Source organism: Streptosporangium sp. CA-135522 (assembly GCF_050949235.1).
In the GTDB taxonomy this organism is placed as follows: Bacteria; Actinomycetota; Actinomycetes; order Streptosporangiales; family Streptosporangiaceae; genus Streptosporangium.
The window spans coordinates 1011386-1066661 of the sequence record NZ_CP192026.1 but is presented as its reverse complement, the minus strand read 5'-3'; the positions used below and the strand labels follow the sequence as shown (position 1 = coordinate 1066661).

Annotated in this window: 54 protein-coding genes and 1 pseudogene (2 of these 55 cut by a window edge); 26 read left to right on the top strand and 29 right to left on the bottom strand. The window is 70.8% G+C overall.

The features are described 5' to 3' along the window. Window positions 1-297, top strand: the final stretch of a protein-coding gene (locus tag ACQPYK_RS05280) for an alpha/beta hydrolase (protein WP_433251076.1). It extends 1077 nt beyond the left edge of the window; the window shows 297 of its 1374 coding nt (coding positions 1078-1374); the start codon falls outside the window, past its left edge; the stop codon is at window positions 295-297. 91 nt (window positions 298-388) lie between these two features. Here the strand turns inward: ACQPYK_RS05280 and ACQPYK_RS05275 are convergent, their stop codons facing one another. Further along, window positions 389-1240 carry a sugar ABC transporter permease gene (locus ACQPYK_RS05275; RefSeq protein ID WP_433251073.1) on the bottom strand — a complete coding sequence of 284 codons (852 nt, stop codon included), beginning with the start codon at window positions 1238-1240 and terminating at the stop codon, window positions 389-391. 1 nt (window position 1241) lies between these two features. Continuing rightward, window positions 1242-2672, bottom strand: a complete 1431-nt coding sequence (locus ACQPYK_RS05270; RefSeq protein ID WP_433251070.1) for an ABC transporter permease subunit — start codon at window positions 2670-2672, stop codon at window positions 1242-1244. Window positions 2673-2697: 25 nt separating this feature from the next. On the opposite strand from ACQPYK_RS05270, the gene ACQPYK_RS05265 reads away from it, so the two are divergent. Further along, a complete protein-coding gene (locus tag ACQPYK_RS05265) occupies window positions 2698-3255 on the top strand; it encodes a substrate-binding domain-containing protein (RefSeq protein WP_433251067.1) in 558 nt (185 codons plus the stop codon). Between the two features lie 219 nt (window positions 3256-3474). Beyond that, complete coding sequence (locus ACQPYK_RS05260) at window positions 3475-6414, top strand: glycoside hydrolase family 48 protein (protein WP_433251064.1); 2940 nt, start codon at window positions 3475-3477, stop codon at window positions 6412-6414. Between the two features lie 351 nt (window positions 6415-6765). On the opposite strand, the gene ACQPYK_RS05255 is transcribed toward ACQPYK_RS05260, so the two are convergent. Then, entirely contained in the window at window positions 6766-7167 is a 402-nt protein-coding gene (locus tag ACQPYK_RS05255; RefSeq protein ID WP_433251061.1) for a winged helix-turn-helix transcriptional regulator, read from the bottom strand. A gap of 252 nt (window positions 7168-7419) precedes the next feature. Here ACQPYK_RS05255 and ACQPYK_RS05250 point away from each other — a divergent pair, with 252 nt between their 5' ends. Continuing rightward, entirely contained in the window at window positions 7420-8346 is a 927-nt protein-coding gene (locus ACQPYK_RS05250) for an NADP-dependent oxidoreductase (protein ID WP_433251058.1), read from the top strand. 105 nt (window positions 8347-8451) lie between these two features. Here ACQPYK_RS05250 and ACQPYK_RS05245 read toward each other — a convergent pair whose 3' ends face one another. Beyond that, complete coding sequence (locus tag ACQPYK_RS05245) at window positions 8452-9795, bottom strand: FAD-binding oxidoreductase (protein WP_433251055.1); 1344 nt, start codon at window positions 9793-9795, stop codon at window positions 8452-8454. 112 nt (window positions 9796-9907) lie between these two features. Continuing rightward, complete coding sequence (locus tag ACQPYK_RS05240; protein ID WP_433251052.1) at window positions 9908-10462, bottom strand: SGNH/GDSL hydrolase family protein; 555 nt, start codon at window positions 10460-10462, stop codon at window positions 9908-9910. A gap of 895 nt (window positions 10463-11357) precedes the next feature. Here ACQPYK_RS05240 and ACQPYK_RS05235 point away from each other — a divergent pair. Genes ACQPYK_RS05235 through ACQPYK_RS05225 form a run of 3 tightly spaced genes read left to right on the top strand, consistent with a single transcriptional unit; the run spans window position 11358 to window position 15714 of the window. Next, window positions 11358-12494, top strand: a complete 1137-nt coding sequence (locus ACQPYK_RS05235) for a glycosyltransferase (RefSeq protein WP_433251049.1) — start codon at window positions 11358-11360, stop codon at window positions 12492-12494. Next, window positions 12482-14389 (top strand): asparagine synthase (glutamine-hydrolyzing), encoded by a 1908-nt coding sequence (gene asnB / locus ACQPYK_RS05230; RefSeq protein ID WP_433251046.1) that lies wholly within the window; start codon window positions 12482-12484, stop codon window positions 14387-14389. The genes ACQPYK_RS05235 and asnB overlap by 13 nt, the downstream gene beginning before the upstream one ends. Continuing rightward, on the top strand, window positions 14386-15714 hold the full coding sequence (locus ACQPYK_RS05225) for a polysaccharide biosynthesis C-terminal domain-containing protein (protein ID WP_433251043.1): 1329 nt from the start codon (window positions 14386-14388) through the stop codon (window positions 15712-15714). The genes asnB and ACQPYK_RS05225 overlap by 4 nt, the downstream gene beginning before the upstream one ends. On the opposite strand, the gene ACQPYK_RS05220 is transcribed toward ACQPYK_RS05225, so the two are convergent. The 3 genes from ACQPYK_RS05220 to ACQPYK_RS05210 form a co-directional block, all read right to left on the bottom strand. After that, window positions 15622-16539 (bottom strand): class I SAM-dependent methyltransferase, encoded by a 918-nt coding sequence (locus ACQPYK_RS05220; protein WP_433251040.1) that lies wholly within the window; start codon window positions 16537-16539, stop codon window positions 15622-15624. The genes ACQPYK_RS05225 and ACQPYK_RS05220 overlap by 93 nt on opposite strands. An 11-nt stretch (window positions 16540-16550) precedes the next feature. Next, entirely contained in the window at window positions 16551-16865 is a 315-nt protein-coding gene (locus ACQPYK_RS05215; RefSeq protein ID WP_433251037.1) for a hypothetical protein, read from the bottom strand. Between the two features lie 554 nt (window positions 16866-17419). Beyond that, window positions 17420-18445: a neutral zinc metallopeptidase gene (locus tag ACQPYK_RS05210; protein ID WP_433251034.1), complete on the bottom strand. Its 1026-nt coding sequence runs from the start codon at window positions 18443-18445 to the stop codon at window positions 17420-17422. A 134-nt stretch (window positions 18446-18579) separates the two neighbouring features. Between ACQPYK_RS05210 and ACQPYK_RS05205 the strand changes: the two genes are divergently transcribed. Both ACQPYK_RS05205 and ACQPYK_RS05200 read left to right on the top strand, forming a co-directional pair. Beyond that, window positions 18580-20250 (top strand): DUF2207 domain-containing protein, encoded by a 1671-nt coding sequence (locus ACQPYK_RS05205; RefSeq protein ID WP_433251031.1) that lies wholly within the window; start codon window positions 18580-18582, stop codon window positions 20248-20250. Window positions 20251-20812: 562 nt separating this feature from the next. Next, window positions 20813-20935, top strand: coding sequence for a hypothetical protein (locus ACQPYK_RS05200; protein WP_433251028.1), 123 nt, complete (start codon window positions 20813-20815; stop codon window positions 20933-20935). On the opposite strand, the gene ACQPYK_RS05195 is transcribed toward ACQPYK_RS05200, so the two are convergent. Beyond that, on the bottom strand, window positions 20925-21746 hold the full coding sequence (locus ACQPYK_RS05195; protein WP_433251025.1) for an SDR family oxidoreductase: 822 nt from the start codon (window positions 21744-21746) through the stop codon (window positions 20925-20927). The genes ACQPYK_RS05200 and ACQPYK_RS05195 overlap by 11 nt on opposite strands. A gap of 88 nt (window positions 21747-21834) precedes the next feature. On the opposite strand from ACQPYK_RS05195, the gene ACQPYK_RS05190 reads away from it, so the two are divergent. Beyond that, complete coding sequence (locus tag ACQPYK_RS05190) at window positions 21835-22293, top strand: MarR family winged helix-turn-helix transcriptional regulator (RefSeq protein ID WP_433251022.1); 459 nt, start codon at window positions 21835-21837, stop codon at window positions 22291-22293. Window positions 22294-22297: 4 nt separating this feature from the next. Here the strand turns inward: ACQPYK_RS05190 and ACQPYK_RS05185 are convergent. Further along, window positions 22298-22390 (bottom strand): annotated as a pseudogene (locus tag ACQPYK_RS05185) (type II toxin-antitoxin system VapB family antitoxin); the annotation flags it as partial. Between the two features lie 549 nt (window positions 22391-22939). Beyond that, on the bottom strand, window positions 22940-23209 hold the full coding sequence (locus tag ACQPYK_RS05180) for a hypothetical protein (RefSeq protein WP_433251019.1): 270 nt from the start codon (window positions 23207-23209) through the stop codon (window positions 22940-22942). A 111-nt stretch (window positions 23210-23320) separates the two neighbouring features. On the opposite strand from ACQPYK_RS05180, the gene ACQPYK_RS05175 reads away from it, so the two are divergent. The 3 genes from ACQPYK_RS05175 to ACQPYK_RS05165 all read left to right on the top strand — a co-directional run bounded on the left by ACQPYK_RS05175 (window position 23321) and on the right by ACQPYK_RS05165 (window position 26718). Further along, window positions 23321-24550 carry a sensor histidine kinase gene (locus ACQPYK_RS05175; RefSeq protein ID WP_433251016.1) on the top strand — a complete coding sequence of 410 codons (1230 nt, stop codon included), beginning with the start codon at window positions 23321-23323 and terminating at the stop codon, window positions 24548-24550. Next, window positions 24538-25176, top strand: a complete 639-nt coding sequence (locus ACQPYK_RS05170; protein WP_433251013.1) for a response regulator transcription factor — start codon at window positions 24538-24540, stop codon at window positions 25174-25176. The genes ACQPYK_RS05175 and ACQPYK_RS05170 overlap by 13 nt, the downstream gene beginning before the upstream one ends. A gap of 183 nt (window positions 25177-25359) precedes the next feature. Continuing rightward, window positions 25360-26718: an erythromycin esterase family protein gene (locus ACQPYK_RS05165; protein WP_433251010.1), complete on the top strand. Its 1359-nt coding sequence runs from the start codon at window positions 25360-25362 to the stop codon at window positions 26716-26718. Window positions 26719-27527: 809 nt separating this feature from the next. On the opposite strand, the gene ACQPYK_RS05160 is transcribed toward ACQPYK_RS05165, so the two are convergent. The 3 genes from ACQPYK_RS05160 to ACQPYK_RS05150 form a co-directional block, all read right to left on the bottom strand. Beyond that, window positions 27528-28190, bottom strand: a complete 663-nt coding sequence (locus tag ACQPYK_RS05160) for a TMEM175 family protein (RefSeq protein WP_433251007.1) — start codon at window positions 28188-28190, stop codon at window positions 27528-27530. An 86-nt stretch (window positions 28191-28276) separates the two neighbouring features. Continuing rightward, window positions 28277-28900 (bottom strand): response regulator, encoded by a 624-nt coding sequence (locus tag ACQPYK_RS05155; protein WP_433251004.1) that lies wholly within the window; start codon window positions 28898-28900, stop codon window positions 28277-28279. Continuing rightward, window positions 28897-30120 (bottom strand): sensor histidine kinase, encoded by a 1224-nt coding sequence (locus ACQPYK_RS05150; RefSeq protein ID WP_433251001.1) that lies wholly within the window; start codon window positions 30118-30120, stop codon window positions 28897-28899. Before ACQPYK_RS05150 ends, ACQPYK_RS05155 begins: the two co-directional genes overlap by 4 nt. A gap of 199 nt (window positions 30121-30319) precedes the next feature. Between ACQPYK_RS05150 and ACQPYK_RS05145 the strand changes: the two genes are divergently transcribed. Both ACQPYK_RS05145 and ACQPYK_RS05140 read left to right on the top strand, forming a co-directional pair. After that, window positions 30320-30871 (top strand): GlcG/HbpS family heme-binding protein, encoded by a 552-nt coding sequence (locus ACQPYK_RS05145; protein ID WP_433250998.1) that lies wholly within the window; start codon window positions 30320-30322, stop codon window positions 30869-30871. A 51-nt stretch (window positions 30872-30922) separates the two neighbouring features. Then, window positions 30923-31516, top strand: coding sequence for an ankyrin repeat domain-containing protein (locus ACQPYK_RS05140; protein ID WP_433250995.1), 594 nt, complete (start codon window positions 30923-30925; stop codon window positions 31514-31516). A gap of 145 nt (window positions 31517-31661) precedes the next feature. Here the strand turns inward: ACQPYK_RS05140 and ACQPYK_RS05135 are convergent, their stop codons facing one another. Then, complete coding sequence (locus ACQPYK_RS05135) at window positions 31662-32615, bottom strand: asparaginase (protein ID WP_433250992.1); 954 nt, start codon at window positions 32613-32615, stop codon at window positions 31662-31664. A 58-nt stretch (window positions 32616-32673) separates the two neighbouring features. Between ACQPYK_RS05135 and dtd the strand changes: the two genes are divergently transcribed. Next, the gene (dtd, locus tag ACQPYK_RS05130) at window positions 32674-33099 is read left to right on the top strand and encodes a D-aminoacyl-tRNA deacylase (RefSeq protein WP_433250989.1); all 426 of its coding nucleotides are present in this window, start codon (window positions 32674-32676) and stop codon (window positions 33097-33099) included. A 190-nt stretch (window positions 33100-33289) separates the two neighbouring features. On the opposite strand, the gene ACQPYK_RS05125 is transcribed toward dtd, so the two are convergent. The 4 genes from ACQPYK_RS05125 to ACQPYK_RS05110 form a co-directional block, all read right to left on the bottom strand. Further along, window positions 33290-34276, bottom strand: coding sequence for a YgfZ/GcvT domain-containing protein (locus ACQPYK_RS05125; RefSeq protein WP_433250986.1), 987 nt, complete (start codon window positions 34274-34276; stop codon window positions 33290-33292). A 20-nt stretch (window positions 34277-34296) separates the two neighbouring features. After that, complete coding sequence (locus tag ACQPYK_RS05120; protein WP_433250983.1) at window positions 34297-34710, bottom strand: Fur family transcriptional regulator; 414 nt, start codon at window positions 34708-34710, stop codon at window positions 34297-34299. Between the two features lie 606 nt (window positions 34711-35316). Then, a complete protein-coding gene (locus ACQPYK_RS05115; protein ID WP_433250980.1) occupies window positions 35317-35622 on the bottom strand; it encodes a DUF2470 domain-containing protein in 306 nt (101 codons plus the stop codon). A 14-nt stretch (window positions 35623-35636) separates the two neighbouring features. Next, window positions 35637-36146 (bottom strand): FABP family protein, encoded by a 510-nt coding sequence (locus ACQPYK_RS05110; RefSeq protein WP_433250977.1) that lies wholly within the window; start codon window positions 36144-36146, stop codon window positions 35637-35639. A gap of 67 nt (window positions 36147-36213) precedes the next feature. Between ACQPYK_RS05110 and ACQPYK_RS05105 the strand changes: the two genes are divergently transcribed. Further along, window positions 36214-36576, top strand: coding sequence for a DsrE family protein (locus tag ACQPYK_RS05105; protein ID WP_433250974.1), 363 nt, complete (start codon window positions 36214-36216; stop codon window positions 36574-36576). A gap of 272 nt (window positions 36577-36848) precedes the next feature. On the opposite strand, the gene ACQPYK_RS05100 is transcribed toward ACQPYK_RS05105, so the two are convergent. The 5 genes from ACQPYK_RS05100 to ACQPYK_RS05080 all read right to left on the bottom strand — a co-directional run bounded on the left by ACQPYK_RS05100 (window position 36849) and on the right by ACQPYK_RS05080 (window position 44710). Continuing rightward, the gene (locus ACQPYK_RS05100; protein WP_433250971.1) at window positions 36849-37565 is read right to left on the bottom strand and encodes a type 1 glutamine amidotransferase; all 717 of its coding nucleotides are present in this window, start codon (window positions 37563-37565) and stop codon (window positions 36849-36851) included. Further along, window positions 37555-38844, bottom strand: a complete 1290-nt coding sequence (locus ACQPYK_RS05095; protein ID WP_433250968.1) for a MurT ligase domain-containing protein — start codon at window positions 38842-38844, stop codon at window positions 37555-37557. The genes ACQPYK_RS05100 and ACQPYK_RS05095 overlap by 11 nt, the downstream gene beginning before the upstream one ends. A gap of 153 nt (window positions 38845-38997) precedes the next feature. Continuing rightward, the gene (locus tag ACQPYK_RS05090) at window positions 38998-39609 is read right to left on the bottom strand and encodes a thermonuclease family protein (RefSeq protein ID WP_433250965.1); all 612 of its coding nucleotides are present in this window, start codon (window positions 39607-39609) and stop codon (window positions 38998-39000) included. 15 nt (window positions 39610-39624) lie between these two features. Further along, complete coding sequence (locus ACQPYK_RS05085) at window positions 39625-42582, bottom strand: ATP-binding protein (RefSeq protein WP_433250962.1); 2958 nt, start codon at window positions 42580-42582, stop codon at window positions 39625-39627. 184 nt (window positions 42583-42766) lie between these two features. Continuing rightward, entirely contained in the window at window positions 42767-44710 is a 1944-nt protein-coding gene (locus tag ACQPYK_RS05080) for a hypothetical protein (RefSeq protein WP_433250959.1), read from the bottom strand. A 165-nt stretch (window positions 44711-44875) separates the two neighbouring features. Here ACQPYK_RS05080 and ACQPYK_RS05075 point away from each other — a divergent pair, with 165 nt between their 5' ends. From ACQPYK_RS05075 to ACQPYK_RS05065, 3 genes are all read left to right on the top strand, one after another. Next, window positions 44876-45523: a hypothetical protein gene (locus ACQPYK_RS05075; RefSeq protein WP_433250956.1), complete on the top strand. Its 648-nt coding sequence runs from the start codon at window positions 44876-44878 to the stop codon at window positions 45521-45523. Then, window positions 45520-46188, top strand: coding sequence for a hypothetical protein (locus ACQPYK_RS05070; RefSeq protein ID WP_433250953.1), 669 nt, complete (start codon window positions 45520-45522; stop codon window positions 46186-46188). Before ACQPYK_RS05075 ends, ACQPYK_RS05070 begins: the two co-directional genes overlap by 4 nt. Window positions 46189-46787: 599 nt before the next feature. Continuing rightward, window positions 46788-47678 carry a hypothetical protein gene (locus ACQPYK_RS05065; protein ID WP_433250950.1) on the top strand — a complete coding sequence of 297 codons (891 nt, stop codon included), beginning with the start codon at window positions 46788-46790 and terminating at the stop codon, window positions 47676-47678. Here ACQPYK_RS05065 and ACQPYK_RS05060 read toward each other — a convergent pair. Next, complete coding sequence (locus ACQPYK_RS05060; RefSeq protein ID WP_433250947.1) at window positions 47668-48972, bottom strand: hypothetical protein; 1305 nt, start codon at window positions 48970-48972, stop codon at window positions 47668-47670. The genes ACQPYK_RS05065 and ACQPYK_RS05060 overlap by 11 nt on opposite strands. Before the next feature lie 239 nt (window positions 48973-49211). Then, window positions 49212-49763, bottom strand: coding sequence for a TetR/AcrR family transcriptional regulator (locus ACQPYK_RS05055; protein ID WP_433250944.1), 552 nt, complete (start codon window positions 49761-49763; stop codon window positions 49212-49214). Window positions 49764-49823: 60 nt separating this feature from the next. On the opposite strand from ACQPYK_RS05055, the gene ACQPYK_RS05050 reads away from it, so the two are divergent. After that, on the top strand, window positions 49824-50888 hold the full coding sequence (locus ACQPYK_RS05050) for a DsbA family protein (protein WP_433250941.1): 1065 nt from the start codon (window positions 49824-49826) through the stop codon (window positions 50886-50888). A 108-nt stretch (window positions 50889-50996) separates the two neighbouring features. Beyond that, window positions 50997-51200 carry a helix-turn-helix domain-containing protein gene (locus ACQPYK_RS05045; protein WP_433250938.1) on the top strand — a complete coding sequence of 68 codons (204 nt, stop codon included), beginning with the start codon at window positions 50997-50999 and terminating at the stop codon, window positions 51198-51200. A 143-nt stretch (window positions 51201-51343) separates the two neighbouring features. Here ACQPYK_RS05045 and ACQPYK_RS05040 read toward each other — a convergent pair whose 3' ends face one another. From ACQPYK_RS05040 to ACQPYK_RS05030, 3 genes are read right to left on the bottom strand one after another with little or no spacing between them, the layout of a single operon-like run. After that, entirely contained in the window at window positions 51344-51838 is a 495-nt protein-coding gene (locus ACQPYK_RS05040) for an N-acetyltransferase family protein (protein WP_433250935.1), read from the bottom strand. Next, on the bottom strand, window positions 51835-52206 hold the full coding sequence (locus tag ACQPYK_RS05035; protein WP_433258696.1) for an arsenate reductase ArsC: 372 nt from the start codon (window positions 52204-52206) through the stop codon (window positions 51835-51837). The genes ACQPYK_RS05040 and ACQPYK_RS05035 overlap by 4 nt, the downstream gene beginning before the upstream one ends. A gap of 56 nt (window positions 52207-52262) precedes the next feature. Then, on the bottom strand, window positions 52263-52625 hold the full coding sequence (locus tag ACQPYK_RS05030) for a hypothetical protein (RefSeq protein ID WP_433250932.1): 363 nt from the start codon (window positions 52623-52625) through the stop codon (window positions 52263-52265). Window positions 52626-52661: 36 nt separating this feature from the next. Here ACQPYK_RS05030 and ACQPYK_RS05025 point away from each other — a divergent pair, with 36 nt between their 5' ends. From ACQPYK_RS05025 to ACQPYK_RS05010, 4 genes are all read left to right on the top strand, one after another. Beyond that, window positions 52662-53036 (top strand): hypothetical protein, encoded by a 375-nt coding sequence (locus tag ACQPYK_RS05025; protein ID WP_433250929.1) that lies wholly within the window; start codon window positions 52662-52664, stop codon window positions 53034-53036. 279 nt (window positions 53037-53315) lie between these two features. After that, a complete protein-coding gene (locus ACQPYK_RS05020; protein ID WP_433250926.1) occupies window positions 53316-53696 on the top strand; it encodes a GntR family transcriptional regulator in 381 nt (126 codons plus the stop codon). Then, window positions 53693-54517: an ABC transporter ATP-binding protein gene (locus ACQPYK_RS05015; protein WP_433250923.1), complete on the top strand. Its 825-nt coding sequence runs from the start codon at window positions 53693-53695 to the stop codon at window positions 54515-54517. The genes ACQPYK_RS05020 and ACQPYK_RS05015 overlap by 4 nt, the downstream gene beginning before the upstream one ends. After that, window positions 54514-55276: the 5' portion of a hypothetical protein gene (locus tag ACQPYK_RS05010; RefSeq protein WP_433250921.1), read on the top strand. 212 nt of this gene lie beyond the right edge of the window; only the first 763 of its 975 coding nucleotides appear in the window; the start codon lies at window positions 54514-54516; the stop codon falls past the right edge of the window. Before ACQPYK_RS05015 ends, ACQPYK_RS05010 begins: the two co-directional genes overlap by 4 nt.

The following is a 55276-nucleotide window of genomic DNA, read 5'->3' as shown; positions in this document are numbered from 1 at the left end:
CCCGGCGCGGGCAGTGCCAATACGCCGGCCACCGGGACGCTCGGCTGCGTCGGCTGGCCGGTCAAGGTCACCAACCCACCGGCCCCGCTTCCGAAGGGGCTGCCGCCGATGCTCGGCGCCGGCGCCTGGGGAGAGTCCGACGCCGTCCGGCGGGTGCTCAAGCAGGTGCCGGGAAGCGCCGTCGTCCGCCACGAGGGGCCCGGCCACACGCTCTACGGCTTCAACACGTGCGCCCGCGACCACATCGACCGCTATTTCACCGATCGCGTCCTGCCCGCGGCGGAGACGAAGTGCTGACGGCGGGCGAGGCCCCCGGGCGACGGTGATCGCGGCGCGACCGGGATGAGGGCTCCCGCCCGGGCTCCGGTTTCCCGGCGGCTCTCGGCGGTCAGCTCTTGACCGCCCCGCTGGTCAGCCCGCCGACGATGAAACGTTGCAGGAACTGGAAGAGCACGAGCACAGGCAGCGCGCCGATCAGCGCGCCGGCGGCGAACACCCCCCAGTTCTGGCCGAGCTTGTAGGAGACGAGCTGGTACAGGCCGACCGCGAGCGTCTGCTGGTCGGGATCGGTCAGTACCAGTCCGGCGATGACGAAGTCGTTGAGCGTCGCCACGAACGAGAACAGCGCGACGACGACGAGGATCGGCGCGACCAGCGGCAGCAGCACGCGGAAGAAGACCTGGGCGTGCGAGGCCCCGTCGATCTGCGCGGACTCGTCCAGTTCCTTCGGAACCGTGTCGAAGAAGCCCTTCATCAGGTAGGTGTTCACACCGAGTGCGCCACCCAGGTAGACCATGACCAGGCCGAGCCTGCTGCCGAGGCCGATCGCGGGGAAGACCTCCTTGAGCTCCGACAGCAGCAGGAAGATCGCCACATAGGCGAGGAGCTGCGGGAAGAGCTGGACGAACACGAGTCCGAGCAGTCCGGCCCTGCGGCCCCTGAACCGGAAACGGGAGAAGGCGTAGGCCGCGCAGGCGCCGAGGAAGACCGACCCTGCCGCCGTGGTCACGCCGACGGCCATCGAATTGGCGAACCAGCTTCCGAACGGATGCAGCGGGTCGGTGAAGAGGGTCCGGTAGTGATCCGCCGTCGGGTCGGCGAACAGGTCGTCGGACCCGGTCAGCGTGCCGCTCGGGTTGACCGAGGCGGCGGCCACGAACACCAGCGGGAACAGCGCCACGACGACGGCGGCGGCTCCGACGAGGTGACGCCAGCCGTATTTGAGGAACCAGCGGCCCATCTCAGCTCGCCTCCAGCCCGCGCGCCCTGCGGAACCCGGCGAGCGAGATCGCCGCGATGACGGCGAAGATGAGGATGGAGACCGCGCACGCCAGCCCGTAGTTCCGGGCGCTGCCGCCGAAGGCCAGCTTGTAGACCAGCGAGATGAGCAGGTCGGTCGAGCCGACGTCGACGGGCGACCGGGCGTCCCTGGGCCCGCCGCCGGTGAGCATGTAGATCACGTTGAAGTTGTTGAAGTTGAACGCGAAGGTCGCGACCAGCACCGGCGCGGTCGAGGCCAGCAGCATCGGCAGCTTGATCTCGCGCAGCACCCGCCACGGGCTCGCGCCGTCGATCTGCGCGGCCTCGGTGAGCGCGGGCGGGATGGCCTGCAGCGCGCCGGTGCAGATGAGGAACATGTACGGGAAGCCGATCCAGATGTTGACGGCCAGCACGCTGAGCTTGGCCAGCCAGGGGTCGGTGAGCCAGGGCATGTGGCCGCCGCCGAGCAGTACCGCGTTGACGAAGCCGTGGTCGGGATTGAGCAGGCCCTGCCAGAGGATGGCGGCCATGAAGGCGGGGAAGGCGTAAGGCAGGACCAGCAACGATCGATAGGCCCGCAGCCCCCGCAGCTCCGGGCGGCCCAGCACCAGGGCCAGGCCGAGCCCGATGGCGAAGGTCAGGCCGACGGAGAGCGCGGCGAAGGCGAAGGTCCAGACGAGGACGCCGAGGAACGGCGCCCTGATGCCCGGATCCGTCAGGACGGTAAGGAAGTTCTCGAACCCGACGAACACCTTCCATCCCGGGCTGAGCACCGCGCCGCCCGGCGCCGCGAACCGGCCGTGACCGTCGTCGCGGTAGGTCACGCCGGTGCGCGGGTCGGTGACGGTGTCGGCGCGTTCGTCGTAGCGGAGCGTCGAGCGGTACAGCGCGGCGGTCACCGCGTCGGACGTGCGCAGGCTTCCCTCACCGGGAACGGGCACGCGCACCGCGGTGACCTCGGCCTGCCTCGCGACGATCTCGCCGTAGGGCAGCGTCCGCCACCCGCCGGACCCCGCGACATCGCCACCCGCGGCCGCGACGGGTTCCAGCGGCCGTACGGCGGAGCCGACTCGGGCGCCGCCCGGCCCGTCCACCAGGAAGCCGAGCTCCCCGCCGCGCTCGACCACCCTGATCGGCCGGGCGGCGGACCCGGGGACCCGGGTCTCGCTCGCGGCCAGGATCGCCGCCACGGCGTCCTGCTTGGTGCCGTTGTGCCCGTCGCCGTAGTTCGTGAACGCGGCGTAGCCGGTGTAGAGGACGAGGTACACCTGGTAGACGAGCAGCAGGATCACCCCCGGCGCGAGATACTTCGCCGGAACCCGCCGGCCGCCCAGGTAGATCACGTTGACCGCGACCGTGCCCGCGAGCATCGCGGCGAACAGCCACCACGACCGCCGGCCGCCCAGCGCCACCAGCCCGTAGACCGCGGGGGCGGCGATGGCGGTGGCGCACCTGAGAGAGCTGGGGCACGTGCGGATCGGGCTGGCCGGCGGGCAGGGTTACCTCCGGCCCTCGCAGAATCGGCTGATGGGCTACCGCCGCGAGATGCGCAGGTCGTTCGGCTCGGTGGTCGACGCCCTCCACATCGAATCGGACTACTCGCTCACCGGCGGGCACGCGGCGGCTCGCCGGCTGCTGGCCGCGGGGGCCACGGCGGTGATCGCGGGAAGCGACCTGATGGCGCTGGGCGCGGTCGCGGGAGTGCGCGAAGCGGGGCTCCGCGTGCCCGAGGACGTGTCGGTCGTCGGATATGACGACTCCTATCTGGCCGCGCACGGCGACCCGCCGCTGACGACCGTGCAGCAGCCGATCGAGCAGATGGCCTCCGCCGTGGCCACGGCGATGTGGCAGCGCCTGCAGGGCTACCACGCACCGCATGTGGATCATGTGTTCACGCCGCGGCTGGTGGTCCGCGCCTCGACCGCCCGGCCGCCGGCGCGCAGGACGGCGGCGCACGAGACGGACGGCGTCGGCCACGGAGGCGCGGGGACCTGAAAGTTTCACGGAACCGGAATTCGCCCCGGCGGATCGCAGCAGCCCGGCGGCGTGCCGTGTGAAACGCGGGCGCAACCCCGAGCACGCGCCATTGACATCCCGGGGCCCATCCCCAGAATCCTATTTGGGAGCGCTCCCACTCCTTTTCTCTCCTGCCCTGTCCGACACGAGACCTTCACCAGCGGATTCGTGCCGGAACACCTCTGGAGGACCCTTTCGATGCCTCGATTCCCCAGCAGAACGGGAGCGCTCCCACGCTTCCGTAGCCGAGTCGCCGCGTTGGCGCTGCTCAGCCTGGCGGCCGGGACGACCACCGCGCTGGCGGCCTCGCCCGCCCTCGCGGCCGTCTCCTGCGACGTGACCTACTCGACCAACGACTGGCAGGGCGGCTTCACCGCCAACGTGTCGATCAAGAACCTGGGCGACCCGCTGAACGGCTGGACGCTCGGGTTCACCTTCCCCGACGCCTCGCAGAAGGTCACCCAGGGCTGGAGCGCCACCTGGTCGCAGAGCGGCCAGGCCGTCACCGCCAAGAATCTGGACTGGAACGGCGACCTGGCCACCGGGGCCTCGACCGGCATCGGCTTCAACGGAAGCTGGTCGGGAAGCAACCCCAAGCCGACCGCCTTCACGATCAACGGCACCACCTGCGGCGGGACCACCCCGGACAACCAGCCCCCCACCGCGAGGCTCACCAAACCCACCGCGGGGGCCGTCTTCACCGCGCCCGCCGCGGTGGACATCACCGCCGACGCCGCCGACGGCGACGGCACGGTCGCCAAGGTCGAGTTCTTCAACGGCGACACGCTGCTGAGCACCGACACCAGCGCGCCGTACTCCTACAGCTGGGCGGCCGTACCCGCCGGAGACTACTCGCTGATCGCGAAGGCGACCGACGACAAGGGCGCGAGCACGACCTCCTCCCCGGTCGGGATCAGCGTGCGGGCCGACACCGCCCCCGCGGTGCTCCTCACCCCCGCCACGCTCGCCGTACCCGAGGGCGGCGGCGCGGACCTGTCGGTCAGGCTCTCCAAGGCCCCGGCCGCGAACGTCACCGTGACGACCGCCAGGACGAGCGGCGACACCGACCTGACCGTCTCGTCCGGCGGATCGCTGACCTTCACCCCGGCCGACTGGAACACCGCCCAGACGGTCAGGGTCGCCGCCGCCGAGGACGCCGACAAGACCTCCGACAGCGCCGAGTTCACCTCCACCGCCACCGGCCACACCTCGGACAAGGCGGTCGCCACCGAGGTGGACGACGACGCCACCGGCGGCGACAACGAGTACATCAAGCGCTTCACCACGATGTACAACAAGCTCAAGGACCCGGCGAACGGCTACTTCTCGCCGCAGGGCGTGCCCTACCACTCGGTGGAGACCTTCATGGTCGAGGCTCCGGACCACGGGCACGAGACCACCTCCGAGGCCTACAGCTACTACCTGTGGCTGGAGGCGGCCTACGGCAAGGTGACCGGCGACTGGAGCAAGTTCAACGACGCCTGGGCCTCGATGGAGAAATACATCATCCCGACCACCGCCGACCAGCCGACCAACTCCTTCTACAACCCGTCCAAGCCCGCCATCTACGCCGGTGAGTGGGACGACATCAAGCAGTACCCGTCCAAGCTGGACGGCGGCGTCTCGGTCGGCGCCGACCCGATCGCGGGCGAGCTGAAGAGCGCCTACGGCACCGGCGACGTGTACGGCATGCACTGGCTGCTCGACGTGGACAACACCTACGGCTTCGGCCGCTGCGGCGACGGCACCACCAAACCCGCCTACATCAACACCTACCAGCGAGGCCCGGAGGAGTCGGTCTTCGAGACCATTCCTCAGCCGTCCTGCGACACCTTCAAGCACGGCGGCAAGAACGGCTACCTGGACCTGTTCACCGGCGACAGCAGCTACGCCAAGCAGTGGAAGTACACCAACGCCCCCGACTCCGACGCCCGCGCCGTCCAGGCCGCCTACTGGGCGCACACCTGGGCCAAGGAGCAGGGCAAGGAGTCGCAGGTCGCCGCCTCGGTCACCAAGGCCGCGAAGATGGGCGACTACCTGCGCTACGCGATGTACGACAAGTACTTCAAGAAGCAGGGCTGCACCAGCACCTCGTGCGCGGCCGGCACCGGCAAGGACAGCTCGGCCTACCTGCTGAGCTGGTACTACGCCTGGGGCGGCGCCAACGACACCTCTGCGGGCTGGGCCTGGCGGATCGGCTCCAGCCACAACCACTCCGGCTACCAGAACCCGATGGCGGCCTGGGCGCTGTCCAACGTGGACGCCCTCAAGCCCAAGGGGGCGACCGCCGTACAGGACTGGAGCACCAGCCTGAAGCGGCAGCTGGAGTTCTACCGCTGGCTGCAGTCGTCCGAAGGCGCGATCGCGGGTGGCGCCACCAACAGCTGGCAGGGGCACTACGCGGCTCCGCCGTCCACGCTGCCCACCTTCTACGGCATGGCCTACGACTGGCAGCCGGTCTACCACGACCCGCCGTCGAACCAGTGGTTCGGCTTCCAGGCCTGGTCGATGGAGCGGGTCGCCGAGCTGTACTACACGACCGGCAACGCCGACGCCAAGCTGGTGCTGGACAAGTGGGTCAAGTGGGCCACCGACAACACCACGGTCAACGCCGACGGGACCTTCCAGATCCCCTCGACCCTGGTGTGGACCGGCCGGCCCGACACCTGGAACGCGAGCAGCCCGGGGGCCAACGCCGGGCTGCACGTCACCATCCGGGACCACACCTCCGACGTGGGCGTGGCCGGCTCCTACGCCAAGGTGCTGTCGTACTACGCGGCCAAGTCGGGCGACGCCAAGGCCAAGAGCATCGCCAAGGGCCTGCTGGACGGCATCTGGAAGAACGACCAGGACGCCAGGGGCGTCTCGGTGCCCGAGACCAAGGCCGACTACAGCCGCCTCAACGATCCGGTCTACGTCCCGGCCGGCTGGACCGGCAAGATGCCCAACGGCGACGTGATCGATTCCAGCTCCACCTTCATGTCGATCCGGTCCTTCTACAAGAACGACCCGGACTGGCCGAAGGTCGACGCCTATCTGAAGGGCACCGGCCCCGCGCCGTCCTTCACCTACCACCGGTTCTGGGCCCAGGTCGACGTGGCCGTCGCCCTGGCCGAGTACGGGCGGCTCTTCCCCTGACCGGCCCGCCCTGACCGGCTCACCTGACCGGTCCGTCGTGGCCGGCCCGCCCTGACCGGCCCGTCCTGACCGGTCCGTCGTGGCCGATCCACCTGACCGGCCCGTCCTGACCGGCGGGCCGTCCGTCCGGCGCTCGCCGGGCGGACGGACCCTCCCCCGAGACCTCGGGACGTGGCGGCACCCCTGACCTGCTGCCACGCCCCGAGCACCACCTGCGAGAGGAACCCCCATGAAGAGATCCCCGGCGGCGCTCGCCCTGCCGGCCCTGGTGTCCGTGCCAGACCTGCCGTCCGCCGGGCGTGGTGGTCTCGCGCGCGCTGACAGCACGGGCGAACCCGGAGGGCGAGAGGATCAGGTCCGGTCGTAGCGGGTCCGGGATCGGGCCACGTATTCGCGGTGCCGCTCCGCCCATTCGATGAGGGAGCTGACCTCGACGGAGAGCGTCTGGCCGACCGGCGTGAGCTCGTAGTCCACCCGGGGTGGCGAGGTGGGGGTCACCGTGCGTGTGACGAGGCCGTCACGCTCCAGGCTGCGCAGGGTCAGCGTCAGCATCCGCTGGGAGATCCCCTCGACGGACCGTTGCAGCTCGGAGTAGCGCTTGGGTCCGGTGCCGAGCAGGGCCATGACCAGCACGCTCCACTTGTCGCCGACCCGGTCCAGCACGTCGCGGAGCTGACAGGTCGGGCTGGTAACGCCGAACGGCCCGCGCACATCGGTGTGCGTTACGCGGGGCAAAGTGCCTTCTTCCGTCATGACGGCATTGTCGATCAGACTCGGTGGCGCACACAAGAAATAACCAACGCACAAAAAGTGCGGCTTCGATGAGCTTCGATCTCAATGCTCCGCCGTCCAGGCCCGGTCCCGGGCCGAAGACCACCGAGCTGGAGATCCCGCAGACCGGCTCGACCGGTTCTCGCCGCTGATCGGGGCCTCGCCGGTCAGGCCGGCACAGGCGTCGGCCGGCACCGAGAAGTGCCACCGAACATCGAGAAGGAAGTACCGGATATGCGTGCAGTGGCGTTCAACGAGTTCGGTGCGGCTCCCGCGGTCGCCGAGCTCCCGGTCCCCGAGCCGGGACCGGGCGAGGTACTGGTCCAGGTGCGGGCCTCGTCGGTCAACGGCTTCGATCTGGGCGTGATCGGCGGATACCTCAAGGGGGTCTACGAGTACGAGTTTCCCGTCGTGGTCGGCAAGGACTTCGCCGGAGTGGTCTCCGCCGTCGGTGACGGCGTGACCAGCGTGGCCGTGGGCGACGATGTGTTCGGTGTCGTGATGCGGCCCACTCTCGGCCAGGGCGGCTTCGCCGAGTACGTCGCCGTCGGTGCGGAGTACGGCATCGCCCGCATCCCCGAAGGGCTCGACCACGCCCGGGCCGGGGCCCTCGGCCTGGCCGGCACCGCCGCGCTCGACGCGGTCGACGCGGTCGCGCCCTCCGCGGGAGAGACCGTTCTCATCTCGGGTGCCACCGGCGGTGTCGGCGCGTACGCGATCCAGCTCGCCGCGGCCCGCGGAGCCACCGTCATCGCGACCGCCAGGCCCGGTGCGGAGGCCGAGTTCGTCACCGGACTCGGCGCGGCGCACGCCGTCGACCACACCGAGTTGGTGACGCGGGTGCGTGCCATCGCCCCCGACGGCGTACACGCGGCGCTGCACTTCGCCGGTGACGGCGCGACCGTGGCCGGGCTGCTCGCCCAGGGCGGCCGGTTCGCCTCGACCCTGCACCACACCCCGGACGGGCTCGCCGAACACGACGTCAAGGCCACCGCGGTCATGGCGGACCCGAACCCGGCCACCCTCCTCCGGCTCGCCACCGATGTGGCCGCCGGTCGCCTGCGGGTCCCGCTCGCCCAGAGCTACCGGCTGGCCCAGGCGACCCAGGCCATCGCGGACTTCCAGGCCGGCACCCTGGGCAAGCTCGGCGTCACGATCTGAGGATCGAACCGCTCCCGGGGGCCGGAGTCCAAGGGATCCGGAGGTCGCGAGGAACCTCCCCGGCACCGGATCCCGTTCCGGCCCTCTCCGGCCCCCTCCTGGCGGTCAGTCCAGGACCGGATAGTTGCTCCGGAACACGCCACGCGGGTCACGGGCGCGCTTGACGTCGCGGAGCCGGGCCAGGACGTCACCGGGGAAGGCCGCGGTCGCCTTCTCCCCACCGCCGAGGTAGTTGTACGGCTTGCGCCCGCTGGTGTGCGACACGAGCAGGCCGGCGATGGCGTCCTGGCGCTCCTTGAGGGCGGGCGCGAGCTCCGGGACGGCCAGGGAGCCGACCATGCCGAGGAGATAGGGCTCGTCGAGGTGCCCGCAGGCGCCGCCGTCCGCCGCGGGACGGGCCAGCGCTCCGCCCAGGTGGCGCACCTGCACGCTGACCAGCGGGTCGATGGGCTCGGACAGCAGCGCCGCGGCCACCGCGTCATCCAGGCTGGTCAACAGCTCTCCACGGAACGTACTGGGCCCCGGATCGGTCGGCTCGGCGCAGATGCTCCCCAACTCGGACACCGGCAGGGGCCCGCGGGTGTCCATGATGGCTCCGTCGATCTTGTCGAGACGGCGCAGCAGTGCCTGTGCCTCCCCGCCCTCGCCAAGGAACGTGACGTCCACCGTCACCGCGGCCAGCCCCCGCAGAAACTCGGGAAGAGCCGGGATCGCGGGAAACTTCAGCAGGTCGAACCAGGCGGTGAGCTCCTCAGGCGCCTCGGCGGTGATCTCCCGGAACGCGGCCAGCACCTCCGGGGCCCGCTCGACCGGCCACATGACGCGCCCGCCGTACAGGTGGGGTGCGGGGTACAGGTCGAACTCGACGGCGGTCACCAGCGCGTAGTCGCCACCGCCACCGCGCAACGCCCAGAACAGTTCGGCGTCGGAGTCGGCGCTCACCCGGCTCCGGACGCCTTCGGCGTCGACGACGTCGAAGGCGCGGACACTGTCGGCGGCGAAGCCGTACTTACGGCCGAACCAGCTCAGGCCGCCGCCGAGGGTGTAGCCGACCACGCTGGGCGCCGGCGAGCTGCCCGCCAGTCCGGTCAGCCCGTGCGGGCTCGCGGCGGCCAGTACCTCGCCCCATTTCACGCCGGCGCCGACGCGGGCGACCCTCTGGTCGGGCCGGACGTCCACCTCGTCGAGTCGCCCGGTGCGCAGCAGGATCACGCCCTCGACGTCGCCGGTGGCGCCGTGGCCGCTCGGCTGGGCTGCCACGGTCAGTCCCGCCAGGTGGGCGAAGCCGGCCAGCGCGGCCACGTCGTCGGCGTCCTCGGCCTCGACGACGGCCATGACGGGCTGCTCCACGGCGAGGTTCCACGGCCGCCTGGCCTGCTCGAAGCCCTCTTCACCTGAGACCAGCACCCGTCCCCTGACCGCGTTCCGCAGGTCGTTCCCGATCGTCATCGATCTCTCCTCTCGCTCTGGAACCACTATGGCGCAGGCGATCTGAGCGGGAGCTGAGATCGAGTTGAGGCCGGGACGGACCGGCCTCAACTCACGGGAAGGACCGGGAGGGTCACCGCGACGCCGGCCCGAACCCGCGCTCGCGCAGCGCAGCGACCAGCCAGTGCGCGAGCCGTACGTGCCCGGCGAGGGTGGGGTGGACGCCGTCGGGCAGGATCAGGCTGCGGCTCCAGCGCTCGCCGAGCGGGTCGAGGAAGGTCGCCTCCTCCTCGTCGGCGGCCATCGCGACGGCGTCTCTCACGCCGTAGGCCCACCGGGGGGCTTTCACCATCCAGATGGGGCCGATCACCACGATCCTGGTGCGCGGCCAGCGGATGCGGACCAGCTCCAGCAGGCGCTTGGCGGCCCGGTGGATCCTGGCGGGCCTGGTACGGCGGTCGTTGTGCCCGCCGGAGACGATCAGCAGGTCGGGCTCCGGCCGCCAGGAGAGCTCCTCGCCGAAGGACCTGTGGAAGGTCCGGTTCACCGGGCCGGGATTGACGAAGCCGGTCCCGGCCGCCCCCGCGGTGACGAGCTGCCAGCCCAGCTCGCGCGCCGCCTGCGCGGCGTAGGTGTCCCACCGCTCCACCGGGCCCGACCCGACGGTGAAGCTGTCTCCGACGATCATGACCAGCGGGGCCGCGGTACGGCGCGCCGGCGTGGCCGGGTCGGGATGAGCCGCCGGGGCGCCGGCTGTCGGAGCGATTCCACCGACCGTCCCAGTACATCCCGAAATAAGACAGCAAATCCCCATAAGAATGGCGATCAGGAATGCTCGGGGTCGTCTACGCACAGGCCCGTGCATGCCACCTCGGGGGGCTCCAGGCTGCCGACATGGGTACCGACCTCTACGGGCGAACGCGGCGTCTCGAACTCGCCGACCAGAACCCGCGCTCCTTCGAGGAGGTGGTCCTGGCGTCGCCGCCCGACGGGATCGTCTTGAGCAAGTCCGCATTCTACCCAGGCGGGGGCGGCCGGCCCGCGGATCGGGGAGTTCTCCTGTGGCAGGGAACGGAGATCCGCATCACCGGTGTACACGAAAGGGGGCAATCGAGGGGATGGGCGCCGAGGGGAATGTCGAGTGCGTGGGCGAGGTGCCGGTAGGTGACCGGAGGCGGCGCGTCGATCCGCCGGGACCGCCGAACGACTTCTCCGGAGGATCGATTCTCATGGTCCGGTGAACTCGCCGCCGCACGACCCGGGAAATCTCCGAAAAAGGCGAAAGACCGTCGAGGACCGGCTCTTTGACGACGTCGCCGTATCGGTCCATGGCACGGCTTCGTCCGCCGGCACATCGTCCGATCGTCAGGGCGAACAGGCCGGTCCCGCCTCATGATGATTCAACGGAGAATCGGCGCTTTCCCGGCCGAGAGGTCGTTTCGCTGATGACACATGCGGCGTAAACGTATTCGTCATTCCTTTCCGCGACACGCTGGCCGGTCATGGCGGTTCTCCACACACCAGCGATGATCACTCAAAGTAAGATCACGAAAGTGAAGAGTAGCCACAGGATGAGTTCGTCCATGAAAGCGCCGCCCGGCGGACCACGCCGTGTCATGCTGCTGATCGGACAGCTGAGAGTCGGCGGCACCGAAAAGCAGATTTTCCTCCTGGCTACGGGCCTGGTCCGCAGCGGTGTGGCGGTCGACGTGGTGACGTTGCACTCGGACGGGCCTTACCGTGACGCGCTCGAACTCGCGGGCGTTCCCGTGCGCAACGCCGGATTCACCGGGATGTCGACGGGCCCCATGGCCCTTCCCCGCAATCTGCTCGCGGTGACGCGTCTCGTCAGGTGGATACGGCTGCTCAGGCCGGACGTGCTGCACGCCTTCCTGTACCACGGTTATGTGATCGGCGCGCCGATCGCCTGGCTCGCCCGGGTGCCGGTCGTGGTGGCGGGGCGACGCAGCCTGAGCAACTTCAAGAAGGCCCGGCGCTGGGTCTACGCGTTGGAACACGTCGCCACCCGGCTGACACGGCACGTGGTGGCCAACGCCGCGGCCGTGGCCGAGGACGCCAGAACGGTGGAGGGCATCGTCCCGGGCAAACTCAGCGTGATCTACAACGGCCTGCCCGAGTCGGCCTTCCTGACCGGCACGCCGGCTCGAATCGTCACGAATCTGCCGGTCGTGTGCTGCGTGGCCAATCTGAAGGAGCACAAGGGACATCGTTTCCTCGTCGAGGCCGTCGCGCTGCTGGCCGCCCGGGGCACGCCGTGCACGCTGGTGCTCGCGGGCGAGGGACCCGAGCATGACGCCCTGCTACGGCAGGCGGCGGCTCTGGGCGTGGACCTACGCCTTCTGGGTCTGCGCAGGGACATCGAGGCCCTGATGAACCGGGCGTCGGTGGTGGTGCTCGCCTCACTCTACGAGGGGATGAGCAATGCGATCATGGAAGCGATGGCGGCGGGCAAGCCGATCGTCGCCACCGCGGTGGGCGGGACCTGCGAGCTGCTGGACGGGCGCGGCCTGCTGGTTCCCCCGGCGGACTCCCGGGCGCTGGCCGACGCCCTGGAACGCGTGTTGCACGATCCTCACCTGGGCGCGTCCCTCGGCGTCACCGCGCGCGCCTGGGCGCTGGACAATCTCGGCGTGAACTCCATGATCGACCGGCATCTGGTCCTGTACCGGCGTCTTCTGGAGGAGCGATGTGCGGGATAGCGGGCGCCGTCTGCTCGGACGGAGTCGACCCGGAGACGGTCCGCGCCATGTGCGAGACCATCGTGCACCGCGGTCCCGACGGGAGCGGCCTGCACGTGGAGCCTTCGGCCGTGCTCGGGATGCGCCGCCTGGCCGTCGTCGACGTCGCCGGCGGCGACCAGCCCGTCTACAGCGAGGACGGCGTGATCGTCGCGGTGTTCAACGGCGAGATCTACAACTTCGCCGAACTGCGCGCCGAACTGCTGGCCGGCGGGCACCGCCTGGCCGCGGCCGGCGACTCCGAGTGCCTGGTCCACCTGTACGAGGAGTACGGGGACGCCTTCGTGCATCGTCTGCGCGGCATGTTCGCCTTCGCGTTGTGGGACGGGCGCAGGCGCAGGCTGCTGCTGGCCCGTGACCGGGTGGGCAAGAAGCCGCTCTACTGGGGGATCCGGTCCGGCACGCTGCGTTTCGCCTCCGAGCTGAAGGCGCTGATCCGCGACCCGCGCTGGTGCGGCGAGATCGACCCGGTCGCCCTCCACCACTACCTGACCTTCCAGTACGTACCGGCTCCCTGGTCGATCTTCGAAGGCATCGGCAAGCTCCCGCCGGGCTCGACCCTGGTATGGCAGGACGGCCGCGTGCGCGTCGACCGCTACTGGCGGCTGGACGCCACCCCCCGTCCGGCCGCCGCCGTGGAGGAGGAGGCCGAGCGGCTGCGCGAGCTGCTGCTGGAGGCCACCCGGCTGCGGATGATAGGTGAGCGTCCGATCGGCGCCTTCCTGTCGGGGGGGATCGACTCCTCCGCGGTCGTGGCGGCGATGGCGCGGCAGTCCCCGCATCCGGTCCGCACGTTCTGCGTCGGCTTCGAAGAGGCCGACTTCGACGAGCGGGAGCCCGCCAGGCAGGTGGCCGCCCTTTACGGCACCGACCACTCGGAGATGGTCCTGTCCGCCTCCCCGCTGGACGTGCTGCCCGCCCTGGCCTGGCACTTCGACGAGCCGTTCGCCGACTCCTCGGCCATCCCCACCTTCCTGGTGGCCAGGATGAGCAGCCAGGAGGTGACGGTCGCGCTCAACGGGGACGGCGGGGACGAGTCCTTCGGCGGCTACCGCCGCTACGCGATGTTGCAGCGAGCCTCCCGACTGCGGGCGCCGTCCGGAGCGTCACCCCTCCTGGGCTCGGCGGGCAGGAGCCTTCGGGGCCTCTCGCGCCAGGGGTCGCTGCTTCGCCGGGTGGGGTGGGGCATGGAGCTGGCCGGACTGTCCGCGGTCGACAGGTACACGCGCCTGATGTCCTACTTCACCGAGGAGCAGAAGTGGGAGATCTACACCCCGTGGCAGCGCGGCCGGGCGGCGGGCGTCCGCAGCGGGGCCATCGTCGAGCGGGCCTTCGAGGAGTCGTCCGCCGGCTGCGACCTCACCCGGATCATGGACGTCGACGTCAACACCTATCTGCCCGGTGACCTGCTGGTGAAGGCCGACATCAGCACGATGGCCTGCTCGCTGGAGGCGCGCTCGCCCTTCCTGGACCATGTCCTGATGGAGTGGGCCGCGGGCCTGCCCGGCGAGCTGAAGATCCACGGCGGAACGACGAAGTACCTCCTCAAGCACGCCCTGGCGGGCTGGCTGCCCGCGCACCTGCTGGAGCGCCCGAAGATGGGGTTCGGGGTGCCGCTGGCCTCCTGGCTCAGGACGGGGCTGCGCCCCCTGGCTCATGACCTGCTCACCGACGCCACCGCCCGCGACCGGGGGATCTTCGATCCGCGGGCCGTCGCCCGCCTTCTCTCCCAGCACGCCAACGGTCGAGATCACTCCAACCGTATCTGGACCCTGATGCAGTTCGAGCTCTGGCATCGGACCCACCTGCCGGCGCGGCCGGCCGCGGACGGCCGTCCACAACTGCGGCCCACGTGACCGCCCCGCCGCTCCCCCCGGCCACGACCGGGCGCCGCCGCGATACCGCCGTCACGCGCCTGGTCCATCTGCTCCTGACCCGCCTGACCCTCGTCGTGGCCGGAAGTCTCACCAGCGTGATCGTGGCCCGCGCCCTGGGGCCGGGCGATCGCGGCGCTTATTGGGTGATCGTCACCATCGCGGCGACGGCGACGGCCTTGGGGAACCTGTCGGTGGAGAAGTCGCAGACGACCCTGTGGGGGGAGGAGAGCAGCCGACCGGCGGTCACGGCGAACGCCCTGTGGCTGGGCCTCGCCGTAGGCGCGGCGGCCGCGGGGACCGCGTTCGCCGCCGTGCTCCTGTGCGGGGTAGGGGTGGCGCCCACGGCGGGTCGGTCCTCGCTGATCTGGGGACTGGCCGCGGTGCCCGTCATGATGGCGATCGTCTACGTCAACAACGTGCACGTCCTGCGTGCCCGCACCGGGGTCGTCAACCGGGGCTCGCTGGCGGGAGCGGCCCTGCAGTGCTCCGCGCTGGCGTCTCTCGGCCTCCTCGGACGCCTCACCGTCGAGTGGGTAGTGATCATATGGACCGTCTCCGCCGCCGTGAACCTCCTGCTGCTGCTGCCGTCCTTGCCCGTATGCCGCCCGCGCGACCCGAGGTCGGTCCGTCACACGCTGTCGTGTGGCCTGCGCTACCACCCGGGCTCCGTCTGCCACTTCCTGCTGCTTCGGCTCGACATCCTGATCCTGAACGCCATGAGCACACCGACGGCGGTGGGAATCTACTCCATGGCGGTGACGCCGGCCGAGCTCCTGCGGGCCATGACCGACGCGGTGGCCCAGATCGCGCTGCCCCGGCAGATGGAGTCGAGCAGGGAGACGTCCGTGGCCTACACGGCACGGACGATCCGGATTACCGCGGTCCTCGCCGCCTCGTCGATCGTCCTGCTCTATGCGGCGGGCCCGTTTCTGGTGACCGCCGCCGCCGGCCCGGCCTTCACGGGATGCGTCACCCCGATGCTGGTGCTCGCACCGGGCGTGGCGGCCGCCGCGGCGGCCCGCCCTGCCGCGGCCTATCTGCTCCGCCTCAACCTGCCGGTTCTCATCTCGCTGATGTACGGCGCGGCATTGCTGGTGAACCTCACCCTGAACATCCTGCTGATCCCCCGGATGGGCGTCACCGGATGCGCGCTGGCGTCCACGATCGCCTACACGGCGCTCGCCGCGACCCAGGTGGGCTGGTTCGCACGCTCAGCGAGAGTGCCCCTGCGCCGGCTGAGCCCGGGCGGCGCCGAGGTGCGAGAGATCGTCCACCGACTCCGCGGGCTTGTCCGGGTCGGCTGATCCGCCCGGCCGCCGGAGCACGTACTCGTTGCAGCCGAGGCCGCCCCCGCACGTCTTGAGATGCAGGAGACCGAGATCGTGCGCGTGGGCGCGGGCGATGACCTGCTCGGGCTTGGAGACCTCGAAGGGATGACCGCCCACCCAGTCGATCATGTCGTGCCAGCGCGACATGCCTCGCGCCCGGGTGACCGCGGTACGGGGCCTGCCGGTGAGCAGCCGTCCGATTTCGAGCAGGGGCCAGGCCCGGTAGATGTAAGCCGAGCTGCCGGCGATCAGGGCGCCACGGACCGCCGGTCCCGACCGGTTGTAGCGCCGCTTCACGGCCGTCCAGATCCGGCTCTGCCGTCCCTGGTCGTTGTAGAGCGCGACGAACAGCAGTCCGCCGGGGGCGACGAGCTCGACGGCGGCGTCGAAGGCCCTCCACATGGCGCCGGTGTGGTGCAGGACACCCCAGGCGTAAACAAGATCGAAGGTCCCCAGCCGCGCGAGGTAGTCACCGTCCAGGATCGACCCCTGCTCGATCGTCCAGGTGGCGTCGGGGGCGAAGACGCGGCGCAGCCGCAGGGCGGACTCCACCGCCTCGGGGTCGAAGTCGAAGGAGTGCACGCGGGCTCCCATGCGGTGCGCGGCGAGGGAGAACAGGCCGCTGCCACAGCCCACGTCGAGGAAGGTGCGCCCGGCGAGGTCCTCGGCGCCGAGGGCCATCCGCAGCGAGTCGGCCGCGCTTTCGATGCGACCCTCGTCGACGAGGTCGACGAAGGCGTTCCAGTTGCGGCCGAAGGCGAACCTGTCACCCCGCCGGATCTGCAGAAGGTTGTCGTCCATGGTCTCTCCCGTCATGTGCCGTGTGTCGTGTGCGGCGATGTCCGATGAGCCGCCACGCCTGCCGTTTCGAGATGCCGAGTCCCGAGCGGCGTCCCCAGGCGGACCCAGAACGGCGTGCTGACCGTCAGATTCGACGGCGTGTCGCCGAACAGCGCGGCCTTCGACCGGGTGGCGACGAGCGAGACCAGCGCGACCGTGCCGGAAACCGCCCACAGCGGAGCCCGAGGAACGCCGCGACCGCCGGCCAGGGACACCGCACCGGCGCGGCGACGAGGAAAGGCGCCGCGGACACCGCCGGCATGATTATGCGGCTCGGTGGAGGCCATTTCAGCGGCGTGGTCCGCGCCATCACAACTGACACTTCACCGTCCCGCCATTTCCCTTACCCGCCCACGCCGATCTCGCCGCAAAAAGTGTGCACATGCAGCACGTCATCGGAAGGCCTCCGAACAATGATCCATAACTTATCGCAGTCGCTCGATCACACGGTGAAGGAAACACTGGCGCGGCCAGGGGAGTAATTGGAAGCAGACGCACGAAGAACGCGGCGAACACCGAAAGACCGGTACCGGTGAAATGGGTGCTTGTTAATCCGTTTCGACCCCCGCCGTTTTCACCTGCAAGCATCCGAAAGGCGGAGTTCCGCGGTGAGCCTGATCTCCCGCCTGCGGCTCTTGTGAAAGAACTGGTCGCTCCTCGCCGGGCCACCGGTGCTATCGGTGACGACGCCGGCGCTGACCGCCGGCACACCTCCCACCTGTGCCGCGAGCGTCTCGGTGGTCGACCAGGCACAGGTGCCGTCCGCGCCGATCAGGCCGCAGCCGTCGATGATCCGGACCCTCCGAGGGCCCGGAGGCCTCCCCGCAGGCGACCGTGCGGGTCAGCTGACCTGTGAGGCGGGGACGATCCAGGTGTTGCAGTAACCGATCCTCGCGTACTTCCAGCCCTGGTAGAGCCATCCGGCGAAGTGGTCGCCGTTGCCGTGGTCGCGCCGGCCCAGGCCGTTCTGGTCGTCGCCGCGGTCGTACGACATCCGCAGTTCCTCGCTCCAGAGAGGGCCGCTGACGCCGAGCGAGGTCCGGACGGTACGGACGAAGATCCCGGACAGGCACTGCGCCTGGAGCTCGTTGCGCCGGGAGTGGGCGTCCTGGGCGGCCTTGGACTTGTCGGCGACCTCCCACCACCAGGCTCCGCCGATCCCCGCCATGGTCTGCACGTGGTGCCCGTACTCGTGGGAGAGCACGGACAGGTAGGGGACGTGGTTGCGGGCCGGGTCGATCCGGTTGCTCTCCTGGATGAGGTGGGTCAGCCCGATGTACATGCCCTGGTTGCTGGGGCAGTAGTAGGCGGCGGCGCCCGAGGTGGGGTAGGTGCCGCAGGGGCCGCGGCCCGGGCGGGACCAGTAGACTCGGCGCGGCGCCGTGAAGACCGCCCCGGCCTGGGAGAACTTCCCGGCCCACGCGCGGTCCAGGCATCCGGTGACGGCGTTGAGGTAGTTGAGCATGTCGCCGGGCCGGGTCGAGGGCCAGGGAGCCCGGCAGGCGGTCGGGCGCATCGTGCCGGTGCCGTACAGCGGGTTGCGCTTGAGCCGGGCGGTGGTGTCGGAGCGGAGCATGCGACGCAGGTCGACGCTCATGCTCTGCCGGGCGGCCAGTGTGATCTCCGACTCGCCCAGTGAGCCGAGATTCAGCTTGGGCGGCGGCCTGAAAGTCGGCGGCCTGACCTCCGCCTCCTCGGACGCCGGCGGCCGGCCGTTTTGGGTCGCCACAGGACCGGTTCCCGGGGTGGCCGGAACCTCGGCTTCGTCGCCACCGGCCAGGCCGGCGATCACCACGACCGCGGTGAAGGTCAGGGCGAGAACACCGAAGACACCAAAGGCCAGAGGACTCGATCCGCGTGGGCGCATGCGACCGCCTTCTCCAGTGAGTGGATCTCCGGGCGGCAATCTAGCGGATATATCCCCATGTCTGTCTATTGACCGAAAAATAGGGATGGGGGGTGGCATTCAGGGGTCGGCGGTTCTCGGTAGGCTCCCGAGCCATGGCGGGATCTGCATTGCATCGAGCGGCCGGAAGCGTGGCCGCGGTTGCCACCCTCGTACTGGCACTGAGCGCTTCCCCGGCCTTCGCAGCCGGTACGGCGGGCACGACGTCCACCCAGGCGGGCAAGGTGACCAAGGACACGGTCACGCTCGAACTGCGACAGGACGGCGTGCTTCACGTCAAGGAGACCGTCGCCTTCGAAGGCGGAACGCCGACGCGCAAGCTCGTCGACCGCACTCGCTACGACGACGGCAGCGACCGCCTCTACCAGATCGCCAACCTCAAGGGCGACGGCAGGCTGAGCGGCGACTCGATCACCCTGACGGGGGGCTCGGGCACCGCGACGCTGGAGTACGACGTCAAGGGCGCGGTGACCCCCCTGGCCGACGTCCAGGAGCTGCGCTGGTACGCCGTGGGCGCCTGGTCGGTCCCGGTCACCGAGGCCAAGGTCACCGTGACAGGCCCGGCCCAGCTGCAGAACCTGTCCTGCTTCGCGGGCGTGCTGACCTCCGCGATCGGCTGCACCACCGCGTCGCCGGACCACACCGGGACCACCGCTGAGTTCGAGCAGCAGGATCTCGGCGCCGGCGAGGTGCTCACCGTGGTCATCGGCTATCCGGCGGGGGCCACCAAGGGCGGCCCGATCCTGGAGCGCCGCTTCGAGCTGTCCAACGCCTTCACCCTGAACACCGTCACCGGCGGCGCCCTGGCCGGCCTGCTGGTCCTGATGCTCGGCGGCCTCGGCCTGCTCTACTGGACGCGGGGGCGCGACGCCCGCGTGGTCGGCCACGAGTCGGGCTCGCTCAACGCGGTGGAGAACGGCCATTTCGCCCCGCCGGACGGGGTGCGCCCGGGCCAGATCGGCACGCTCATGGACGAACAGGCCGACGTGGTCGATGTGACGGCCACCATCGTGGACCTGGCCGTCCGGGGGTACATCCGGATCGACGAGCAGCCCCGCCAGGCCTACGACTCGCCCGACTGGATGCTGGTGCGGCTGCCCGGCGCCCCGACCGCCTCGCTGCTGTCGTACGAGCAGGCGCTCTACGAGGCCATCTTCGACGGCCGCGACGCGGTCCTGCTCTCCCATCTCCAGGGCTCGTTCGCGGCCAACCTCGGCAAGGTCCGCGACGCGCTCTACCGCGACGTGGTCACGCAGGGCTGGTTCGCACGGCGCCCCGACACGGTCCGCACCCGCTGGACGACCTTCGGCGTGCTGCTCGTCGTCGCCGGGATCATCGCCACCGTCGCGCTGGCCTGGTTCACCACGTACGGCCTGCTCGGCCTGGCCCTGATCATCGCCGGTGCCGCCATGGCCGTCGGCGGCCAGTACATGCCGGCCAAGACCTCCAAGGGCGCCGGAGCCCTCGCCCACACCCTGGGCTTCCGGGAGTATCTGTCCTCCGGCGACATCGGCGGCGACATCCCCCCGGCCCAGCGGGTGGAGCTGTTCTCCCGCTACCTGCCCTACGCCGTGATCTTCGACAGCGTCGAGCGCTGGGCCCGGGTGGTCTCCTCGGTCACCGGCAACGGCCAGCAGGCCGACAACCTGTACTGGTACCACGGTCCGGCCGAGTGGGACCTGTCCAAGTTCGCCGACTCGATGCGGACGTTCACCATGACGACTTCGGGGGCGATCTCCTCCACCCGCCAGTTCCGCTCTCTCTAGGGGGTCAGCCCGCATAAGCCCAAAACCCACATTGGGATGATCTTGGTGACAGGTTGGAAGCGGCCGGCTTTGGCGCTGGTCGAGGTCGGGTGCTGCCACGGATAATGTCCTATTATCCGTGGCAGCAGGATTCGTCACCTGCGGTGACATAGCCGTCCGCGACGCGAAGCGGCCCTGTTATCTGCGGCAAGGGGGGAGCGGTGCCCACTGTCGTGCACCTGCCGGTCGGGAAAGTGCTCACCGTCGGACCGCAGCCGACGTCTTCCTCGACTCGCTCGGCAACGCGAACACGATCCGCACCTACGGGATCGGGGTGGGTAAGACCGCGATGCGGCTCGGTGAGGATCGGCCGCTGGCCTCCGTCTCCGACGATGAGGTCGGCGAGGCTCTGGAAGTGCTGTGGGGCACCGCTGCGGTCAACACTGGAATGCCCGCCGCGCGTCGGTGCCGTCCTGGCTGGGGTGGTGCCGCGAGCGCGGCCATGAGGCGCCGGTGATCCCGGCGTGGACCAATCGCCGAGCTCACCAGCCTGCTCGCGCCCGGCGACAGCGGGCGCTGAGCGATGGGCTGGGACATCCTCGTCGGCGCCGTGGTCGCCGTGGCGACCAGTCGGATCGCACTGCTTATCCTGCCCAGGCTGCTGCCGCTGCTGCCGCTGCTGCGCTGTACGGCCGTCAGTGCGTGAACTTGCCGGCATGCTCGCGGGCCCAGGCGTCAAACGTCCGGGCGGGGCGGCCGGTCAGTTCCTCGACGGTGGCGGTGAGCGTGGCCGGTACGCCGTCGCATGACTGCCACCAGTCGAGCAGGGCGTCGGCGAAGTCGCCGCGGACGTGGTCGGCCATTGCCGCCTTCCACTCCTGGCGGGAGACCGGCTTGATACCGATCTCCCGCCCGATCGCCCGCCCCAGGACGTCGATCTGCTCGGCGAAGGTCAGCGACTGCGGTCCCGTGAGCGTGTACGGCCGGCCGCCCAGTGTCGGGTCGGCGAGTACCGCGGCGGCGCACCCGGCCATGTCGGCCTCGTGGATCGGGTCGCAGTGCGCGCCGGGGAAGGGCAGGCTGATCGGCTCGCCGGACTTGACGGTCCAGGCCCAGGCCAGCGCGTTGCCGGCGAACGTACCCGGGCGCAGCAGCGTGGCCTGGATCGGCGAGCCGATCAGTGCCCGCTCCACGTCCAGGTGAGACTTGGCCAGCGGGCTGTCGTCGGCTCTGTCGAAGAACACCGCGGCCGAGGACAAGAGCACGATGTGCCGCACACCCGCGCTGACGGCTTCGGTGACGAAGGCGTCGATGTGGGAGGGCTCGGCGTACAGGAAGACCGAGGCGATGCCGTCCAGGGCGGCGGGGAAGGTGTTGGGGTCGGTGAGGTCGCATCGGACGGTGTCGGCGCCTTCGGGCGCGCTGGAGCCGACGCGGACCGGCAGTCCCCGCTGGCGCAGGAGCGGCACGAGGTTCCCGGCGACGGCGCCCCGGCCTCCGGTGACAAGGATGGTCATGGCAAGGATGTCCTAACGTTGATACGACAGAAGAGTGCGTGACACAATCTTTGCGCCACGCACATAATGTGGGATATGGAGGGGTGCGATGTCAACCCGGGCGGATCTGCTCGACCAACTCGTCACCGAGAGCCAGCGACACTACGCGGCGTATGCGCTGTTCAACCAGACGATGGCTGACAGCCTGGGCATACACCCCACCGACCTGCAGTGCATCGCCCTGCTCGACCTGGAACCCAGCCCGGTGACCACCGGCGCGATCGCCACGCTCACCGGCCTGACACACGGCTCGGCCACCCGGCTGGTCGACCGCCTGGAGAAAGCCGGCCTGGTGGTCCGGCAGGCCGACGAGAAGGACCGCAGGCGCACGCTGGTCGCGCTGACCCCCGACGCGAACACTCGGATCGGTAAAGCCTGGGCCGAGCCGGCCGCGGCGTTCCGCCAGACGCTGGAGAGCTTCACCGACCGCGATCTGGCGGTGATCGTCGACTACCTGCGCCGCACCAGCGAGGTGGGGCGTACTCAGGCCGAACGTCTGACCAGGTGACGCGCTATTGCTCCGGTTGTTCGAGGACTCCGGCGTGCAGGACCGAGTGCTGGTGCAGAGCCGAGCGCAAGGCCCGGTGCAGGCCGTCCTCCAGGTGGAGCTCACCGCGTCAGGCGTGAGGGGCGCAGACCTACCTCGAAGCCGTCGAACAGGCCCGCCGACGTCGCCACTCCCCAAGCCGCCAGCACCCCGTGACCGGCCACGAACGCCTACACCTTCTAGGCAGCCTGCGCCATGTCGGTGAAGTCGATCTGGGGTAGGTCGGGGTCGAAGTCGTCGGGACGCAGGCGCAGCACGTCGGTGGCGTACAGGCCGAATCTTGCCGGTCACGACGTAGACCGAGTTGGGGTGGTCCTTGCACACGGTGCGGGGCGGCGGCGTAGATCTCGCTGCCCCAGTCGGTGCCGAAGTACAGGGTCGCGATCGGCGCGGATCGGACGGCGTCGATGTCGGGATGGACCTGGACGCAGTAGCGGCCCGTGCCCATCTTGGCTACCTTCGTCACGTTTGGCGTGGTTGGGGGGATGGGGGCGTCCAGGGTCCACAAGCAGACATAGCCCTGCGGGAATGCCCCTTCCCTTCGGTGACAGCTATCCGAGCAATGGGGCTTCCTTCTTGGTGACGCCGGTGAGGGGGACGATGTGGTTCATGTCTTGCGCCTGCTCACATGGTGCACGATGAGGACGGCGATGCACGCGACGGCGACGCCGCCCGCGACCAGGCCGAGCGGCCAGGCGCCGATGCCGTTCGCGATCATGTTGACGACCGCGCTGGCCATCAGGACGAGCCAGAGCAGGGCGCGCAGCGCGAGAGCGCCTTTGCTCAGCGCGGGCTTGCTCGCAGCGGGCCGGGAGGTGGTGGGCCGGGGGGTGGCAGGGTCGGAGTCAGGGCTGGGGATGCGGTAGGGGTCGGTCATGGCCAGAATCCTAGAAACGAGCCCGATCTGCGAAAATCCCGCACGCTAGCTGGCCGTGGTATAGCGGGCTGGAGCAAGCCGTGTCCCCTTTCACCTACTATGACCCTAGTGATGCGGGGAATCCTTGAAGGTCTGGAACGGCTGGCCGGAGGGCTGGGCACCGCGTTCATGGCCGTCGTCGTCGCGCTGTGCTGGCTGGTGGTGGCCGCGTTGAGCCTGGTCGGGGTCGGGCTGGCGCTGGCGCCGGCGATGATCGGGATGACCAGGGGCGCGGCCGAGTGGGAACGCAGGCGCCTGGCCGGCGCGGGTGTCGAGATCGTCAGCCCGTACCGGCTGCCTGCCGAGCAGCTGCCCCGAGGCTGGGCGGCCAGGATGCGGGCGGCCCGTGCCGACCCGGCGACCTTGCGCGACCTGGGCTGGCTGGCCGTCTACGCCGTGGTGGGCCCGGCCTGCGGCCTGCTCGGGGTGCTCATGCCGGTGGCGGTGCTGCGGGAACTCACTTACCCGCTCTACTGGCAGTTGCTGCCGCGCGAGGATCAGCTCACCAACTTCGGCTTCCCGGTCACCACCTGGCCGGGCGCGATCGCCACCTCGGTGATCGGCCTGGCCGTCTTGGTCGCCCTGGTCCGTCTTTTCCCTGTGCTGGCGCGCCTGCAGGCGCTGCCCGCCAGGAAACTGCTGGTGCCGCACGCCTCGATCGACTTGTCGCAGCGCATCGCGCAGCTAACCGTGACCCGCGCGGGGGCGCTGCGCGCGCATGCCGTCGAGCTGCGCCGGATCGAGCGGGCCCTGCACGACGGCGCGCAGAACCGGCTGAACGCGGTCGTGGTCACGGTGGCCGCGGCCGAGCGTGCTCTGCAGCGCGATCCCGCTCGGGCCGCGCACGCACTGGAACGTGCCAGGAGCGCGGCCGAGCAGGCGCTGGCGGAGCTGCGCGGCGTGGTGCGCGCGATCTTGCCGCCGATCCTGGAGGACAAGGGGCTGGCCGGCGCGCTGGACGCGCTGGCCGCCGGATGCTCGGTGCCCTGTCGGGTGCGGGTGGGTGAGCTCGCCGTGGTGCCGTTGTCGGTGGAGAGCGCCGCCTACTTCACCGTGGCCGAGGCGCTGACCAACGTGGGCAAGCACAGCGGCGCCCAGCACGTGGAGGTCGTCGTCGAACGTGTAGGCCCGTTACTGCGCGTCCAGGTGCGTGACGATGGCAAGGGCGGCGCCCGCGATGGCGCGGGCACCGGGCTGGCCGGGGTCCGCCGCCGCGTCGAGGCCCATGACGGAACGATGACCCTGACCAGCCCCGATGGGGGGCCGACTGTGATCGAGGTGGAACTGCCGTGCGAGTCGTGATCGCTGAGGATGACGCGCTGCTGCGCGAGGGCCTGGTGCTGCTGCTGAGCGGGGAGGGCATCGAGGTGGCCGCGGCCGCGAGCGACCCCGAGGGGTTTCTGGCCGCGGTCGAAGAGCACCGGCCCGATGTGGCGGTGGTGGATGTGCGCATGCCGCCCACCCACACCGACGAGGGCATCCGGGCGGCCGTGGCGGCCAAGCGCCTGCAGCCGGGCCTGGGGGTGCTGGTGCTGTCGGCGCATGTCGAGCAGGCGTTCGCGACCGACCTGCTGGCCGACGGCACGCACGGGGTCGGCTATCTGCTCAAGGAGCGGGTCGGCAAGGTAGAGCAGTTCCTTGAGGCGCTGAACCGGGTCGCCGGCGGCGGCACCGCCATCGACCCGGACGTGGTGGCCCAGCTGTTCACCCGCCGCCGCGATCCCCTGGAGGAGTTCACCCCGCGCGAACGCGAGGTGCTCGCGCTGATGGCCGAAGGACTGGGCAACCTGGCCATCGCCGACAAGATGGTGATCACCGAGGGAGCGGTGCACAAGCACATCCGCAACATCTTCGCCAAGCTCGGCCTGGCTCCCAGCGACCGCGTGGACCGCAGAGTCGCCGCCGTGCTGCGCTACCTCGGCGCCTGAAGCCGGCCTCTGATACCCGGCCTCTGGGGAACAGCCTCGGGGAAACGGCCTTGTGAGCTGGGCCGCGGGCGGCGTGCGGTAGCCAGCACCACCATCGACCGGCCAGCGGGCGGGATCGAAACCGCCTGCGCCCATCCCTACGTTGGTGATTGCTTCATTCGACACCCAACGTAAGGATCTGTCTTGGCGAGCAACACTCTGCGTCGTACCGTGCCGGTCACCCTGGCGCTGGCGGCCTGTCTCGCGAGCGTGAGTGCTCCGGCATTCGCCACCCCTGCTCCCGCCCCCGCCGGCGTTGCCACGGCGGCCGTCGCCGCCGGCCAAGAGCGGGTGGTGGCGAACCTGGAGCGCCACGCCCAGGAACTGCGCAGCACCGTCCCGGGCGGCCCGTCCCGCGACCTGCGGGCGTTGTCGGCGATGACCAAGGGCGCCACCATCGTGGGGATCGGCGAGGTCACGCACGGCTCGAAGGAGCTGTTCACGCTGCGGCACCGGATGTTCCGGCATCTGGTGCAGACCCAGGGCTTCACCACGCTGGCGCTGGAGGCGACCTGGTCGGCCGGCGTCCGCCTGGACGCGTACGTGCGCACCGGCAAGGGCGACCTGCGCACGATCATGGCCGAGGAGTTCCAGCAGTCCTACGGCTCGTGGAAGACCCAGGAGTGGATGGACCTGTATGAGTGGATGCGCGACTACAACCGCACCGCCTCACGCAAGCTGCGCGTGATGGGATTCGACATCGGCGACGTCCACCCCGAGCAGTACCGGCGCATTCTCGGCTGGGCCGAGAAGCACGAGCCGTCGCTGGAGCCCGAACTGCGTCGCCGTTACGCGGGCCTGCTCGCCCTGCCGGCCGGTGTGGAGGAACGGATGAACGCCCTGGCCGCACTGCCGGCCGAGCAGCGCGCCGCCCTGGCCGGCGACGCTCAGGCCGCCTACCGCCTGCTGGACGACAGCGGCAAGGTGAGCCCGCGGGTCCTGCAGGAGGGCCGCGTCATCGTCCAGATGACCACCATGTACGCCCTGGACGGGTCGGCCCTGCACCGTCACCGTGACCAGGCCATGGCCGCCAACACCGTGTGGTGGCAGCGCCACACCGGCAGCAAGACCGTGGCGGCCGCGCACAACGGGCATATCGGCTACGTCTCGGCCTGGCCCGACCATTACCCGGTCACCCAGGGGGCCGTCCTGCGCTCCCTGGCCGGCACCTCCTATGTGGCGATCGGCACCACCATCCACAGCGGCCGCTTCCGCGCAATCGACCCCAAGACCGGCCAGGTCGCAGTCTTCGACACCGGCGCCCCTGTCCCGGACAGCAGCGAGGCCGTCCTGGACCGGGTACGCTACCGCGACTACTACGTGGACCTGCGCCGCGCCGGCCGTACTCCGTCCACCCGAGCGTGGCTGGACACCGCCCGTCCGACCTTCACCATCCCGGCCACGTACGTGCCCGAGCAGTTCAACCGGCCGCTGGCCCTGGGAGCGGCCTTCGACGTGATCGTGCACCTCAACCGGGTCGAGGCAGCCACCCCGCTGCCCTGACCCTCCTTCCCGCGGGCTGGTCGGCCGATGGTGAAGCAGGTTGCATGGCTCCCCAGTAAGAGATGGTATGTAGTTGACTAATAACACACAGTGATCACTATGTCGACCGCCGAGGGCCGCCGTGGCGCTGGGGGCGTCTGCCGCCCTATGTGGGTGTTTGAGAATGGCGATCTTGCAGCTGGCGCGTCCCGTGGGGTGACCACCTCAACAACCCGCCAGCCGCGCACCTCGGCCTGACCTACCCGCGAGCTGCGATCAGCCGCAAACCCCGATGATCCGGCGTGTTTACACAGGGGCTGCCATGACTCAGATGCAAGCCGCCGACCTGTGCCTCCTCGCCCATTTGGGGCTGGTGACGCGTTTCTCTACGGCACCCCGTTCTCTACGGCACCCCGTGTAGGTCATGCGTGCCCGTACGGAGGGGTCCAGCCCACATAAGCCCAAAACCCACATCGAGATGATCTTGAATAGCATTGCGCCTGATCAGGGCTGGATCCTGGGCTCACCTTCACCCAAATCGTGACGTTGCCCGTTCCTCGGTAAATGTGCCGTTTACTGCGGAACGGCGGTATGCAACCTGCTCGAACACCGCTCGCACGCATCATCAGATACCCGCATTTACTGCGACTGCGGGTTTCGGGCTTATGTGGGCTGGACCCCCTCTAGAGCTCCCTGTGAAGGTCTCTCCGAAGCTTCTGCGAAGGCCTCTCCAGAGCCTACTGTGAAGAGGTGAGGCCCGCCGCGGGAGGAATCCCGTCGGCGGGCCTCACCCCGTTCCGGAGATCCGCTGCGAGGCTCCGGGGACGCGCCTACGCGGAAATAATCCGCCGCGTGATCCTGACGGTCACGACGGCGACCACCGGGGTCAGCATCCAGGCGAGGGCCATCCCGTCGAACTTCCAGGTCAGGCCCGCGGTGAGCGCCCAGAACAGGCCGATCGCGGTAAGGGTGACCGCCTGGACCCTGATCCTCGTGACGTCCACGCCGGCGTTCAGCACGCCGCTGCGGACCACGACGAACAGCAGCGCGGCCTGGCACAGCAGCAGGGCGGCCTCCGTCCCGGCGAACAGGCAGATCGACAGCGGGTTCTCCGAGGACTCCCCGATGAGCGCCGTCGGATACGGCAGCAGGACCACGAGGACCAGCAGCGGGATGTGCAGGAACACCATCCCGTGGGTCACCCGGCCGATCTGGTCGAGGAGCGTGTGATGCTGTCGCCAGGTGGCCCACAGCATCAGGAAGGCGATGATGAACGCCAGGAAGGACCCGGAGTTGTGCCCGAGGAATCTCCACAGCTCCGCGGCCATCGCCATCCGGTCCTCGCCGCCGCCCTCGCCCCCCTCGGGTCTGGGGATCTCGATGACGAGCAGGGTCATGGCGATGGCGAAGACGGCGTCGGCGAACATGCCCACACGCTCGTGGGACATGCCTGGGGGGACCGAAGTCGTGTCGTGCGGGTCGGTGACGGTCACCGGACCTCCGGGAGGAACGAGCGAACAGTGCGGGTCATCTTTACAGATTCCGGACTTTCCGTGGACCCTCGGCCCCGCCATCCCGCTCAAGTGAGCCGGATGAGGCCTCGCTCGACGGCGGCGGTGACGGCGGCGGTGCGCGTGTCGACGCCCAGCTTGCCGTAGACGTGCACCAGGTGCGTTTTGACCGTCGCCTCGGTGATGAAGAGCCGTCGGGCGATCTCGCGGTTGCCGGCGCCGCTGGCGAGCAGCTCCAGGATCTCGACCTCGCGCGCGCTCAGCGCGGGGCCGGGATCGCGCATCCGCCTCATCATCCGGGTCGCCACCCTCGGCGACAGTACGGTCTCGCCCTTGGCCGCGGCCCGGATGCCCTGGAACAGCTCCTCCGGCGGGCAGGCCTTGAGCAGGTAACCGGTCGCTCCGGCGTCGATGGCCCGCACGATGTCGGCGTCGGTCTCGTAGGTCGTCAGCACCAGGACCTGCGGTGGCGCGGGCAGCGCACGGACCCGCCGAGTGGCCTCCACCCCGTCGATGCCGTCACCGAGTTGCAGGTCCATGAGCACCACGTCCGGCTCGCGCGACGCGATGCCCCGCACCGCCTCTTCCCCGCCCACCGCCTCGCCGACGATCTCCATATCCGGCTCGCCGCCGAGCAGCGCCACCAGCCCGGCCCGGACCACCGGGTGATCGTCCACCAGAAACAGCCTCATCGCTCTTCCGTCCCGCCTGTCGCGGCGTCCCCGCCTCCTGTTCGCGCCCTCCCCGGGAGATACGGCTTCGCCGGGGGCGGCCCCGCGGGGACCGTGGCCGCGACGGCCGTCCCCTCACCCGGAGCGCTCTCGACGACCAGGGAGCCGTTCACCTCCGCCAGCCGGTCGCGCATCGCGCGCAGCCCGTATCCCCGGCCGGGTGCCGGAGCGGGCTCGGCGAATCCGGCTCCGTCGTCGAACACGTCCAGCGTGACCTCGTCGTCCAGGTAGGACAGCGTCACCATGGCCTTTGCCGCACCCGAATGGTCGCGGACGTTGGCCAGCGCTCCCTGGGCCACCCGCAGCAGTGCCGCCTGGACGTCCGGCGCCAGCGGGCGCCGCTCGCCCTCGTGCCGGAAGCGCACCTCCAGCCCGGTGTCGTGGCCGGCCCGCTCGCACAGCCGGGACAGGGCTTCGGGCAGCGCGACGCCCTCCAGATCGGGCGGCCTCAGGTCCCGGACGAACCGCCGGGCCTCGTCCAGGTTCTCCGCCGTGGCCAGGGCGGCGCGCCGTACATGGGCGTGGGCCAGATCCGGATCGGACGCCCACATCCGGTCGGCGGCCTGGAGCAGGATGCCCATGCTGGTCAGGCCTTGGGCGAGGGTGTCGTGGATCTCCCTGGCCAGCCGTTCGCGCTCCTCCAGGACGCCGGTGCGGTGCCGCGACTCCGCCAGCGTGTCCCGCGTGCTGATCAGATCGTCGATGAGTCGCTGCCGGGCTGCGCTCTCACGCTGGAGCTCCCAGAAGATCACCGCGGTCATGGTGGCGACACCGACCGGCGCGAGGATCAGGCTGGGATCGACCTCTCGGGCGATCTTGAGTTGGGCGGCGATCACGACGAGCGTGAGCGCCGCGGTGGCCAGCACGAAGCTGCGTGAGCTCAGCGACCGCAGGCACAGGAACAGCAGCGGGACCGCGCACCAGCTGAACGACGGCGCGAGGACCACCAGCACCAGCCAGACCGCGACCACCGTCCCCAGCCAGACGAGATGCGCCCGGCCGGGATCGCCCCACAAGACGACGCCGGCGGCGTACACCAGGGCGAGCAGGCCGCAGACGGCCAGCGAGGCGACGGTCTGCGCGTCCATGCCGTGCCTGGAGACCAGCCGCGAGGCGGAGGCCGCGAGCAGCAGGTAGAACCCCAGATGCATGGCCCAGTCGAGCCAGACGCGCTCCCTCATCACCGCCCCCGTCCGGTCGTCTCCGACGTTATCCCCCGCCGAGGATGACGCCGCCGCGGGGGCGGCGCATCAACCGATCGGTTGACCTCCGCCTCGACCACCCGGTGTCCGGGAGTCGGCCGTGCTCCCGATGGCCCGCGACGATGCCGCGGGCAGTCTTGGACGTACCCGATCCGACCGTGCCGAACTGGAGAAACACATGGCCGCTCTGTCCACCCGCACCCGCGCGATCGCCGGCTCCCTCACGGGGCTGGCCATCTTGACCGGTGCCACCGGCATCGCCGCCGCCCAGGCCGCCCCCGCCCGAACCACGGCCGTGAGCACTCCGCCGGCCGTCGTGCAGACCGGCGCGCTGTCCGCCGACGCCGCGCTGAAGATCGCCGATGCCGTGCGGAAGGAGGCCGCCAAGCAGGGGCAGCGCGTCACCGTCGTGATCGTCGACCGCTCCGGCGCCACCCGGCTGGTGCTGAAGGGAGACGGCGCGGGCCCGCAGACCGAGGAGTCGGCCAGGCGCAAGGCCTTCACCGCGGTCTCCTTCGGCAAGGCGACCAGCGAGCTGGCCAAGGGCGTATCCGGTGACGGCCCGACCATCGCCGACATCCCGGGCACCCTCTTCCTCGGCGGCGGCGTCCCCGTCACCTCCGGCGGCGCCCCCATCGCGGGCGTCGGCGTCGGCGGCGCGCCCGGCGGCGACATCGACGAGGCCATCGCCCAGGCCGGTCTCAAGGCGGTCGCCGGGCAGCTCGGCTGAACTGACCCCGCCTGGCGGCCGGCCACGGACCGCGGGATGAAAGGATCGAGCATGCTCAACGAACGACTGCTGGCCGGCGCCGCGCGCGGGGACGCCGTCGCGGTCCGGGACGCGCTCCGGGCCGGGGCGGACGTCGAGGCCCGCGACGGGCAACGCCGTACGGCCCTGCTGCTCGCCTCGGCGGCCGACCACGTGGAGGTGGCCGAAGCGCTGGTCGCGGCCGGCGCGAACCCGGACGCGCCGGACTTCAGGCGTGACACTCCCTGGCTGGTCACCGGCGTCACCGGCAGCGTGGCGATGCTCAGGGCCCTTCTGCCCGCCGGCCCCGACCTGACGGCGCGCAACCGCTACGGCGGCGTCTCCCTCATCCCGGCCTGCGAGCGCGGGCACGTGGACTACGTCCGCGAGGTCCTGAAGACCGGCATCGAGGTCGACCACGTCAACGACCTCGGCTGGACGGGCCTGCTGGAGGCGGTCATCCTCGGCGACGGCGGCGCCCCGTACCAGGAGATCGTCCGCCTGCTCGTGGCGGCCGGCGCCGACGTGAACCTCGCCGACCGCGACGGCGTCACCCCGCTCGGGCATGCCGTCGCCAAGAGCCAGAACGAGGTCGCCGGCCTCCTCCGGGCCGCCGGAGCCCGCTGACCGCTCTCATGCGGCGGCCGACCGGCCGCCGGACAGTCAGGTCTCCCGCCGCAGACGGACCATCTCACCGACCGGCCGCCGGACGGTCAGACGGTCAGTGAGATGGTCCGTCGCGGACAGATCTCACCGACCGGCCGCCGAGCGGTCAGGTGGTCCGCCGCCTCAGGCGGATCTCGCCGACCGGGCGGCCGCCGCCGAGCAGCGCGCCGGTCGCGAGCTCGTCGAGCCCGGCGTCCTCGAACCCGAGGGCGCGCAGGGCGGCGACGGTGACCGGGACGCGAGCCCGCTGGCCGCCGTCCTCGATCTTGACGGTTCCGGCGCGGCCGTCGGCGAAGGCGAAGGCGTCGAACGCCTCGGCGCCCGCCTTGACCATCAGTCCCGGAATCGCGCGCATCAGCCGGGCCTCGGGCCGCTTCGTACCGGACGTCCACTCGGGGTGGGCGCGGAAGGCGTCGGCGACGCGGCGCTCCGGGGTGCCAGGCCCGGCCAGGACGAAGGAGCGGAACGCCCGGGTCACGCCCACCATCGACACGAAGAACAGCGGGGCACCGCAGCCGTCCACGCCCGTGGCGGCGACGCGCTCACCGGTCAGATCCTCGACCGTGTCTCGGATGACCTTCTGCAACGGATGCGCCGGATCGAGGTAGGTCTCCAGCGGCCAGTCGTTGACCACGCAGGTGGCGAGCATCGCCGAGTGCTTGCCCGAGCAGTTCATGTAGATCCTGGCCCGTGCGCCGCCCGAGCGCAGCACCTCATCGCGCGAGGCGACGTCCTCGGGCAGGTCTTCGGGGCAGCGCAGCGCCTCCTCGTCCAGCCCCGCGGCGGAAAGGATCTTCCGGGCCCCCTCGACGTGGAACGGCTCCCCCGCGTGGCTGGCGCACGACAGTGCCAGCAGCTCCCCCTCCAGGGCGAGCCCGGCACGCGCCATGCCGAGCGCCTGCAGCGGCTTCATCGACGAACGGGGGGAGACCAGGGCGTCCACCGCGCCGTGCACCTTCACCGGGGAACCGTCGGCCCCCACGGCCAGCATCCGTGCCCGGTGGGTGGACTCCACGAACCCCGAGCGGACGACCTCGACAACCAACGACTCAGCAGACACCTTTGTCTCCTTTCGCCAGGATTCTAGGGAGCCCGGGAATCACGAGATGATGGGGGGCATGCGTGCGGTTGTTCAGCGGGTGAGTTCCGCTTCGGTGACGGTGGACGGCGAGACGGTCGGGGCGATCGACGAGCCCGGGCTGCTGGTGCTGGTCGGGGTGACCCACACCGACACCCCGGCGGAGGCCGCCAAACTCGCCGCCAAGCTCTGGGGCCTGCGAATCCTGTCGGGCGAGAAGTCCTGCTCCGACGTCGGCGCGCCGCTGCTCGTGGTCAGCCAGTTCACCCTGTACGGCGACGCGCGCAAGGGCCGCCGCCCCACCTGGCAGGCCGCGGCGCCCGGACCGGTCGCCGAACCGCTGGTGGAAGCCGTCTGCGCCGAGCTGCGCGGGCTGGGAGCCCACGTGGAGACGGGGGTGTTCGGCGCCGACATGAAGGTCGGCCTGACCAACGACGGCCCGATCACGCTGATCCTGGAGATCTGAGCCGGTCCGGCCCGCGCCGCCCCGCCCCACGCCGCCGTACGCGGTCCGGCACGGCGGCGAGGGGCGGCGACCTCGGCGGATGCGCCGCAACGCGGAGACGACGGTGACCTCAGCGGACGCTGCGCGCAGCGCAGGTCAAGCGGCGCAGGTCAAGCGGCGCAGGTCAAGCGGCGCAGGTTGAATGGTGACCTCAGCGGATGCGGCGGCGCAGCGCGGGATCGATGGTGACGTTGCGCCCGGCGTCCGGCGGCACGATGACCTCCTGGGTCGCCGCCACGCCCTCGGCCTGCAGGGTGGCGTCCACCGGCACGGTCCGCTTGACCACGGCGAGCGCGATCGGGCCGAGCTCGTGGTGCCGGGCGGAACTGCCGACGAAGCCGACCTCCGTCTCGTCGTGGACCACCGGGGCTCCGTGCTTCGGCAGGGTGTCCACGCTGCCGTCCAGGTGCAGGAAGACCAGGCGGCGCGGGGGGTGGCCGAGATTGTGCACCCGGGCCACGGTCTCCTGCCCCTTGTAGCAGCCCTTGCTCAGGTGGAGAGCCGGACCGATCCAGCCCACCTCGTGCGGGATCGTCTTGTGGTCGGTCTCGAAGCCCAGCCGGGGGCGGTGGTCCTCGATCCGCAGGGCCTCATAGGCCCAGAGCCCGGCGAGCTTCAGGCCGCCGAGCCGATCGGCGAGCAGGTCGCGCGGGAGCAGCACGTCGTCTCCGACGAGCACGGCCCCGGCGGGCGGGGTGAGGTTCGCGGCGTCGGCCACGGAGACCACCGCGTAGTCGTCCGTCACGTCGGCGACCTCGACCCGGAGCATGAACCGCATCTTGTCGAGGAACGCGACGAGCTCGGCGGACGTGCCCGGCTCCACGTGAGCCCACACGGCCTCGCCGTCGTCGACGAGCGTGAGATGGTGTTCCACCCGGCCCTGGGCGTCCAGGAGCAGCGTCTGGGTGGCCTGACCGGGTTTCAGGTCGTCGAGCTTCTGTGAGCTCAGGCTGTTGAGCCAGCTCAACCTGTCGGGGCCGGAGATCCGGACGACCTCGTGGTTGCTCCGGTCGACCATCGCCTCGCCGGCGAGGAACGCGCGCTGTTCGGCGAAGGGGTCGCCGTAGTGCCCGGCCACGTCGGAGTCGGGCGTCTCGGCCGCGACCGCGCCGGGAGTGTCCAGCAGAGGGCTTCGCATGGCCCCAAGCCTACGAGGCCTCAGCGGCACTCACGGCAGCGGCCGAAGACCGTCAGATGGTGCACGTCGACGGCGAAGCCGAACTCCTCGTCGAGCTTGGCGGCGAAGTCCCGCACCAGCTCCGGGCGGACCTCGTTGATCTTCCCGCACTCGTGGCAGACCAGATGCACGTGGTCGGAGTCTGCGGCCAGGTGGTAGGTGGGGGCGCCGTGGCCGAGATGGGTGTGGGTGACCATGCCGAGCTCTTCGAGCAGTTCGAGGGTTCGGTAGACGGTCGAGATGTTCACCCCGCGGGCGGTCTCGCGCACCCGGGCGCAGATCTCCTCGGGAGTGGCGTGTTCCGCGGCCTTGATCGCCTCAAGCACCAGCTGGCGTTGCGGAGTGACGCGATAACCGCGCGCCCGCAGTTGCTCATGCCACGACGTCTCGGTCATGTCCAGAGTCTAAGAGCATCCGGGCGCGATGGAGCTCTCCCGCGGAGGCCGACCTCGCGGGACCTGCGGCCTTTCTCCGGGAAAGCCCTCCTACCTGCGGGATTTCACCCTGCGAATATTCATTTGCAGGACTGAAATCTGTCGCATAACGTACGGATCACGCCGAAAGGAGGTGGTCCGAACAATGGTTGATCATAGTTGGGCTAGCGAGGTGGCTGTCCGCTAGGACGCCGCGACTCCGGACTCTGTCCGGGCGTCTGGCGACGTTCGGCGAATCCATGACAATCACCGGAACCCCGGGCTGCCAGAGGGCGGGCCATCACCCCGCCTTTGGTCCATCTGGCCCCCCTGCACGGCAGGGGGAGCAGGCCCGGGGTTCTTCCCTTTTCCGGGTCGGGGCTTCCGGGTTTCCCCGGCCCCATTCCCGTTCGGCCCCCTCCGGGCCCGTCTTCTCTCCGAGCCCTCCGAGCCCGCCTCCCACTTTCCCGCCGGGCCCGCCTCCCGCCTTCTTTCCCGCCGGGCACGTCTCCCGCTTTCCGCCGGGCCCGCTTTCCCACCGGACCCGTCTCCCGCTTTCCGCCGGGCCCGTCTTCCCGCCGAGGCCGCTCAGTGCTCGCCACGGGCGGGAACGCCCAGCGCGGCGCAAGCGTCCCGGTAGAGGCGGACCACTTCCATGCGGACCTGGGCGCGCTCGGTCAGCGTGGTGCTCCACGGGACCCGGACCGTGACGTCGCGGCCGCCGACCACCGCCGCGAACTCGATCGCCTCCGCGTCCACCCCCGTCGTCGTCGCGCTGGTGGCCTCGGGCTGTCCGCCGAGGCCCTTGCAGATCAGCAGCGCGTCATCACCATGGTCGTCATTCATGTGACGCTTGATGGCATCGACTACTTCGGGAGTGAAAGGGGATTTCATGCCCCAGATGGTAGCTAGTTCACCTCGGGCACGTAGTCGCCCACCTTCTTGAGCTCTGCGGAGATGTGCGACTGGAGCGGCTGCCCTTCGGCCGTCATGTCGTAGGCCCACATCAGGTTGCCGTTGACCAGACCGTAGAGGCGGTGGCCTGCGGTGTACTCCTTGGCGGTGGCGGTGCGCGCGACCACGTCGGTGCGGAGCTCGATCTTGTTGAAGACCACCTCACCGACGTAGATCTCCACGATGCCGGTCGGATGCGACAGGCACACCTCCAGCTGGCGGTCGGGCAGCTGACGCCAGAAGCCGGTCTCGGTGCCCAGCGGGCGGACCTTGTCGCCCGCCTCGTCGAGGAGCCAGGTGCGGCTGGTGTAGCTCAGGAAGGGCTTGCCGTTGTGGCCGAAGACGATTTCCTGGCCGAAGTTGAAGCTTTCGATCGTCGGGTATCCACCCACTCCCGCACCTTCCCACCGGCCCACGAGGAAGGCGATCGGCTCAAGGTCGGGATGCAGTTCGGGAACGTCCATGGATCCGAGCCTAGAGGCGCCCCGGCACGGCTCGCGCCCGGGACACCGGCCCGCATAGGCTTCAGGCATGGCACGATCACTGGTGATCAAGGTGACCGCCGGCGAGGACGCACCCGAGCGCTGCAACCAGGCGTTCACGGTGGCCGCGGCGGCGTTGGCAAGCGGGGTTCACGTCTCGCTGTGGCTGACCGGAGAGTCAGCATGGTTCGCTCTGCCCGGGCGGGCGAAGGAGTTCACGCTGCCGCACGCCGCCCAGCTCGGCGACCTGCTCGACGCGGTGCTCGCGGCGGGCCGGGTGACGCTGTGCACCCAGTGCGCGGCCCGGCGCGACATCACGGTCGACGACGTGATCGAGGGCGTGCGCATCGCGGGTGCCTCGACCTTCGTCGAGGAGGTCCTCGGCGAGGAGGTCCAGGCACTCGTCTACTGACGAGAGGCCCGTGCACCCGTCCGCCGGCGAAACGTGAGGCGCACGGCCGTGTCCCGGCTACACGGCCATGTCCCCTGCTCGCCTCACGGCGGGACCGGGCACGGCCGTGTCCCGGCTACATAGCCATGTCCCCCGCTCGCCTCACGGCGGGACCGGGCACGGCCGCGTCCGCTCCCCGGTAGGACGGGCACGGCTCCCCGGCGGGACGGGGCACGGCCCCGCTCGCCTCACGGCGGCCCTGCGGCCATCGGGTGGCCGCAGCAGCCGCCCGGTCAGTGGGGCAGCACCGCCGCCAGCCGCTCCTGGCGCAGCCGCTCGAACCAGGTGTCGTCGATCGGCGGGAGCTGGGCGCCCACCGCCCAGCCCAGCAGGAGGTCGGCGAGGCCGGGGTTGCGGGCGAGTGCCGGGCCGTGCAGATAGGTGCCGACGATCTTGCCGATGTAGCAGCCCTCGGTGCCGTCGCCGTTGCCGGTGCCGACCGTCGTGCGGGCCAGCGGCCGGACGCCGGGACCCAGCCGGGTGACGCCCATGTGGTTCTCGAAGCCGGTCAGCGTCGGGATGCCGAGCGCCGGGTCCGCCTCGCCGGCCAGCTCGCCGACCGCGCGGCCCGCGCCGCGGCCGCTGGAGATGTCGATCAGCCCGATGCCGTTGACCGGCTGCCCCTCCTCGCCGCCGAACGTGGTGCCCATGATCTGGTAACCCGCGCAGACGGCCAGCAGGCAGGCGCCGCGTGCGACGGCCCGGTGCAGGCCGCCGTCCCGGCGCAGCCGCTCGGCGGCCAGGATCTGCGGGCGGTCCTCGCCGCCGCCGATCAGGTAGATGTCACCGCCCTCGGGCACCGGGTCGGCCGAGCGCACGTGAACGGTCTCGACCGGAATGCCGCGACGCTGGGCGCGCTGCTCCAGGACCAGGACGTTGCCCTGGTCTCCGTAGGTGCTCAACAGGTCCGGATAGATCCAGACGAGTCGCAGGACGCTGTCAGACTGCACGACCGAACTCCGATCGAATCTGCTGGAAGGCGGTGTAGTTGGCGATCACGTCGACCTTGCCCGGTGGCTGCGCGGCGAGCGCCTGCTCGAAGGAGTCGGCCAGCTGGAAGGGCACCCCTGCCACGTCCAGCCGGAGCGCGAGGTCGAGCCGCCGTTCCCCGGCGACGTAGACCGGCCTGCCGCGCAGGACGCGGTAGTCGACGTCCCACAGCCAGGAGGTGTCGCGGCCGTCGGGCCCCTGGGCGTTCACCGACAGGATCACCGGCAGCGAGCGGTCGAGCACGTCGAACGCCTCCAGCCAGCCTGCCGGGTTCTTGGCGAGCAGCAGCCGGGCGTGCCGCCCGTCACGCTGCACGGTGGTGTAGCGGCCGGCGACGGAGGTGACCTCGCGCAGACGCGGCAGCGCCCGCTGGATCGGCAGGCCGAACACCTCGGCGGTGGCCAGCGCGATCACCGCGTTGGCCCGGTTGGCCCGGCCGGGGAGCTGGATGTCCAGCACCCAGCGCTGCCCGCGCGGGTCGATCACCGCGTCGTCGTCGAGGATCCAGGACGGCTCCGGGCGCCGGAAGGTGCACTCGCGGCACGCCCAGTCGTTCTCGGCGGTGCGGGAGGTGACCATGCCCGAGACGTGACCGCCGGGCGGGGTGTATTCCATGCCCTTGCGGTCCAGCGGGCCGCCGCACTCGGGGCAGCACCAGGAGTCTTCCTTCCACGGCTGCCCGGCCGACACCCAGGTGACCCTGGTCGCCGTGGAGGCGCCCCAGGTCACCAGCGGGTCGTCGGCGTTGGCGATCACGTGGGTGTTCTTGCCGGCGAGCGCCCGGCGCCACTTCTGTGCCAGCAGCCAGATCTCACCGGCCCGGTCCATCTGGTCGCGGCTGAGGTTCATCAGGACGATCACGCCGGCGCCGGTGGTGTTGATCACCTCGGGCAGGTATTTCTCGTCGACCTCCAGGACGCCGTAGGGGGCGTGCTTGGCCGACGACAGCGCCGAGACGTGTCCGGCGGGCATGTTGGCCCCGAAGGCGTTGGTGGCGACGTCGCCGAGGTCCTGCAGCGCGGAGGTGATCAGGCGGGTCGTGGTGGTCTTGCCGTTGGTCGCGCTCACCAGCGCCAGCTTGCGGTCCTGCGCGAGCTTGCGCAGCAGGTCGGGCTCCAGCGCCAGGCCGACCCGGCCGCCGATCACCGATCCGTCGCCACGGCCGGTCGCCCTGGAGAGGGTCGCGGCCGTGCGGCCGAGAGCACTCGCGAGCTGCGCCCGCAGCGGAAGCTGAGTCATGCCGTCTCCTCGCCTAGCGACCTGTCGCGGGACGACCCGGCGGCCGGCCCTGGTTCGCCGGATCGCAGCCGGTCCTGGTTCGCCGAATCGCTCATGCCGCAGATCCTAGCCGTGCTCGGGCGCTGGGCCCGTTCGGCGACGCCGCGCACCGGCTCACGAGGAACGCGTCCCGTGCACCGGCGGCCGGGGATTCGGGCAGGCTCCCCACAGTCCCCGGCGCTCGGCGCGGGCCTGTCGCACCAGGACCGCGAACAGGTCCTGGTAGGTGACGTCGGGCTTGACGGCCAGGGCGTACGCCGCGCCCTCACGGGCCAGGGCGCCGTTGACGAAGACGCCCCTGTCGTTCCAGACGTAGCGGAGCCAGCGTCCGTAGCGGTCCTTCTTGGTCCTGTCGGGTGCGAGCGTGACCGTGGAACCGGGCCGTGCGAGCCGCCGCAGCGCTTGCGCCGCCTGCTTGGCGTAGCACTGGGCGGGGCGCAGCTCCGGGGTGTCGATGCCGATCAGCCGTACGGGCCGCCCCTCTCCGCCGCCGGTCGGGACGACCGTCATCGTGTCGCCGTCGTAGACCCGCAGGACCCTCATCCGGTCGGCGTTCGCCGGCGGGCCGGGCTCCCGGAGCGCCCCGGGCGGCGCCGGGGCCGCCGTCGTCGGCGCCGGAGCCGGGCTCGGCCGCGGCCCGGACGACGGGGTGGGTCCCCTGACGAGATACACCACGAGTAGGGCCACCAGCGCGGCGGCCAGCACGATCACGACAAATCGCTCCACACAGTGATGATGTCACTACTCACTGAAGGCGAGTTCGGCGGGCTCCGCCGACGTGGCGTCGAACGGCAGCACGAACCGGCGCGGCCACGACAGCACACTCTCCATCCACCCGGCCCCCATCATCTGGGCCACGTGCCGGAGCCGCTCGGCCGGGTCGATGCCGATCGTCACCGTGAGGATGTCCCGGTCGACGCCCTCGTGCTCGTCGTCGCCGAGGATCACCCGCCAGGCCAGCGCGCGGTTGCGGTCCACCTCCATGGAGAGCGGGTGGTGGCGCAGCGCCCTGGCCCGGTGCCCGAGCAGCTCGGCGCCGGCCGGCGGGCGGTTGAACAGCGCGTACTCCATGACCGGTGCGGGCCCGCGCGGGCTGGGCGCGGGCTGGCCGTACGGGAACAGCCGATCCACCTCGTGCAGCCAGCGGACCTGCGGGATGACCCAGGCGGGGCCGGGCCGCTCGCCGACCTCGCGGTCGGGTCCCAGCAGCCGGGTCGCGGTCGTGGCGACCTGCTCGGTCAGCTTCACCGGGTCGCTGACGGTCCGCAGCGACCAGGCCCGGCGGCCCACGCCGCGTTCCACCGCCGTGGCCAGCAGGCATTCGCGCCGCCGCAGCGGCAGCTCGGCCCAGAGGTCGGCCAGCAGCCGGGGCACTCCCGGGACCGGCCGGTTGGTGCAGAAGGCCAGCACCAGGGTGTCGGTCCAGATGCGCAGCCAGGCCCATTCGGGCGCGTCGGCGAGCAGGTCGGCCTCGCGGAGCTCGACGAGCGTGCACGCCCGGCCGGTCCTGCACTCCTGGCCGCAGGCCGCCGAACGGCGACCGCAGATCGGCGGCATGTGGCCGGGGACCAACCGCTCACGGTCCTCTCCCAGCGGCACCTGCACCCGCAGCGGCCGGTCCATGCCGTCGGCGAAAACCGCCGCGACGCCCGGCTGGAGCGAGACGACCTGCCGGGACTGCTCCTCGCTCAGGTTCATCGCGGCCCCGACCAGCTGCCGGTCGTCCTCGGCCGGGAGTCGGTGCACGACCTTCAGCGCGGTGTTCTTCACGACGTCGGAGACCAGCTTGGTGGGAATCTGCTCGGCCACCACGATGCCCTCGCCGTACGCGCGGATCTCCGCGAGCATGCCCGCCAGGAGCTCGACCGCGTGCGTGCTGGCCCGGCCGGCGCCGCGGTCGCGCAGCAGCCGGTGCGCCTCCTCGATCACGATGACGTGCCGGAGCCCGCTGCCGCGCTCCTTCCTGGCCCGCATCCGCAGGTGCTCCACGATCCGGATGATCAGCGTGCCCATCAGGAACGCCTTGTCCTCGTCGTTGGCCACGTCCTCGATCGCGAACACCACGTTGCGCTGGAGCAGGTCGCCGATGTCGGCGGGGTGCCCGCCCTCGAAGAACCGGCCCGCCGAGCCGACCCGCAGCGACCGCAGCCGCAGCGAGATGAAGCCCTCGACGTCGGCCTGGACCTCCCTGCCGTAGCCGATCTCGTTGATCACGTCCATCGCGTGCTGTTGCAACTGCTCAAGGGTCGGTACGGCGGGCCGCACGGCCGCGCCGGGCGCCGCCCAGCCGGTGACCACGTCCCAGCCGTTGGCCTCGTAGACCCGCTGCAGGGCGAGCGACATGATCTGCGGGAACGGCTCCTCGGCGTCGAAGGCCGCCATGAACAGCGCCCGCACCATGTCGATGTGGGCCTGGACCGGATAGCCGGGCTCCGGGGCGAGCGGATTGACGCTGAAGGGCACGTTGTCCGGGGCCGACGGGTTGATCACGGTCACCGGGGCGAGATGCTCGACCCGGCCGCCCATCGCGGCGTACTCGGACTTGGCCGGCTCGATGGCCAGCCAGGGGATGCCGGCGCCGGTGAGCTGCTCCAGCAGGTGCCTGACGGTCTGGGACTTGCCCGAGCCGGTGGCCCCGGTGATGAACGCGTGCCGGTTCAGGGTGGCGAGCGGCACCTTGAACGAGCCGACCGCCCTGTCCTGCCCGTCCAGGATCGACCCGAGATCGATGGTCAGGGCGCCGGGCGTGGCGTCCGCCTCGCTGGTCACGTCGAAGAATCCCGCGTCGAGCACCCGCACCCCCGGCACCTCCCGGCGGGGCAGCCCGGCCAGCGCGGCGAGCGCCCCGGCGGTGGCCGCGAAAGGGGCCGCGGTGCCGTCGGCGGGATCCTGCAGGGTCACCGAGAGGGCGTCGGCGAAGCCGTACACCGGGCCGGACAGCGCGCTGCGCAGGCGGTAGGGGTGGTGGCTCATCTCGGCCGAGCCGACCAGCACGGGGGCGATCTGGCGCAGTTCCTCGGGCCCGGCGGCGCCGGCCAGCACGCGCACGCTCCACAATCCGGCCTCGCGGAAGGCGTCCAGCTCCTGCATGCGCCGCTCGGCCCGCTCGGCGTCGTAGCGTGAGCGCTCGGAGGCGTCGCCGTACTGCCTCAACACGTTGAGCTGGGTGCGCAGGTGCGCCACCTCGGCGTCCAGCAGGTCGGTCGGCTCGGCCACGACCAGCCAGGCGAACGGCCGGGACATGAGCGTGACCAGGGTGGACTCGAAGAGCGTGGGCCGCCTGATCTCGTCGGCGTCCGGCTCGCGGCGGCCGCCGAGCGGCGGAGCCTGGCGCCCCGGACAGGTGGTCCAGGCGAGGTCGGACAGGTCGCGGAGCCACTCGTCGCCGATCCGCACGCCTCGGGCGCCGCTGGGGAACAGCAGCGGTTCGGGACCGGCGGGGGCCGGCTCGCTCTCGGCGGCGGCCCGGCGGGGCGGGCGGGGCGGAGTCAGCGGCCCGGCGTTGGTGATGAGCTCCAGCGGGGCACCGGAGCCCCGGGAGAGCCAGCCGGCCACGAAGGGCCGGTTGCGCTGGGCCGCGGAGAGCACGGCGGGCAGGACGGTGACGAAATCCCATTCGGCCGACGAGCTGCGTGAAGGCGCGGTGATCGCCTGGATCCGGTACCAGGGACCGGTCAGGGCGGTCGGAGGACGGGACACGCTTGGCTGCATTTGGTCTCCACCCGGGGGTCCCGGCTCGATGCCGGGGGGTTGACGCTTCACGGATCGCTCCGCCGTACGGACCGGCGGGGCCCCGGGGGCAGGTCACCCCAACAACCAAGGTCGAACCTTCCGAGGGGATCGCACCCCCGCATTGGCGAGGCCATTACCACAAACGGACGCTTCATTGGCGTCTGCGCCAGTCCAGCCGGGGTGGCGGCGGCCCGAGGTTCGGCGGCGCGTCCTCGAAGGCGCTCGGCTCGCGGACCTCCTGCTGCCCGGCGCGCTCCAGGGCGGCGTCCCTGATCTCGTCGAACTCCCCGAGAGTCGTCTTGGGGAAGGTCAGTATCGCCGGGTTGGCGTCGGCGAGGCGGACCCGGCGGCCCTGCGCCGTGGCGTCGGTGACGATCACCGAGGTGGTGGGGAGCTGCTGGAGCTGGTGGGGCTCGACGAGGAACTCCCGCGACCGGTGCAGCACCCGCTCGGTGTCGCCCATCGCCTTGGTCGCGCGCCGCCCCCACTCGGTGGACTCGGTGATGTCCTCCTTGAGGTCCGTACGGCTCACGTCCCGCTCGTCCTCGCCCTCCTCGGCCTGGCCGACGGTGGAGACGTAGCCCCCGTCCAGCCCGGCGCCGGCGGCGCTGATCGTCTCGGTGAGCTGGGCGAGCTCCAGGCGGTGCTCGGTGCCGACGTGCTCGCTGGCGATCCGGGCGTCCTCGGCGTTGCCCAGCCGCATGAACGTCACCGCCGCGTGCCCCCGGCCGAGCCGTTCCCGCACGGTCGGGGTTAGCGACCGGTAGGTGAGCACCAGCCCGGTCCTGGAGGTCTCGCAGGCGTCCATCAGCCGGTCGAGCACGTCGCCGCGGAGCTTGTCCGCGCCCGCGACGATGATCGTGTGGTACCAGGGGCGCTCGGAGGCGGGCGACTGGCGCAGGATGTGGGTGAGCGCGGTGGCCACGTAGGTGCCGAGGACCCGGTTGCCGAACACGCCCGCCTGCCGGTCCATCGACACCACCCGCAGGCGCGCGGGCGGCAGCCGTACCGCCTCGGAGCCGAGGGTCTCCAGCTTGCGCAGCTGCGACTCCAGCGCCCAGGCCCGCTCGATCACCACCCGGTCGCTGACGCCCCGGCCGAACAGCGTGCCGATCCGCTCCAGCTGGATCGCGGTGATCAGGCCGAACCTGAGGTCGTCGCGCGGGTCACCGACCTGGGCCAGGGCCCGCAGGGCGGCGGTGACCTGGTTGATCGTGGCGTTCTCGCCGAGGACCTCCAGGACCCGTTCCAGGATCGCGTTGTCGAACGACAGGTCCCTGGTCGTGCGGTGCTCCTCGCTGACGCTCACCACGTGGGCGAGCACGTCGGCGAAGGCCTCGGGGCCCAGCGTCGCGCCCAGGTCGAGTTTGGGAAGGTCCACCGGCAGCACCCAGACCAGCGGATCGTCGCCGCCCCTGCCCGCCAGCTCGATCAGGTCCTTGGCGATCGCGCCCTCGGACAGGTCGAGCACGGTCAGGTGACCTCCGCTGTAGAGGCGGGTCGCGCCGAGCAGGGTGATCAGCGCCGACCAGCCGGGCAGCGTGCCCCCGGCCACGTCGATCCGGTCGATCTCGTCCGGCACGGCCACCGCGTACCAGGTGAGCTGGCGGTCGTGGCGCTCCTTCTTCTCCGCCCACTCCCGGTAGCGGGCGGCGTGCTCCTCCTGGGCGTGGAAGAGATGCCTGTCGCGCTCCTCCCGCTGCCGGTCGCCGACCGCCTGCCGCTCCCGGATCCGGTGGCGGACCGCCCGGTCGCCCTGGTGGATCGCGTATGTGCACAGGCCGGCCACCCCGCCGGCGGCGATCAGCCCCACGGCGGCGAACGACCAGCTCAGCAGCTCGGTGACACCGAGAAGGAGGATCAGCACGGCGAGCGCGGCCATGAACACCCGGAAGATCTTCACCGGCCGGTTCAGCAGGTCTTCGTTGAGCCGCTCCCTGCGCACCCACTCGGGGTCGACCTGGTCGGCCGGGTCCTCGGCGGGGGAGGGGCGCTTGGGAGCCGGACCCGGATCAGGGTGCAGCAGAGCATATTGCCAGCCCAGGTAGATCCGGTCCGCCTGGAGCTGCGCATGCTCGGGATGCACGTCCGCCACGGAACCTCCGCCATAGGGCTCTCGCCGCCTCGGTGACAGCGTAAGAGTTGGACCTCCTATTCGGGCAGCGTTCCCGCCAATCTGCTGCATTTTCCCCATGTTCAACGTCGCTTAAGGGGTCAATGATGCTGATGAGGCGCAGGCCAGCTATTACCATCCTTTGTCATGACGTCCTCCCCCGACGGCGAGACCAGAGGCCGACGCCCGGTCGCGGTGCCGGTCGCCGCCCTGGTCATGGCCGCCGGGCTGGGGATCACCGCGGCCTTCGGGGGCCTCGGCGAACACCCCGAAGAACCTCCCAAGCAGCTCGGTCCGGGTTCGAACCTGGACCAGGGCGAGTTCATGACCACGTTCGTGGAGTCACGCACGGCCCTCCAGACGGACCGGTACGGCGGAGCGACCAAGCACTTCCTCGAGGTCGTGCTGAAGGTGACGAACAAGGGAGACGAGACCACCGTCGTGGGGGCTCCGACCCAGGGGAAGACGCCCGGTTTCTCCTTCGCGAAGTCGCTGCTGAAGATGACCCCGGAGATCAAGAGCGAATCCGGCCCGACCGTCACCGTCCCGGACGAAGGCGTGCCGAGCAGGCAGCTGCAGCCGGGGATGACGTCCACCGTCGTGCTCAGATACCAGCTCGCGCCGGGACAGCGTCCGCCGAAGAAGGTCCAGTTCGACGTCGGCACCTTCGAGCTGTCGGAGGGGTTCGCCCTCGCCCCCGACTGGAACCTGGTGAGGGACGGCGACGGGACCGACGCCCCGCCCAAGGTGGTCGCGCAGGTCACCCTCCCCGTCAAGCAGGGAGGAGCCCTGTGACGAGCCCGGTGACGAGCCCGGTGACATCGGCCCGGTCCGAGACGGCCACCGGCCGCGCTTCGGCGCCGCCGAGCCGCTGGCGGCGGGCGGGCGTCCTGGCCGCCGGCGCGGCGCTGGCGGCCGCGGCGGTGGGCCTGCAGACGCTCGGCCTGGACCGGCAGGAGCGTTCGGCGCACCTGACCTGGACCGGCGGGGTGGGGGACGAGGTCTCCGCCTCCCGGTTCTCCGCACGGGTGAAGGCCGTGCACGCCGCCAAAGCAGTCCAGACCACGGACCTGAGCGGCCAGGTGGGGAAGGCCACCACCTCCGGCGTCTTCCTGATCGCCGAGGTGGCGGCGACCGCCGACCGGACGCCGCAGAAGTTCGCCCCTCCCGTGCTGCTGACCGAGGACGGCAGGCGCTACACGGCCACCGACAAGGTCGAAGCCTCCCTGACCATCACCAACCCCTTCATCCAGACGGGCTGGTGGGCCGAGAGCGTGGCGGTGTTCGAGGTTCCGGTGGCCGCCCTGCCCGGCTCCAGAATCGTGCTCACCCTGAAGAACGGGTTCATCGGGGAGGCGCTCCTGCCCGAGGTGGAAGTCGACCTGGGCCTCGACGAGGCCGCCGCACAGCGCCTGATCTCGAACGCGAAGGACGTCTATCCGTTGGCGAGCAAGAAGTGACGGACACGCCGCGTCCGGAGAACGAGGACGGCCTCGACTGGTTCACCCCCCAGGAGAACCGCCCTCCCGCGGAGAGCCCGGCAAGCAGGCCTCCGGCTCCGACCTGGGAGCCGCAGAGCGGACCATCGGCACGGGAGCCGCAGAACAGGCCATCGACATGGGAGCCGCAGAACGGGCCGCCGGCGCGAGAGCCGTGGCTCGGGCCGGCCGGGGAAGACCGTCTCCCCGCCGCGGCGACACAGGAGTCCTACCGTGGTGCTTCTTGGTCCGCCACCGGGGCCTGGCCCACCCCACCGCCCGTACCCGGCGCCCATGCCTCCGCCGAGGCCCACCGGTCCGCTTCCGAGACCCGATGGCCCACCGCCGAGGGCCATCCCACGGTCCCCGAGGGCCGTCACGCGGGTTCCGGCACCCATGCCGCCCCCTCACCCGCACCCGGCGGCCACACCGCCCCCTCGCCCGCACCCGGCGGCCGCCCTCCGGCCCTCGGTCACCCCGCGCCCGAGGGGCCGCCGACCGCTGCCCGGCGTCGCCCAGAGGCTCCCCGGAGCCGTTCCCGCGGAGCTGCGATACCGCGGCCTCCGGCCGACGCCCATTGGATGCCCGGCCCCCCGCGCGTCTTCTCCGACGAGCAGGTCTGGCCGCCCGCGCCAAAGCCTGTGAGCGAGCCCGCGGGCACCTCGACCCAGCCGTTCCCCGCCGTTCCGGGAACCCCGCCGCCCGGTCCCCTTTCGGCCTCGCCCGCCGGACCGGTCGCCCCCGCTTCCCCTCTCGCCGTCGCAGAAGCCGCAGCCGCAGCCGCAGCCGGGGCCGCAGCCGGGACCGGGACCGGGACCGGAATCAGGACCGGGGCTCCGGGGGCACCCGAGGCGGGGGCGCCCGAACAGGCCGCCGCGGCCTCCGGCCCCGCTCGATCACCGCGGCGCCGTACGGCACTGCGCGTCAGCGGCGCGATCCTCGCCGTGGTGCTGGCCATGGGCATTCCCACCTGGGACGGATATCTCTTCTACCGGACCGGCAATCCGGCCTACCAGGTCCACACCGTCGCCGCCGGAGGCGCCGGGACGCTCATGAACGTGTCCTGGAAGGTCAGGGTCGAGCAGGCGGACAGTCTTCCCGGCGCGCGTCCGATCAAGGCCGAACAGGAGTGGCTGAAGATCACGGTGACCAGGACGTCCCTGAACGCCGAGGGCGTGCTCCGGCGGGGAGAGCCCACGATCAAGGTCAAGCACCCCGACGGCCGCACCTGGCAGGCCCAGATCGTCAACACAGGTCTTCCCGTGGAGGTCAAGGACCACAAGATCGGCACCGGCTACGATTACGACGTGATCAGCCTGGTACCCAAGAAGATCGCCGGCGAGGTCGAGGTCGAGGTCCTGCCCAGCACGATCCGGGTGCCGTTGGAAGAGGAGTCGGTGGAGGACTTGTTCAAACGGGTCGGAACGGAGAAGACCGAGCCGCAGGACCAGGTGCTGCTGTTCAGGCGGTGAGCGTCTCCCCCGCCGCACGGCTGCGGGTGGCCGCGATGTCGAACGTGGCCGCCAGCAGGCAGGTCGTCAGCATCGCCACGATCAGGTCCCTGACGAAGTCCAAGGATGGGCCGGTGATCAACCAGAGGTAGGGTTCCTCGCTGCCGATCAACGTCCGCACCCCGCGGTCGGCGTAGTCGGCTCCCACCCGAAGCGCGACGTAGCACAGGCAGAACATGCCGAACAGCGCGGCGCCGCCGCGGGCGGCGAGCCGGAAGGCGTTCGCGGGCGGGATCCAGCGCTCCTGGAATCCGGTCGTGGCCCGTGTCATGGTATTGCGGGTCAGGGAGTGGGCCTGCTCCATCCGGTCTGCCACGGCGTCCAGCCGGGTCCCCCGCACGACAGCCCGGGTGTCCTCGGCGAATGCCCCGTAGACGAGCGAGGCGACCGTGAGCCAGGTCAGCGGCACGATCAGCCCGTCCACGATGTACGGCCAGATCTCGCCGAACCACGCCCAGAACTCCTTCCACCCCGGGATGGCGTTCTCGATCTGCTCGATCCAGCCGCTCACCGTGGTCGTGACGTTCCGGCTCGACAGCCAGTCGGACCGTGCGCCGGTGAGGGTGAACATCGCGTTGACGCTGTAGAAGGCGAAGGCCAGCTCGAAGAACGTGGTGAGCAGGCCACTGCCCTTGACCTTGCCGTTGGTGTGCCACCAGCCGAACAACGACTTCAGCAGGTAGGCGACCACGGCGATCCCCAGGGAGAGCCGCACGTCCAGCCCGACCAGCCCGTTGCCCCCCTGAACCGGCACCCCGGCGAGGGCTCCCTTGAGGTCGTCGTCGGCGTGCTTCAGGAGGTCGAGCGTGGTGAACTGGCGGGCGTCCTCCCGGTGGAAACTCCAGGCCATGTAGATCGTGGCGAAGACCAGCGTGGCCCGGTTGAGCGCGCCGAACATGCTCTCGTCGGCCTCGCCGTCCGCGCGCCGTGCCCGGATCTCCCGTAGCGCGCCGCGCACCGCGTGGAGCATGCCGACCATGACGACGAGTTCGTTCATCACGATCAGTGTGAAGACCAGCATCGTGAGGACGAACCGTGCCTGCTGGTAGTCACCGTGGGAGATCTCGGTGCCCACCCACATCAGGGTGGAGCGGACCGCCCGTCCCGCCGAGAACCACAGCACCAGCGAGACAGCGCAGGCGCCGAGGATCCTGAACACGTGCACGGGCAGGGAGTAGGCCGTGAGCGTGGCCGGCGTCCTGCCGGCGGCTTGCGACGAGGGCGAGGGCGAGGGCATAACAGACGTTCCGGACACCCGATGAATCGTAGCGATCCAACGTCACCCGCCACACCGAGATGCCCGATCCTCGCCGGCTGTCGTCGCCGGCCGCCGCCGGACCAGACCGGCCGCCACCGCCGAGCCCCATCGATGTCGCCGCATCTCACCGCACCTCACCGGCGCCGCCGAGCCCCATCGGAATCACCGAGCCTCACCGGGATCACCGGGCCTGCCCCGCATGAACACCGCGACTCTCCCGGAAGGCTCAGCGGAGCTCAGCGGATCAGGCTCCACGCGAACGTCGCGATCTCCCCGGCGGGACGGGGCGGGTCCTCCTCCAGCCAGCAGGTGACGACCCCGATGAGCGCGCCCCCCAGGTAGTGGGCGTGGATCTCCGGCGGCACGTCGTCATGGCCCGGAGGCCGGGAGCCCGCCGCGAACGGGCCGTGCAGCTCCGCGACCAGCGCTTCGCGCAGACGGGCGCAGAAGCGGGCGCTGCCGTACGGCCCGAGCATCCGCCGGTAGAGCGGAGCCCGGGCACCGACGTGCTCGAACAGCGCCACCAGCGCCGCCGGGACCGGCCCGGCCTCTCGGTAGGGGCAGCGCGCGGCCTGGGCGGCCAGCTCGCCGACGGCCGCCTCCATCGCGTCCAGCACCAGGTCGTCGCGGTCGCGGTAGTGGACGTAGACCGTGGCCCGGTTGACCTCGGCCCGCTGGGCGATCTCGGCCACCGTGATCGAGTCGGGGTCGCGCTCGGCGGCCAGCTCCAGGACGGCGGCACGTAGGCGGGCACGGGTCCGGCGGACACGTGGATCGTCTTCGGTCATGAGATCAAGACTAAACGACAGGTGTCGAATAAACGACGGGTGTCGTTTGTTGCACTGGTCATGAAGCGCATCGAAGTCTGGGCCGACATGGTCTGCGGCTGGGCCCACATCGGCAAGCGCCGCCTGGAGAAGGCGGAGTTCGGCGAGGACGTGGAGATCGTCTGGCGTCCCTTCCAGATCGACCCGATGGCTCCGGCGCAGGCCGAGTCATTGGAGAAGGCTCTGCGCGACCCGATCGCCGACGGCGCCCTGCGCGCCTGCCACCCCGACCTGGCCCCGCAGGAGAACCGTGCCCGCGCCGCGGCCGACGCGGCCGAGGAGGGGCTCGGCCCGCGCTGGGGCGGCGTCTTGCGGCCGAACACGTTCGACGCCCACCGGGTGATCGCCCTCGCCTACGAGCGAGGCGGCTCGGCGCTGCAGAACGCGGTCGTGGAGCGGATCCTGCAGGCCCACTTCGTCGACGGCTCCGACATCGGCGACCGGGCCACCCTGGCGGCGCTCGCCGCCGAGGCCGGGCTGGACGGCATGGCCGGGGCGCTGGACGCCGGAGAGGGAACACGCGAGGTCCGTTCCCAGATCCTGCGCGGCAAGGCCATCGGCGTGGCCACCTCGCCGACCTTCGTCGTGGGCGAGGCGGCGGTCGCGGGCGCGCAGCCGCCGGCGATCCTGGAAGACCTGGTACGGCGGGCCGCCCCCGGGCGTGACCTCCCCGACGAGGTCAGGCTTCTACGCCAGGCCGAGTCGCTGCTGGACCTCCGGGACCCCCTCGGCGCTCTGGAGACCCTGGAGCCGCTGATGGCCGGCCACGGCGACGATCCGTCCGTCCGGCTGCTGGCCGCCCGGGCCTATTTCGGCTCGGCCCAGCTCGGCCGGGCGAGGGAGACCCTGGAGTCCCTGCTCGAGCGCGCACCCGGCGACCACTACGCCAGGTTCCTGCTCGGCAGGACCCTTGAGCGGTCCAACCGCCACGCCGAGGCTCTGCCCCACCTCCGGCTGGCCGTGGCCATGTCCCCCGAGCCCGACTACACCCACACCCTGCACCGCGTCGAGGGCCGCGTCGCCTCGGGGGTGGACCCGCAACGGAACCGTTTCGTGCGTCAAGCCGGTCTGGGGAGGTCAACGTAGGTGCCGAACAGGGCCGGCCCGGGGAGGTCAACGTAGGTGCCGAACGGGGCCGGTCTGAGGGCGTCGGCGTGCGTTCCGGTTCCGACATAGCCCGGATGTGATCTTGGGTTGGCGAGCGGATCGCCCGGTAAGCCGTCGGGCCGCCCGGGTGCGTGGCGGGGTGGGCGGCAGGCCGCCACGCTGCCGGCGGAGCAGATCCGGCCGGCGCGGATCCGGTATGCAGCCCAGGGCGTCACCGTGGCCGAGGTCGCCCGAGCGCTGGAGGTCTGCCGCGGCACCATCTACCGGGTGCTGCGGCAGATCCCTTCCTGACCTGCCTCCGGGGGGCTGAGCGTTTCCGACCTGCTTCCGGGGGCTGAGCGTTTCCGACCTGCCTCCGGGAGGCTGAGCGTAGAAATCAGTGGTAAGGCGAAGGCTGGACCGGCCGGCCGGATGCGTTGAGCGATGACGAGTGCTCAGGACACAGTCGGGCTGCGGCGTTCGATCAGCACAACGTCGCGCCAGACGCCGTGGTGGCGGCCGATGCGCTCGCGAGTGCCGATCACCCGGAATCCGGCGCGGGCGTGCAGAGCGAGGCTGGCTGCGTTCTCGGGGAAGATCCCGGACTGGATCGTCCAGATTCCCGCGGCTTCGGTGGAGGCGATGAGCGCCTGCAACAGGGCCGAGCCGACGCCGTGCCCGCGCGCGTCAGGATGGACGTAGACCGAGTGCTCGACGACGCCGGCATAGGCGCAGCCGTCGGAGACCGCGCAGGCGGCGACCCAGCCGAGGACCCGGCCGGTGTCGTCGAGGGCGACATACCGGTGTGCGGGGAGCTTGGCTGCGTCGAAGTGCTGCCAGGTCGGGGCGGTGGTCTCGAAGGTGGCCTGTCCTTCGTCGATGCCGAGCCGGTATACAGCCAGCACCTGGGCGGAGTGCTCGGGGGTCATGGCCTGGATGCGCATGCTCATTCCGGCCCGGTGACGGTCGTCTCGGGGGCGATGAGTTCGGCGATCAGGGCGCGGACGCGGGACTCGATCTCCTCACGGATCGGGCGGACGGCGTCGATGCCTTGCCCTGCGGGGTCGTCCAGCTGCCAGTCCAGGTAGCGCTTGCCGGGGAAGATCGGACAGGTGTCTCCGCAGCCCATCGTGATGACCACATCGGAGGACTGGACCGCCTGCGCGGTGAGCACCTTGGGGATCTCGGCGGAGATGTCGATGCCCACCTCGTTCATCGCCGCCACCACCGCCGGGTTGACCGTGTCGGCGGGAGCCGAACCGGCTGAGCGGACCTGGAGGCGTCCTTGTGTCAGGTGGGTGAGGAACGCGGCGGCCATCTGCGAGCGGCCGGCGTTGTGGACGCAGACGAACAGCACGGAGGGGACGGTGGTGCTCACGGGCGGGAACCTCCTTGCTCGGCGAAGGTGACAGCGGCAGCGGTCGCGGGGACGGCCGCATCGAAGATCTCGCGGGCCAGTGTAGGAGCGAGCGGGCCGAAGATGACATGGACCAGGCCCAGACCGGCGGCGCCGCCGAGGAGTTGGGCGGCGATGAACGGGAGCGCCGAGGCCGGGGCGATACCTGCGAAGGTGTCGGTGAACGCCCGGCCGATGGTGACGGCGGGGTTGGCGAAGGAGGTGGAGGAGGTGAACCAGTAGGCCGCGCCGATCCAGCATGCCACCGCGGCCGGTGCCGGCTGCGTGCGTCCGACACGAGCGAGGCCGAAGATCAGCAGCACGAGCGTGGCGGTCGCCACGACTTCGCCGATCCACAGATGCCCTGCGAAGCGGTCGTGGGTGGACCAAGCGACCAGCGGCCGGGCGAACATGGCGTTGGCCAGCACTGCGCCGCCGATCGCCCCGCTGATCTGCGTCGGGACGTAGGCGGCCAGCTCTCGCAGGCTCAGGCCGGCCTCGCCACCTTCGAGGAGAACGACACCTCTTGCTGCTACGCCCTGCAGGACAAGGTCTGGGTCCACGGCCCCGGCGCCGAGCCCTGGGAGGTCTATGTCGTCAAGGCCGACGCCGATGTCCTCGGCAAGTCCGCCACCGATCCCGAGAACCAGCAGGCGCCCTGCGCCTGCGGGCAGGCAACCGGCCAGAGCACCGAGGAGACCGCCGATCGAACCCGGCCGGTCACCGTCAGCGCGAGCCCCGGCTGCTGCTGACCACCAAGAGGCCGACCACCGAGAGATCGCCATGCCCCGCCGCGAAAGTTCACCGGCGCCGGTGCTTGATCGTCACCTTGCCGGATGACAAGAGTCATCCGGCGACCCTCCGGCTCTGTTGTCGCCACCGCCCGCACCGTGGTTGAACACCGCTTCCCGATGAACTGCTCGAAGAGGCGCTCACCAGTCCAGGCCCCAGACGTTCATCGGGAAGCGAAGGAGGGCTCGAAGTTGATGTACCCTTTCACTATTGAAGTAGTGAAAGGGTGGTTTGAAACGGTGATCGAGTTCCATCTCGACCGGGGATCGGGGGTGTCGACCTATCTGCAGCTCGTCCATCAGGTCAAGGCCGCCATGCGGCTCGGTGTGATCAAGCCCGGCGACCAGCTCCCGACGGCCCGCGAAGTGGTCGACAAGCTCGCGATCAACCCCAACACGGTGCTCAAGGCCTACCGCGAGCTGGAGCGGGAGGGCCTGGTCATGGCACGCCCCGGCATGGGCACGTTCGTACAGCGGGTCATCGGCGGGGCCACGTTCGCCGAGCATGCCCGGTTGCGCGGCGGCCTGGTCGCCTGGGTGCGCGAATGTCGGCAGGCCGGACTGGATGAGGACGACATGAAGGCCCTGTTCGACTCGGTGCTCATGGAGGCGGTCGCGTGAACGCGCTGGAGACGACGGGGCTCAGCGTCCGCGCCCTGCGCGATTGCTCGTTCGCCATCCCGCGAGGGCGGGTCGCCGCGCTCGTGGGGCCCAACGGCGCCGGCAAGACCACGTTGATGCATGTGCTGGCCGGCCTGCTCGCACCCGCCGGGGGCGCCGTCAGAACGGCCGGAGACGTCGCGTTCATGGCGCAGGACAGGCCGCTCTATCACGGGTTCACCGTGGCTGACCTGCTCACGTTCGGACGTAAGACCAACCCGGTCTGGGACGACGCGGCCGCGCGATCCCGGCTACGGGAGCTTGGCATCCCGCTGGACAGGAAGGCGCGCAAGCTGTCGGGCGGGCAGCAGGCGCAGGTCGCGCTCACGCTGGCGCTGGCGCGACGGCCGTCGGTGCTCATCCTTGACGAGCCGCTGGCCAATCTCGACCCCCTGGCCCGGCATGACGTAATGCGGGCGCTGATGGCCGAGGCCGCCGAGCGCGAACTGACAGTGCTGATCTCTTCCCACGTGATCTCCGATCTGCAGGAGACCTGTGACTGGCTGATCGTGCTCAACGGCGGACGCGTGCAGGTCAGCGGAGACGTCGATGCGCTGCTGGAACGGCATCTGATGCTGTCCGGGCCGCCCGGCCTCGCCATGCCCGGGCAGGTGGTCGCCGCCAGCCGTACCGACAGGCAGGTCACGTTGCTGGTGAAGGACGCGGGCGTGCTCGACCCCCGCTGGTCGGCGCGGAAGGCGGGGCTGGAGGAGTTCGTCATGGCTTACCTGCGCAGCCCCGAATCGGCCGCCCTCCCCAGGCTTGCGGAGGCGCCGAGATGATCTGGCTCACCTGGCGCCGGCACCGCCCCCAACTGCTGATCACCATCGGGCTGCTAATCGCGCTTGGCCTGATGTTCCTCATCTCCGGCATGGAGGCCGGCACCTTCCGCGCCGACCAGGCCACCCTGCCCCAGGGCGACCTGCAAGCCGCGCTCAACGAACGTTACGAGAAGGTCTACACCGTTTTCGGATGGCTGCCCATCGTGGCGCCCGCCCTGATCGGCGCGTTCTGGGGAGCGCCTTTGCTGGGCGGGGAATACGAGCGCGGCACCCACCAACTGGCCTGGACGCAGTCCGTGCCGATCAGAAAGTGGCTGGCGGTCAAGCTCGGCCTGCTCTCGGCCGCCGTCGTCATGGGCGGGCTCGCGCTGTCGGCCATGGTCAGTTCGTGGCGGCCGATCTTCGGCAGGCAAGACGTCTTCAGCAACGTCGGCGTCTTCAACATGGTCGGTCTCATGCCCGCGGCCTGGTGGTTGTTCGCCTTCGCGCTGGGCACGGCGGCCGGGGCGCTGCTGCGCAGGACGCTGCCCGCGATGGCGGTCGTGGTCGCGACCGTCTCACTCGTCACGTTCGGGCTGTTCAGCCTGAGCGATCACTACGCCGCACCTTCCCGCGTGGTGACCTCGGACTACGCGTCCGTGATCGAGAAGGACGCGAGGCTCGTGGACCGGGCCTGGCTCGATCCGGCCGGCCGGGAGACGGCCGAGCCGCCGCCGGCGGTATGCCCGCGCGGCAACAGCGCCCGACAGCAAGAGGCCT

What these genes read in the sequence shown, in the direction of transcription:
- ACQPYK_RS05275 (WP_433251073.1), bottom strand. Translation starts at nt 1,240, where the DNA reads ATGGGCCGCTGGTTCCTCAAATACGGCTGGCGTCACCTCGTCGGAGCC.
- ACQPYK_RS05265 (WP_433251067.1), top strand. Translation starts at nt 2,698, where the DNA reads ATGGCGGTGGCGCACCTGAGAGAGCTGGGGCACGTGCGGATCGGGCTG.
- ACQPYK_RS05260 (WP_433251064.1), top strand. Translation starts at nt 3,475, where the DNA reads ATGCCTCGATTCCCCAGCAGAACGGGAGCGCTCCCACGCTTCCGTAGC.
- ACQPYK_RS05255 (WP_433251061.1), bottom strand. Translation starts at nt 7,167, where the DNA reads ATGACGGAAGAAGGCACTTTGCCCCGCGTAACGCACACCGATGTGCGC.
- ACQPYK_RS05250 (WP_433251058.1), top strand. Translation starts at nt 7,420, where the DNA reads ATGCGTGCAGTGGCGTTCAACGAGTTCGGTGCGGCTCCCGCGGTCGCC.
- ACQPYK_RS05245 (WP_433251055.1), bottom strand. Translation starts at nt 9,795, where the DNA reads ATGACGATCGGGAACGACCTGCGGAACGCGGTCAGGGGACGGGTGCTG.
- ACQPYK_RS05240 (WP_433251052.1), bottom strand. Translation starts at nt 10,462, where the DNA reads ATGATCGTCGGAGACAGCTTCACCGTCGGGTCGGGCCCGGTGGAGCGG.
- ACQPYK_RS05235 (WP_433251049.1), top strand. Translation starts at nt 11,358, where the DNA reads ATGAAAGCGCCGCCCGGCGGACCACGCCGTGTCATGCTGCTGATCGGA.
- asnB (WP_433251046.1), top strand. Translation starts at nt 12,482, where the DNA reads ATGTGCGGGATAGCGGGCGCCGTCTGCTCGGACGGAGTCGACCCGGAG.
- ACQPYK_RS05220 (WP_433251040.1), bottom strand. Translation starts at nt 16,539, where the DNA reads ATGGACGACAACCTTCTGCAGATCCGGCGGGGTGACAGGTTCGCCTTC.
- ACQPYK_RS05215 (WP_433251037.1), bottom strand. Translation starts at nt 16,865, where the DNA reads ATGGCCTCCACCGAGCCGCATAATCATGCCGGCGGTGTCCGCGGCGCC.
- ACQPYK_RS05210 (WP_433251034.1), bottom strand. Translation starts at nt 18,445, where the DNA reads ATGCGCCCACGCGGATCGAGTCCTCTGGCCTTTGGTGTCTTCGGTGTT.
- ACQPYK_RS05205 (WP_433251031.1), top strand. Translation starts at nt 18,580, where the DNA reads ATGGCGGGATCTGCATTGCATCGAGCGGCCGGAAGCGTGGCCGCGGTT.
- ACQPYK_RS05200 (WP_433251028.1), top strand. Translation starts at nt 20,813, where the DNA reads ATGGGCTGGGACATCCTCGTCGGCGCCGTGGTCGCCGTGGCGACCAGT.
- ACQPYK_RS05195 (WP_433251025.1), bottom strand. Translation starts at nt 21,746, where the DNA reads ATGACCATCCTTGTCACCGGAGGCCGGGGCGCCGTCGCCGGGAACCTC.
- ACQPYK_RS05190 (WP_433251022.1), top strand. Translation starts at nt 21,835, where the DNA reads ATGTCAACCCGGGCGGATCTGCTCGACCAACTCGTCACCGAGAGCCAG.
- ACQPYK_RS05180 (WP_433251019.1), bottom strand. Translation starts at nt 23,209, where the DNA reads ATGACCGACCCCTACCGCATCCCCAGCCCTGACTCCGACCCTGCCACC.
- ACQPYK_RS05175 (WP_433251016.1), top strand. Translation starts at nt 23,321, where the DNA reads ATGCGGGGAATCCTTGAAGGTCTGGAACGGCTGGCCGGAGGGCTGGGC.
- ACQPYK_RS05155 (WP_433251004.1), bottom strand. Translation starts at nt 28,900, where the DNA reads ATGAGGCTGTTTCTGGTGGACGATCACCCGGTGGTCCGGGCCGGGCTG.
- ACQPYK_RS05150 (WP_433251001.1), bottom strand. Translation starts at nt 30,120, where the DNA reads ATGAGGGAGCGCGTCTGGCTCGACTGGGCCATGCATCTGGGGTTCTAC.
- ACQPYK_RS05145 (WP_433250998.1), top strand. Translation starts at nt 30,320, where the DNA reads ATGGCCGCTCTGTCCACCCGCACCCGCGCGATCGCCGGCTCCCTCACG.
- ACQPYK_RS05140 (WP_433250995.1), top strand. Translation starts at nt 30,923, where the DNA reads ATGCTCAACGAACGACTGCTGGCCGGCGCCGCGCGCGGGGACGCCGTC.
- dtd (WP_433250989.1), top strand. Translation starts at nt 32,674, where the DNA reads ATGCGTGCGGTTGTTCAGCGGGTGAGTTCCGCTTCGGTGACGGTGGAC.
- ACQPYK_RS05125 (WP_433250986.1), bottom strand. Translation starts at nt 34,276, where the DNA reads ATGCGAAGCCCTCTGCTGGACACTCCCGGCGCGGTCGCGGCCGAGACG.
- ACQPYK_RS05120 (WP_433250983.1), bottom strand. Translation starts at nt 34,710, where the DNA reads ATGACCGAGACGTCGTGGCATGAGCAACTGCGGGCGCGCGGTTATCGC.
- ACQPYK_RS05115 (WP_433250980.1), bottom strand. Translation starts at nt 35,622, where the DNA reads ATGAAATCCCCTTTCACTCCCGAAGTAGTCGATGCCATCAAGCGTCAC.
- ACQPYK_RS05110 (WP_433250977.1), bottom strand. Translation starts at nt 36,146, where the DNA reads ATGGACGTTCCCGAACTGCATCCCGACCTTGAGCCGATCGCCTTCCTC.
- ACQPYK_RS05105 (WP_433250974.1), top strand. Translation starts at nt 36,214, where the DNA reads ATGGCACGATCACTGGTGATCAAGGTGACCGCCGGCGAGGACGCACCC.
- ACQPYK_RS05095 (WP_433250968.1), bottom strand. Translation starts at nt 38,844, where the DNA reads ATGACTCAGCTTCCGCTGCGGGCGCAGCTCGCGAGTGCTCTCGGCCGC.
- ACQPYK_RS05075 (WP_433250956.1), top strand. Translation starts at nt 44,876, where the DNA reads ATGACGTCCTCCCCCGACGGCGAGACCAGAGGCCGACGCCCGGTCGCG.
- ACQPYK_RS05065 (WP_433250950.1), top strand. Translation starts at nt 46,788, where the DNA reads ATGCCCGGCCCCCCGCGCGTCTTCTCCGACGAGCAGGTCTGGCCGCCC.
- ACQPYK_RS05055 (WP_433250944.1), bottom strand. Translation starts at nt 49,763, where the DNA reads ATGACCGAAGACGATCCACGTGTCCGCCGGACCCGTGCCCGCCTACGT.
- ACQPYK_RS05050 (WP_433250941.1), top strand. Translation starts at nt 49,824, where the DNA reads ATGAAGCGCATCGAAGTCTGGGCCGACATGGTCTGCGGCTGGGCCCAC.
- ACQPYK_RS05040 (WP_433250935.1), bottom strand. Translation starts at nt 51,838, where the DNA reads ATGAGCATGCGCATCCAGGCCATGACCCCCGAGCACTCCGCCCAGGTG.
- ACQPYK_RS05035 (WP_433258696.1), bottom strand. Translation starts at nt 52,206, where the DNA reads ATGGCCGCCGCGTTCCTCACCCACCTGACACAAGGACGCCTCCAGGTC.